Annotated in this window: 53 protein-coding genes and 1 pseudogene (1 of these 54 only partly in view); 38 read left to right on the top strand and 16 right to left on the bottom strand. The window is 65.5% G+C overall.

Annotation, left to right across the window (positions count from 1 at the left end):
* The 5 genes and pseudogenes from KXJ60_RS14710 to KXJ60_RS14690 all read right to left on the bottom strand — a co-directional run.
* Positions 1 to 2200 (bottom strand): annotated as a pseudogene (locus tag KXJ60_RS14710) (hypothetical protein); the annotation flags it as partial.
* Positions 2201 to 2207: 7 nt separating this feature from the next.
* The gene (locus tag KXJ60_RS14705) at positions 2208 to 4250 is read right to left on the bottom strand and encodes a BamA/TamA family outer membrane protein (protein WP_291129437.1); all 2043 of its coding nucleotides are present in this window, start codon (positions 4248 to 4250) and stop codon (positions 2208 to 2210) included.
* Positions 4251 to 4257: 7 nt separating this feature from the next.
* The gene (locus KXJ60_RS14700; protein WP_291129434.1) at positions 4258 to 5445 is read right to left on the bottom strand and encodes a VWA domain-containing protein; all 1188 of its coding nucleotides are present in this window, start codon (positions 5443 to 5445) and stop codon (positions 4258 to 4260) included.
* 15 nt (positions 5446 to 5460) lie between these two features.
* Positions 5461 to 6054 carry a GNAT family protein gene (locus tag KXJ60_RS14695; RefSeq protein WP_291129432.1) on the bottom strand — a complete coding sequence of 198 codons (594 nt, stop codon included), beginning with the start codon at positions 6052 to 6054 and terminating at the stop codon, positions 5461 to 5463.
* Between the two features lie 9 nt (positions 6055 to 6063).
* Complete coding sequence (locus KXJ60_RS14690) at positions 6064 to 6906, bottom strand: MoxR family ATPase (protein WP_291129423.1); 843 nt, start codon at positions 6904 to 6906, stop codon at positions 6064 to 6066.
* Positions 6907 to 7144: 238 nt separating this feature from the next.
* On the opposite strand from KXJ60_RS14690, the gene KXJ60_RS14685 reads away from it, so the two are divergent.
* Positions 7145 to 7747 carry a c-type cytochrome gene (locus KXJ60_RS14685; protein ID WP_291129445.1) on the top strand — a complete coding sequence of 201 codons (603 nt, stop codon included), beginning with the start codon at positions 7145 to 7147 and terminating at the stop codon, positions 7745 to 7747.
* Between the two features lie 51 nt (positions 7748 to 7798).
* On the opposite strand, the gene KXJ60_RS14680 is transcribed toward KXJ60_RS14685, so the two are convergent.
* A complete protein-coding gene (locus tag KXJ60_RS14680) occupies positions 7799 to 8233 on the bottom strand; it encodes a DUF1841 family protein (protein WP_291129413.1) in 435 nt (144 codons plus the stop codon).
* An 80-nt stretch (positions 8234 to 8313) separates the two neighbouring features.
* Between KXJ60_RS14680 and pcaF the strand changes: the two genes are divergently transcribed.
* Complete coding sequence (gene pcaF / locus KXJ60_RS14675) at positions 8314 to 9516, top strand: 3-oxoadipyl-CoA thiolase (protein WP_291129403.1); 1203 nt, start codon at positions 8314 to 8316, stop codon at positions 9514 to 9516.
* A gap of 28 nt (positions 9517 to 9544) precedes the next feature.
* Here the strand turns inward: pcaF and KXJ60_RS14670 are convergent, their stop codons facing one another.
* The gene (locus KXJ60_RS14670; protein ID WP_291129400.1) at positions 9545 to 10183 is read right to left on the bottom strand and encodes a trimeric intracellular cation channel family protein; all 639 of its coding nucleotides are present in this window, start codon (positions 10181 to 10183) and stop codon (positions 9545 to 9547) included.
* Between the two features lie 55 nt (positions 10184 to 10238).
* Positions 10239 to 11270, bottom strand: a complete 1032-nt coding sequence (locus KXJ60_RS14665; RefSeq protein WP_291129397.1) for an AraC family transcriptional regulator — start codon at positions 11268 to 11270, stop codon at positions 10239 to 10241.
* Between the two features lie 118 nt (positions 11271 to 11388).
* On the opposite strand from KXJ60_RS14665, the gene KXJ60_RS14660 reads away from it, so the two are divergent.
* From KXJ60_RS14660 to KXJ60_RS14645, 4 genes are all read left to right on the top strand, one after another.
* Positions 11389 to 11790, top strand: coding sequence for a DUF4345 domain-containing protein (locus KXJ60_RS14660; protein WP_291129394.1), 402 nt, complete (start codon positions 11389 to 11391; stop codon positions 11788 to 11790).
* 17 nt (positions 11791 to 11807) lie between these two features.
* The gene (locus KXJ60_RS14655) at positions 11808 to 12569 is read left to right on the top strand and encodes a sulfite exporter TauE/SafE family protein (protein ID WP_291129391.1); all 762 of its coding nucleotides are present in this window, start codon (positions 11808 to 11810) and stop codon (positions 12567 to 12569) included.
* Between the two features lie 67 nt (positions 12570 to 12636).
* Positions 12637 to 13254: a ParA family protein gene (locus KXJ60_RS14650; RefSeq protein ID WP_291129388.1), complete on the top strand. Its 618-nt coding sequence runs from the start codon at positions 12637 to 12639 to the stop codon at positions 13252 to 13254.
* Positions 13255 to 13317: 63 nt separating this feature from the next.
* A complete protein-coding gene (locus KXJ60_RS14645) occupies positions 13318 to 13773 on the top strand; it encodes a MaoC family dehydratase (RefSeq protein WP_291129385.1) in 456 nt (151 codons plus the stop codon).
* A gap of 18 nt (positions 13774 to 13791) precedes the next feature.
* Here the strand turns inward: KXJ60_RS14645 and KXJ60_RS14640 are convergent, their stop codons facing one another.
* From KXJ60_RS14640 to KXJ60_RS14630, 3 genes are all read right to left on the bottom strand, one after another.
* On the bottom strand, positions 13792 to 14085 hold the full coding sequence (locus tag KXJ60_RS14640) for a hypothetical protein (RefSeq protein ID WP_291129383.1): 294 nt from the start codon (positions 14083 to 14085) through the stop codon (positions 13792 to 13794).
* A gap of 180 nt (positions 14086 to 14265) precedes the next feature.
* Complete coding sequence (gene trmL / locus KXJ60_RS14635) at positions 14266 to 14739, bottom strand: tRNA (uridine(34)/cytosine(34)/5-carboxymethylaminomethyluridine(34)-2'-O)-methyltransferase TrmL (RefSeq protein WP_291129380.1); 474 nt, start codon at positions 14737 to 14739, stop codon at positions 14266 to 14268.
* A 32-nt stretch (positions 14740 to 14771) separates the two neighbouring features.
* Positions 14772 to 15332 (bottom strand): ComF family protein, encoded by a 561-nt coding sequence (locus KXJ60_RS14630; protein WP_291129377.1) that lies wholly within the window; start codon positions 15330 to 15332, stop codon positions 14772 to 14774.
* 254 nt (positions 15333 to 15586) lie between these two features.
* On the opposite strand from KXJ60_RS14630, the gene KXJ60_RS14625 reads away from it, so the two are divergent.
* The 8 genes from KXJ60_RS14625 to KXJ60_RS14590 all read left to right on the top strand — a co-directional run bounded on the left by KXJ60_RS14625 (position 15587) and on the right by KXJ60_RS14590 (position 22024).
* A complete protein-coding gene (locus tag KXJ60_RS14625; RefSeq protein WP_291129374.1) occupies positions 15587 to 16465 on the top strand; it encodes a biotin synthase in 879 nt (292 codons plus the stop codon).
* Between the two features lie 247 nt (positions 16466 to 16712).
* Positions 16713 to 17132, top strand: a complete 420-nt coding sequence (locus KXJ60_RS14620) for a DUF2244 domain-containing protein (RefSeq protein WP_363318058.1) — start codon at positions 16713 to 16715, stop codon at positions 17130 to 17132.
* A 184-nt stretch (positions 17133 to 17316) separates the two neighbouring features.
* Entirely contained in the window at positions 17317 to 18423 is a 1107-nt protein-coding gene (gene coxB / locus KXJ60_RS14615; protein ID WP_291129367.1) for a cytochrome c oxidase subunit II, read from the top strand.
* A 41-nt stretch (positions 18424 to 18464) separates the two neighbouring features.
* Positions 18465 to 20084 carry a cytochrome c oxidase subunit I gene (gene ctaD, locus KXJ60_RS14610; protein ID WP_291129364.1) on the top strand — a complete coding sequence of 540 codons (1620 nt, stop codon included), beginning with the start codon at positions 18465 to 18467 and terminating at the stop codon, positions 20082 to 20084.
* A gap of 28 nt (positions 20085 to 20112) precedes the next feature.
* Positions 20113 to 20223 (top strand): cytochrome oxidase small assembly protein, encoded by a 111-nt coding sequence (locus KXJ60_RS14605; protein ID WP_291129361.1) that lies wholly within the window; start codon positions 20113 to 20115, stop codon positions 20221 to 20223.
* 26 nt (positions 20224 to 20249) lie between these two features.
* Complete coding sequence (locus KXJ60_RS14600; protein ID WP_291129358.1) at positions 20250 to 20864, top strand: cytochrome c oxidase assembly protein; 615 nt, start codon at positions 20250 to 20252, stop codon at positions 20862 to 20864.
* Positions 20861 to 21076 carry a DUF2970 domain-containing protein gene (locus KXJ60_RS14595; protein ID WP_291129355.1) on the top strand — a complete coding sequence of 72 codons (216 nt, stop codon included), beginning with the start codon at positions 20861 to 20863 and terminating at the stop codon, positions 21074 to 21076. Before KXJ60_RS14600 ends, KXJ60_RS14595 begins: the two co-directional genes overlap by 4 nt.
* Positions 21077 to 21142: 66 nt before the next feature.
* Entirely contained in the window at positions 21143 to 22024 is an 882-nt protein-coding gene (locus KXJ60_RS14590) for a cytochrome c oxidase subunit 3 (RefSeq protein ID WP_291129352.1), read from the top strand.
* Between the two features lie 87 nt (positions 22025 to 22111).
* Here KXJ60_RS14590 and KXJ60_RS14585 read toward each other — a convergent pair whose 3' ends face one another.
* Positions 22112 to 22345 carry a twin transmembrane helix small protein gene (locus tag KXJ60_RS14585; RefSeq protein ID WP_291129350.1) on the bottom strand — a complete coding sequence of 78 codons (234 nt, stop codon included), beginning with the start codon at positions 22343 to 22345 and terminating at the stop codon, positions 22112 to 22114.
* A gap of 60 nt (positions 22346 to 22405) precedes the next feature.
* On the opposite strand from KXJ60_RS14585, the gene KXJ60_RS14580 reads away from it, so the two are divergent.
* From KXJ60_RS14580 to KXJ60_RS14530, 11 genes are all read left to right on the top strand, one after another.
* Complete coding sequence (locus tag KXJ60_RS14580) at positions 22406 to 23146, top strand: SURF1 family protein (RefSeq protein WP_291129346.1); 741 nt, start codon at positions 22406 to 22408, stop codon at positions 23144 to 23146.
* The gene (locus KXJ60_RS14575) at positions 23127 to 23804 is read left to right on the top strand and encodes a hypothetical protein (RefSeq protein ID WP_291129344.1); all 678 of its coding nucleotides are present in this window, start codon (positions 23127 to 23129) and stop codon (positions 23802 to 23804) included. The genes KXJ60_RS14580 and KXJ60_RS14575 overlap by 20 nt, the downstream gene beginning before the upstream one ends.
* Position 23805: 1 nt before the next feature.
* Entirely contained in the window at positions 23806 to 24975 is a 1170-nt protein-coding gene (locus KXJ60_RS14570) for a COX15/CtaA family protein (protein ID WP_291129341.1), read from the top strand.
* The gene (gene cyoE / locus KXJ60_RS14565) at positions 24972 to 25877 is read left to right on the top strand and encodes a heme o synthase (RefSeq protein WP_291129338.1); all 906 of its coding nucleotides are present in this window, start codon (positions 24972 to 24974) and stop codon (positions 25875 to 25877) included. The genes KXJ60_RS14570 and cyoE overlap by 4 nt, the downstream gene beginning before the upstream one ends.
* A gap of 10 nt (positions 25878 to 25887) precedes the next feature.
* Positions 25888 to 26484 carry an SCO family protein gene (locus KXJ60_RS14560; RefSeq protein WP_291129336.1) on the top strand — a complete coding sequence of 199 codons (597 nt, stop codon included), beginning with the start codon at positions 25888 to 25890 and terminating at the stop codon, positions 26482 to 26484.
* A 104-nt stretch (positions 26485 to 26588) separates the two neighbouring features.
* A complete protein-coding gene (locus tag KXJ60_RS14555) occupies positions 26589 to 27248 on the top strand; it encodes a response regulator transcription factor (protein WP_291129333.1) in 660 nt (219 codons plus the stop codon).
* The gene (locus tag KXJ60_RS14550) at positions 27245 to 28579 is read left to right on the top strand and encodes an ATP-binding protein (RefSeq protein ID WP_291129331.1); all 1335 of its coding nucleotides are present in this window, start codon (positions 27245 to 27247) and stop codon (positions 28577 to 28579) included. Before KXJ60_RS14555 ends, KXJ60_RS14550 begins: the two co-directional genes overlap by 4 nt.
* A gap of 66 nt (positions 28580 to 28645) precedes the next feature.
* A complete protein-coding gene (locus KXJ60_RS14545) occupies positions 28646 to 30121 on the top strand; it encodes a Do family serine endopeptidase (RefSeq protein ID WP_291129328.1) in 1476 nt (491 codons plus the stop codon).
* A 175-nt stretch (positions 30122 to 30296) separates the two neighbouring features.
* Positions 30297 to 30839 (top strand): TRAP transporter small permease, encoded by a 543-nt coding sequence (locus KXJ60_RS14540; RefSeq protein ID WP_291129325.1) that lies wholly within the window; start codon positions 30297 to 30299, stop codon positions 30837 to 30839.
* Entirely contained in the window at positions 30836 to 32134 is a 1299-nt protein-coding gene (locus KXJ60_RS14535) for a TRAP transporter large permease (protein ID WP_291129317.1), read from the top strand. The genes KXJ60_RS14540 and KXJ60_RS14535 overlap by 4 nt, the downstream gene beginning before the upstream one ends.
* Positions 32135 to 32177: 43 nt before the next feature.
* A complete protein-coding gene (locus KXJ60_RS14530) occupies positions 32178 to 33212 on the top strand; it encodes a DctP family TRAP transporter solute-binding subunit (RefSeq protein ID WP_291129314.1) in 1035 nt (344 codons plus the stop codon).
* A 120-nt stretch (positions 33213 to 33332) separates the two neighbouring features.
* On the opposite strand, the gene KXJ60_RS14525 is transcribed toward KXJ60_RS14530, so the two are convergent.
* Together KXJ60_RS14525 and KXJ60_RS14520 are read right to left on the bottom strand one after the other, a co-directional pair.
* The gene (locus KXJ60_RS14525) at positions 33333 to 34313 is read right to left on the bottom strand and encodes a tripartite tricarboxylate transporter substrate binding protein (RefSeq protein ID WP_291129311.1); all 981 of its coding nucleotides are present in this window, start codon (positions 34311 to 34313) and stop codon (positions 33333 to 33335) included.
* Positions 34314 to 34346: 33 nt separating this feature from the next.
* A complete protein-coding gene (locus KXJ60_RS14520; protein WP_291129309.1) occupies positions 34347 to 35381 on the bottom strand; it encodes a CDP-6-deoxy-delta-3,4-glucoseen reductase in 1035 nt (344 codons plus the stop codon).
* Positions 35382 to 35464: 83 nt separating this feature from the next.
* Here KXJ60_RS14520 and KXJ60_RS14515 point away from each other — a divergent pair, with 83 nt between their 5' ends.
* The gene (locus KXJ60_RS14515; RefSeq protein ID WP_291129306.1) at positions 35465 to 36397 is read left to right on the top strand and encodes an SDR family oxidoreductase; all 933 of its coding nucleotides are present in this window, start codon (positions 35465 to 35467) and stop codon (positions 36395 to 36397) included.
* Between the two features lie 1141 nt (positions 36398 to 37538).
* A complete protein-coding gene (locus tag KXJ60_RS14510) occupies positions 37539 to 38357 on the top strand; it encodes a hypothetical protein (RefSeq protein ID WP_291129304.1) in 819 nt (272 codons plus the stop codon).
* Between the two features lie 297 nt (positions 38358 to 38654).
* On the opposite strand, the gene KXJ60_RS14505 is transcribed toward KXJ60_RS14510, so the two are convergent.
* A complete protein-coding gene (locus tag KXJ60_RS14505) occupies positions 38655 to 38921 on the bottom strand; it encodes a helix-turn-helix transcriptional regulator (RefSeq protein WP_291129302.1) in 267 nt (88 codons plus the stop codon).
* Positions 38922 to 39077: 156 nt separating this feature from the next.
* On the opposite strand from KXJ60_RS14505, the gene KXJ60_RS14500 reads away from it, so the two are divergent.
* Positions 39078 to 39752 (top strand): hypothetical protein, encoded by a 675-nt coding sequence (locus KXJ60_RS14500; RefSeq protein WP_291129300.1) that lies wholly within the window; start codon positions 39078 to 39080, stop codon positions 39750 to 39752.
* A gap of 413 nt (positions 39753 to 40165) precedes the next feature.
* On the opposite strand, the gene KXJ60_RS14495 is transcribed toward KXJ60_RS14500, so the two are convergent.
* Complete coding sequence (locus KXJ60_RS14495; RefSeq protein WP_291129296.1) at positions 40166 to 40939, bottom strand: IclR family transcriptional regulator C-terminal domain-containing protein; 774 nt, start codon at positions 40937 to 40939, stop codon at positions 40166 to 40168.
* A gap of 151 nt (positions 40940 to 41090) precedes the next feature.
* Between KXJ60_RS14495 and KXJ60_RS14490 the strand changes: the two genes are divergently transcribed.
* From KXJ60_RS14490 to KXJ60_RS14445, 10 genes are all read left to right on the top strand, one after another.
* Entirely contained in the window at positions 41091 to 42356 is a 1266-nt protein-coding gene (locus KXJ60_RS14490; RefSeq protein WP_291129294.1) for a Rieske 2Fe-2S domain-containing protein, read from the top strand.
* Entirely contained in the window at positions 42353 to 42829 is a 477-nt protein-coding gene (locus KXJ60_RS14485) for an aromatic-ring-hydroxylating dioxygenase subunit beta (RefSeq protein WP_291129287.1), read from the top strand. The genes KXJ60_RS14490 and KXJ60_RS14485 overlap by 4 nt, the downstream gene beginning before the upstream one ends.
* Before the next feature lie 7 nt (positions 42830 to 42836).
* Positions 42837 to 43871, top strand: a complete 1035-nt coding sequence (locus KXJ60_RS14480; RefSeq protein ID WP_291129284.1) for a 2Fe-2S iron-sulfur cluster-binding protein — start codon at positions 42837 to 42839, stop codon at positions 43869 to 43871.
* A 25-nt stretch (positions 43872 to 43896) separates the two neighbouring features.
* Complete coding sequence (locus KXJ60_RS14475; protein WP_291129282.1) at positions 43897 to 45117, top strand: cytochrome P450; 1221 nt, start codon at positions 43897 to 43899, stop codon at positions 45115 to 45117.
* Positions 45118 to 45148: 31 nt separating this feature from the next.
* On the top strand, positions 45149 to 45472 hold the full coding sequence (locus KXJ60_RS14470) for a 2Fe-2S iron-sulfur cluster-binding protein (RefSeq protein WP_291129278.1): 324 nt from the start codon (positions 45149 to 45151) through the stop codon (positions 45470 to 45472).
* Complete coding sequence (locus tag KXJ60_RS14465) at positions 45472 to 46647, top strand: FAD-dependent oxidoreductase (protein ID WP_291129275.1); 1176 nt, start codon at positions 45472 to 45474, stop codon at positions 46645 to 46647. The genes KXJ60_RS14470 and KXJ60_RS14465 overlap by 1 nt, the downstream gene beginning before the upstream one ends.
* A 53-nt stretch (positions 46648 to 46700) precedes the next feature.
* A complete protein-coding gene (locus KXJ60_RS14460) occupies positions 46701 to 47456 on the top strand; it encodes a glucose 1-dehydrogenase (protein ID WP_291129272.1) in 756 nt (251 codons plus the stop codon).
* A gap of 14 nt (positions 47457 to 47470) precedes the next feature.
* The gene (locus KXJ60_RS14455; protein WP_291129270.1) at positions 47471 to 48919 is read left to right on the top strand and encodes an NAD-dependent succinate-semialdehyde dehydrogenase; all 1449 of its coding nucleotides are present in this window, start codon (positions 47471 to 47473) and stop codon (positions 48917 to 48919) included.
* Positions 48920 to 48993: 74 nt separating this feature from the next.
* On the top strand, positions 48994 to 50046 hold the full coding sequence (locus KXJ60_RS14450; protein ID WP_291129267.1) for a TRAP transporter substrate-binding protein: 1053 nt from the start codon (positions 48994 to 48996) through the stop codon (positions 50044 to 50046).
* Positions 50043 to 50187 carry the 5' end (the start) of a hypothetical protein gene (locus KXJ60_RS14445; protein WP_291129265.1) on the top strand. 155 nt of this gene lie beyond the right edge of the window, so only the first 145 of its 300 coding nucleotides appear in the window; the start codon lies at positions 50043 to 50045; the stop codon falls past the right edge of the window. The genes KXJ60_RS14450 and KXJ60_RS14445 overlap by 4 nt, the downstream gene beginning before the upstream one ends.

Here is a 50187-nt window from a genome sequence, read left to right as displayed (position 1 = left end):
CGCCCTGCCATTGCAGGTTGAGCGCGGCGGCGCTCTCCAGCGTCCATTCCACCGTGCGGTCGGTGCGTGCGCTGTCGATGGCCTGCAGCTTAAGCCGGCCGAGTTCGAGGCGGCCGGTGTCCCAGTCGGGCTGGCGCGCCGTGCCCAGCTGCAGCACGCCCTGCGTGTCGAGCGTGGCGCGCCAGGGCGACTGCTCGACCTGCCCGGCCAGGCTCAAGGCCAGGCGCTCGGGCGGGCCGCTGGCCTGCAGCCTGAGGGCGCTGAGGTTGATCTGCTGCGTGGTCGTGGGGTTGGCGGCGTTGGCCGTGGCCACTTCGCGCGTGACGCGCAGGCGCGGCGCGTCCAGGCCCACCTGCAGGCGCGGCGCAGCGGCTGCGGCCGCGCCCGTGGCCGGCGCGGGATAGCCCAGGGCGCCGAGCCCGCCTTGCCACGCGGCGTTGAGGCGGGCGCTGCCTTCGACCTGCAGGCCGGGTTGTGCGTCGAGCGCCGTGCGGATCTGCGGGCCCACCACGGGCAGGGTCTGCAGGCTGCGCACCCAGCCGAGAACGCGGCTGGCGTCCGCCAGGTTCAGGTCGAGCTGGCCGTTGCCCGTGGCATGTGCGGCCTGGCCTTTCCAGGTGGTTTGTGCGCCGGGCACTTGCACCGACACGTCGCCGTCAAAGCTGCGCGCGCGGGTGTCGAACGTGCCCTTGGCGTCGAGGGTGGCGTCGGCGGCGCTCAGGCGGGCCGAGCGCAGTTCGAGCACGCCTTGTGTGGCGTCGTCTGCGCGCGGGCGCCAGCGGCCTTTCACGTCCACCTCGCGCAGCCGCACGCCGTCGAGCGCGCCGGCCTTGGGTTGCACGCCCGAGGGCTGCACGCGGGCGCCGATGTCGATGGACGCGCGCGCCGTGTCGGCGTCGACCGTGCGCGCGCTCACGGTGCCGTCGAGCGCGGCGGGCGCGATGCTGCTCCAGAGCTGGGCCGGGTTGAGGCGGGTGGCCTTGATCTCGCCCTGCCAGGCGCCCAGGGGCGAGGCCTGCGCGCCGGTGGCCGGTGCCCATTGGCCCTGGCCTTGCACGCGCCCGCTGCCCAGCTGAGCGTCCAGCCGCGAAAGTGTCCAGCGCGGGCCGCGTTGTTCCAGCGCGGCTTCCAGCCGGTCCAGCGGCAGGCGTTGCCGGTCGGCCGGGCCGCTGGCGGTGTTGGCCAGGCGCAGCTCGGCGCGCCAGGCGTCACCGTCGGGCTGCGCCTTCACGGTGCCGCTGAGCTGGGTCACGGGTGCTTGCGGCCAGAAGGCGGCGAGGTCGATGCGGTTCAGGGTGGCGTCGGCGGTGTCCACCGGCTGCGGGCGCCAGGGGCGCAGGCGGGCCTGTGCGTCGAGCGTGGGGGCATCGGCCGGGGCCGCGCTGCCCGCGGCTTTCACGCTGGCGGTGGCGTCCAGCGCCGCGTCGGTGGTGGCCAAGGTGCCCGTGATCCTGGCGATGGCTTCCAGCACCACGGCCTGTCCGCCCGGCACGGTGGTGGGCACCTCGCCGCTGGCGTCCACGCGCAGCGGCATGGGGGCTTGCGCGCCCAGCAGTGCCCGGAGCTGGTATTGCCCGCCGGCGACTTGTGCGCTCTCCAGATCGAACTGGTGCGCGTCGGCCACGCCGAGGTTCCAGGCGCGGTCGGCGGCGCGGTAGCGGTACTGGCCTTTGAGACCACTCACCGTGATGGGCGAGGCGCCCGCCATCACCAGCTCGCCAATGGACCAGGGCAGCGTCACCGGGAGCGGGAGCGTGATGGGTCGCAGGGGCTCGGGCGGCGCCGAGGGGGTGGGTGGGCGCTGGTCATCGATCTGCAGGCGGCCGATGTCGAGCTGCGAGAGCCGCACGCCGCGGCCGAGCAGCGCGTCGGCCCAGAACCAGGCGCTCAAACCCAGGCGCGTGTCGGTGGCCTGTACCGAGAGGCCGTCGCGCTGCCACTGCAGCCGCGCGATCTGGCCCCCGCGCAACAGGCTGCCCTGCACGCCGTCCACCGCCAGCGTGCCCGCTTCGGGGCCCTGTTTCGCCATGAACGACTGGCCCCAGCCCAGCGCCTGTGCCAGCGAACCGGGCGACGCCGCCCACAGGCCGAACCCGAGCAGCGTCAGCAACACCAGCGCAGCGAGCGCGCCGAACACCCAGCGCACGGCGCGGCCGATGCGCGAAGGCGGCGGGGCGGTGGTGTCGGGCGTGTCGCTCATGCCGGCGTCAGAACGTGAAGCCCACGTTCAGGTGGATGCGAAAGCGCCGCGTCTCCAGGCCGTAGGCCAGGTCGAGCTGCAGCGGCCCGACCGGGCTGTTGTAGCGGATGCCCGTGCCCACGCCCCACACGGGCTTGAGGTCGCCCGCCTTGTTGGCGATGGCACCGCCGTCGATGAAGAGCACGTTTTCCCAGTTGGAGCGCTGGTCGGCGTTCCAGATCGGGCGCTGCCATTCCAGGCTCACCACGGCCTTGTAGCGGCCCGGGCCAATGCTGCCGTCGGCGCGCGGCACGCCGATGTCGCGCAGGCCGTAGCCGCGCACCGTGTTGTCGCCGCCGGTGATGAAGAGCTGGGTGTCGGGAATCGGCGCCGAATCGCGAGCCACCACCGCGCCGCCCTCCACGCGCAGCGCCAGACGCCCCAGCTGCGTGCGCCGCGTGGGCGAGGTCACGTCGCGCGGCTGCCCGGGCACGGGGTCGGCCACCTGGGCGATCGCGCCCAGCGGCCAGTACGTGAGCCAGCGCGCCTGCGTGCGGCCAAACGGCAGGCGTGTGGTGCCGAGCGTGTAGCCGGCACCCAGTTCGACCGCGAGCCCGTAGCCGCGGTGCGGAAACACCAGGTCGTCAAAACGGCGCCGGGTCCACGCGTAGTTGGCGCTGATGGAGGACTTGGCTTCTTCTTGTGCTGTGGCGCTCACCAGGCTGCTGCTCACGCGGGCACGGTCGTACTGCAGGTAGAAGCTGCGGTCGTACTCCACGCCCAGCTGCGTCTGCCCTGCGCGCAAACGCTGGCTGCTGGTGGTGGTGAAGTCGTCGAGCTGTTTGGCCAGTTGTGCGCCAACGATCTTGCGCCAGCCATCGTTGTTGGGTGTGGAACTCCAGTCGGTGCTGGCCAGCTGGTCGATACGCTCGAGCTGCAGCTTGCTCACCGCACGCCAGCCGATGCCGGGCACGCTGTTGTGCGTGTGTTCGAGCGACAGGCGCGCACCGTTGTCGGTGCTGCCGCCCACACCGATCACCACCTTTTGCCGTTTGGCCTCGCGCAGCTGCACCATCACGGGCAAGGTGTCGCCATCGGTGGTGGGCTCCACGTACACAAACACCGAGTCGTAGTAGCCACTTTCAGCAATGCGGCGCTGCGCGTCCTGCAGCTTCTCCAGGTCGTAGTCGCTGCCCGGCGTCAGGCCCGAGAGGCGCACCAGCCGCTCGGCGGTCACCGCGTCGTAGCGCTCGGCGCCTTGCACCATCACGTCGCCCATGCGCATGGCCTTGCCGGAATCGAGCTCGATGTAGAGCCGCGCCTGGTGCGTTTGCGAGTCGATGTCGGCCAGGCTGTTCTGCACGCGGCCCGAGGGGTAGCGCTGCGCGATCAGGCGGCGCAGCGCGGCGGTCTTGGCGCTGTCCCAGTCGGCTTGCGAAAAAGGCAGGCCGGCAATCAGGCCGGCCTCGCGCTGGATCTCGGCGCGCTGCGCCTCGGCCTGTGGCGCGGTGGCGATGTCGCCCACGAAAGACACCGTGACCGAGGCCACCTGCGTGACCGGTCCCGGGTCGACCTTGACGGTGATGGTGCCCAGCGAAGGCGGCGGGGCGTTGCGGTTGACCGCGCCGGTATCGGCCGCCGCCTCGCCCAGGCCAGGCGGTGGCACGACCTCGACGCTGGGTGAGAAGTACCCCAGCGTGGCGAGCAGCTCGCGCAGGTTGGCCGGTGCCTGCGCGAGCAGGCGGCCGAGTTCGTTGGCGTCGAGGTTGCGCAGCTCGCGGTAGCGCTGCACTTCCATGTGCCGCAACAGGAAATCGCGCATGGCGTCGGGCGCCTGCATGTCGACCTCGAATCGCGGGCCTGCGGCGGGTCTCGCTGCGCGCGCACGGCGCGTCTCGGCGCTGCTGTCCGGCGCGTCGTTGGCGGTGTCGTCCGCGTCGGCCGCGCTGTCGGGCACATTGAGCACGGGGGCTGCAGACGTCTGCGCAACGGCACCCGGTGGCCACAGCAGCGCCACGCAAAAAACAGAGGGCCATGCCCAGAGGGCACGGCCCGGGAGAAAAGATTTCATTCGGCCGTTATTTCGAGAGCATGCGCATCGTGTCTTCGAGCCCCTTCAAGGTCAGCGGGAACATCCGCTGGCCCATCAGTTGCTGAATCACGCTGATGCTCTGTCGATACTGCCACACGCCTTGAGGTTCCGGATTGATCCACGCAAACTTGGGAAATGCGTGCGTGAGGCGCTGCAGCCACTCGGCGCCGGCCTCTTCGTTGTTGTATTCGACGCTGCCGCCCGGTTGCAGGATTTCGTAGGGGCTCATGGTCGCGTCGCCCACGAAGATCAGCTTGTAGTCCTTGTTGTACTTGCGGATGATGTCCCAGGTCGGGAACTTCTCCGCATAGCGGCGCCGGTTGTTCTTCCACATGAAGTCGTAGACGCAGTTGTGGAAGTAATAGAACTCCAGGTGCTTGAACTCACTCTTGACGGCCGAGAACAACTCCTCGACGCGCTGGATGTGTTCGTCCATGGTGCCGCCCACGTCCATGAGCAGCAGCACCTTCACATTGTTGTGCCGCTCCGGGATCATCTTGATGTCCAGGTAGCCGGCATTGGCGGCGGTGGCGCGGATGGTGTCGGGCAGGTCGAGCTCCAGGTCGTTGCCCTCCCGCGCGAACTTGCGCAGCCGGCGCAGGGCGACCTTGATGTTGCGCGTGCCCAGCTCCTGCGTGTCGTCGTAATCGCGGTAGCTACGCTGGTCCCACACCTTCACCGCGGTCTTGTTGCCGCCCTTGCCGCCAATGCGCACACCCTGCGGGTTCTGCCCGCCATTGCCAAAGGGCGAGGTGCCGCCGGTGCCGATCCACTTGCTGCCGCCCTCATGGCGCTCTTTCTGCTCTTCCAGCCGCTTCTTCAGCGTCTCCATGAGCTCGTCCCAGTCCATCTTGGGCGCGTTGGCCTTCTGCTCCTCGGACAGGATGCGTTCCATTTCCTGGCGCAGCCAGTCGGCCGGAATCGGCTTGGTGAAGTCCGCGATCATCTCCACGCCCTTGAAGTAGGCGGCGAAGGCGCGGTCGAACTTGTCGTAGTGCTTTTCGTCCTTCACCAGCGCGGTGCGCGCCAGGAAGTAGAAGTCGTCCATCGAACACGCCTCGGGGTTGCGCGGGCCCACCACATCGGCCTGCAAAGCCTCCAGCAGCATGAGGTACTCCTTGACGGAGACCGGCAGCTTGGCCGAACGCAAGGTGTAGAAGAAGTCGATCAGCATGGCGATCTCCCGGTTTCAGGCGCGCTGGGCCTGCAGGTACCGCAACTGTGCGTGGGCTTCGGGCCATTCGCCCGAGCGCATGCTGTACATCACGGTGTCGCGGATGGTGCCGTCGCGGCGCAAGGCGTGGCCGCGGATGACACCGTCCTTTTTCGCGCCCAGGCGCTCGATGGCCTTCTGCGACGCAAAGTTGTAGTTGTCCGTACGCCAGCCCACGACATGGCAGCCCAGGGTGTCAAAGGCATGGCCCATCATCAGCAGCTTGCAGGTGGTGTTGACGTGGGTCCGTTGAACGCTGCGCGCGTACCAGGTGTAGCCAATCTCGACGCGCTTCACGGCGGGCAGGATGTCGTGAAAGCTCGTGCTGCCCAGCACCTTGCCGCTGGCCTCGTCGGTCACGGCAAAGGCGAAGCGGTGGCCTTCTTCGCGCATCTTCAGCGCGGTCTCGATGTAGCCACGCGTCTCATGGGGTTCGGGCACCGAGGTGATGCGCAGTGTCCAGAGTTCACCGTCTGCCGCCGCGGTGCGCAGGCCGTCCTCGTGGTCGGGCGAGAGCGGCACCAGGGCGATGCCGTTGGCGCGCAGGGTGACAGGCTCCACAAAAGCCATGCCGCGCTTTCAGCGGTTGCGCTGGTTCATGAACACCAGCTTTTCAAACAGCGTGGTGTCCTGCTCGTTCTTCAGCAGCGCGCCCACCAGCGGCGGCACGCTCACCTTGCTGTCGGTGCTTTGCAGTGCTTCCAGCGGAATGTCTTCGGCCATCAGCAGCTTGAGCCAGTCCAGCAGTTCCGACGTGCTGGGCTTTTTCTTCAGGCCGGGCAGGTTGCGCACGTCGTAGAAGGTCTTCATGGCCGCCGCCAGCAGCTCCTTCTTGAGCTTGGGGAAGTGCACGTCGACGATGCGCTGCATGGTCTCGGCATCGGGGAACTTGATGTAGTGGAAGAAGCAGCGGCGCAGGAAGGCGTCGGGCAGTTCTTTTTCGTTGTTGGAGGTGATGAACACCAGCGGGCGGTGCTTGGCGCGGATCATCTCGTGCGTCTCGTAGCAGTAGAACTCCATGCGGTCGAGTTCGCGCAGCAAGTCGTTCGGAAACTCGATGTCGGCCTTGTCGATCTCGTCGATCAGCAGCGCCACCGGCTGGTCGGCCGTGAAGGCCTGCCAGAGCACGCCCTTGACGATGTAGTTGTGGATGTCTTTCACACGCTCGTCGCCCAGCTGCGAATCGCGCAGGCGGCTCACCGCGTCGTACTCGTACAGGCCCTGCTGCGCCTTGGTCGTGCTCTTGATGTGCCACTGCAGCAGGGGCAGCTTCAAGGCGCTGGCCACTTCCTCGGCCAGCATGGTCTTGCCGGTGCCGGGCTCGCCCTTGACGAGCAAGGGGCGCTTGAGGGTGATCGCCGCATTCACCGCCAGCATCAGGTCTTGCGTGGCGACGTAGTTTTCAGAGCCTTGAAATTTCATGGAACGCTTCGCTGGAAAGTGGGACAGTGGCCGCTGCAGTGCCGCGGCGCGGGTGGTCAGGGGCTGGACCGACAGGCGCCCGCCACCGGGGTGTTTCTGCGGTGAGCGGCCAGACCAGTCTATATAATCGGCGGTTGATTTTTATCAATGCCTCATTCATTGTGCTTGCAAAATGATCCAACTGTTGTCCACGATCGCCCGTACCCTTGTCGCCGCTGCGACGCTCTCCGCGGTGGCCATGGCCGCCCACGCCCAGGGCGTGACGGGTGACGTGCAGGCCGGTCAGAAAAAGGCCGAAATGTGCATCGGGTGCCACGGCATCCCCGGCTACCAGAACAGCTTTCCCGAAATCCACAAGGTGCCGATGATTTCGGGCCAATCGGACAAGTACATCGTGTCCGCGCTCACCGCCTACAAGAAGGGCGACCGCAAGCACCCCACCATGCGCGGCATCGCCGGCTCCCTGAGCGAGCAGGACATGGCGGATCTGGGCGCTTTCTACGCTTCCCAAGCAGGCAAAGCCGCACCCGATACCCCGCGCACCGCCAGCACCACGGCAGCCGCGCTGATTGAAAAGGGCGCTTGTGCTTCGTGCCACGGCGCCAACTTCAGCAAGCCAATCGATCCGAGCTACCCCAAGATCGGCGGCCAGCATGCCGATTACCTGTTCGTCGCACTCAAGTCGTACACCGTGGAAGGCAACAGCATGATCGGCCGCTCAAACGGCATCATGGCCGGCATCGCCAAGCAGTACACGCCCGCTGAAATGCGCGAGATCGCCAAGTACCTGTCCACGGTCGAAGGCGAACTCAAGGTGGTGCCCCAGTCGCGCTTCCGCTAAGCCGACGCCACCCCTGAAAAAAAGCCGCTCACCGAGCGGCTTTTTTTGTGGTCAGTCGCGGGTGGCGCGGCGGCGCACGGCGTCGATGTAGGCCTGCCCGTCGGGCGGGCGTCCTGCCCGCTGGCTTTCCCAGAGCATGGTGCCCAGGCACTCCATCACTTCGTGGTGCGCCTGGTGCAGGTCGCCGCGGCGCGCGGTCAGCAACTCCACCGCCTGGCGAATGCCGGGTGGCTGGTCAATGCTGCATTGCTCACTGATCGACAGGTGCATGGAGAGGTGCAAAAAGGGGCTGTCCTGACCGGTGCCCGGTTCGCCGAGGCGGGCGAGCGCGGCATCCACATCGGCCAGCTCGGCATGGTGTTCGGGGTGCTCGGTGATCCATTGGGCAGCGAGCATCTCGATGGCTTCCATGGGTTGCTGCAGCAACTGCTTGTGGTGCACCGCACAGAAGAAACGGCGCACATCGGCTTGGGTGGGATTGAACATGAGAAAGTGATTTTCGCGCACGCGACCCGCCCCTGCGCCGGGCTTGGTTACAGTCTCGGCTCGACCCGAGGAGCACCCCCATGACCCAAGCCTTCATCTGCGACGCGATTCGCACCCCCTTCGGCCGCTACGGCGGCGCCCTCTCCAGCGTGCGCACCGACGACCTCGGCGCCCTGCCCATCAAGGCGCTGATGCAGCGCAACCCCGGCGTGGACTGGGCCGCCGTGGCCGACGTGCTCTACGGCTGCGCCAACCAGGCGGGCGAAGACAACCGCAACGTCGCGCGCATGGCCGGCCTGCTCGCGGGCCTGCCCCTGGAGGTGCCCGGCGCCACCATCAACCGCCTGTGCGGCTCCGGGCTCGATGCCGTGGGCTCGGCCGCGCGCGCCATCAAGGCCGGCGAAGCCGGCCTCATGATCGCCGGCGGCGTGGAGAGCATGAGCCGCGCCCCGTTCGTCATGCCCAAGGCCGAGAGCGCCTTCAGCCGCGCCAACGCGGTGTACGACACCACCATCGGCTGGCGCTTCGTCAACAAGCTCATGAAGGCCCAGTACGGTGTGGATTCCATGCCCGAGACGGCCGAAAACGTGGCGGTGGACTACGGAATCGAGCGCGAGGCGCAGGACCGCATGGCCCTGGCCAGCCAGCAGAGGGCCGTGGCCGCGCAGAAAGCCGGCCACCTGGCGCGCGAGATCGTGCCGGTGACGATCCCGCAGAAGAAGGGCGATGCGCTCGTGGTGGCGCAGGACGAGCACCCACGCGAGACCAGCCTGGAAGCGCTGGCCAAGCTCAAGGGCGTGGTCAAGCCCGATGGCACGGTGACCGCGGGCAACGCCAGCGGCGTGAACGATGGCGCCTGCGCGCTGCTGCTGGCCGACGAGGCCACGGCAGCGAAGAACGGCCTGAGCCCCAAGGCGCGCATCGTGGGCATGGCCACGGCCGGCGTGGCGCCGCGCGTGATGGGCATCGGCCCGGCGCCGGCCACGCAGAAGGTGCTGGCGCTCACGGGCCTGAAGCTCGAACAACTCGACGTGATCGAGCTCAACGAGGCGTTTGCGGCCCAGGGCCTGGCGGTGCTGCGCCAGCTGGGGCTGAAGGACGACGACGAGCGCGTGAATGCCTGGGGCGGTGCCATCGCGCTGGGGCACCCGCTGGGGGCCAGCGGTGCGCGCCTGGCCACGACCGCCGTCAACCGCCTGCACGCCACCGGTGGCCGCTACGCGCTGTGCACCATGTGCATTGGCGTGGGCCAGGGCATTGCGCTGATCATCGAGCGGGTCTGAGCGCCATGGCCGCCGGATGCATGGCGGCTCACAGCCTCCATGCGGGCAGCTGCCAGTCGCGCCACAGCGCCAGCCCGCGCAGACCGGCGGTGAACACCACGCAGGCGACCAGCGCCACCCACCCTGGCGCTTCGAGCTGCCACAGCCCGACATACAGCCAGCCGCCGGCAAAGGCACACAGCGCGTAGGGCCGGTGGTCCTTGAAGGCGGTCGGGATCTCGTTGCAGACCACGTCGCGCAGCACACCACCGAAGACGCCGGTGATCAGCCCCATCAGCACGGCCACCAGTGCGGGCATCTCCAGCAGCAGCGCCTGGTGCACGCCAGTGGCGGTGAACAAGCCCAGCCCGAGCGCATCGGGCCACTGGATCGCGCGTTCGGTCAGCTTGAAGTGGCGCCCTCGCAGGAACGCCATGGCGAGCACGCACAGCCCCAGCACACCCCAGAGCATCTCGACGTGGCGCACCCAGAAGAAAGGCCGTTGATCCAGCAGCAGGTCGCGCACCGTGCCACCGCCGAAAGCGGCTAGGAAGCCGACCACCGCCACGCCCACGGCGTCCAGCCGCATGCGCGCGCCCATCAGGATGCCGGAGAGTGCGAAGGCCACGGTGGCGGCCAGCTCGACCAGCAGGCGCAGGGTTTCACCCCAGAACTGAATGTTGTTCATGCACCGATTTTCGCTGCATGCGCGGCGCGCACGCACCCTGCCAGGCGCGGCGAGATCACGGTGCGGTCGACGCTGCGCAGCGCTCGTGCCCGGACGTCAACCAGCGCTCGCGCCATAGGCCCGGTGCGGCGCCGAACCAGCGCACGCAGGCCTGGTGAAAGCCGCGTTCTTCATAGCCCAGGAAATACGCCACCTCCTTCAGCGACAGCCTGGGTTCCTGCAGCAGCTTTTGCGCGCGCCGCCGCAGGGCTTCGTCTTTCAGCGAGGCAAAAGAAACACCTTCTTGCTGAAGGCGGCGTTGCAGGCTGCGCGCGCTCAGCCCCAACTGGCTGGCGGCGCGCTCCAGGCTCGATGCCCCCAGCTCAACGAGCTGAGTCACGGAGCCCCTGACGCTGGCAGGGCGCTTGAGCATCGTGAGCTGCAGGTCGGCCTGCGCACGCACCGTCTGCAGGATCAGCGGGTGTGCATTGGGCAGCGCGTGCGCCACCAGATGCGGCGGGATGTCCAGCCAGTGGCAGGCTTGCCCGAACGCCACCGGACACCCGAAGTGGGCGCGGTAAGCCGCCTGAATATCGGGCGCTGGCGCTGGCGTTGCCAGGCCGATGGCCAGCCCCTCAGGCGCCTGCCCCAGCATGGCGCGCATGAATTGAACGGCATACGTCAGGTCCACCTCGTGCGCCAGACTCAGGGGGTGGCTGGACGGCGAGAGGGTGAGTCGCCAGCCGTTGCTGACGGGCGCCAGCGCCACCTGTTTGTCGCTGTCCACGACCAGACGCCAGTAGCCCGCGGCTTGCTGCAGTGCCTCGCCGAGCGTGCGTGCATTGAGCAAGAAAAATTCCACCATGCCCCATCGGCCGAGCCTGAAATGGCGCCCCAGGCGCAGGCCCAGCAGCGGGTCGGGGTCTTGCGTGCGCAGCGACGTCCAGATGTCGGCGAGCATCGAGAGCGGCACCCGGGCATCGCGGGCGTGCTCGCTGCCCAGCAACTGCAGCCACGTCGCAACCTCCAGGCCTTCGGCCTGCGCAGACCACAGCAGGTTTTGCGCGAAATCGGCTGACACCGTGTAGCTGGGGGCAAGCGCTGGCATGCGGCGGTTATACCCGAGCGCCTGGCGTGCGCCTGCTGTGAATTGGCACGCCAGTGCCGTGCGTTTCGCAGGGCTCATCGCTACATTGCAACGCATGTCTTCACACGAGTCACTGCCCATGAAAACCATGCCGGTTCCACTGCGTCCCAGTCAGCGCGTCGTACAGATCGGTCTGTTCCTGGTCGCCGCCATTGCCCTTGCGGGCGGCGCATTGCAATTGTTTCTTGGGCAGCCCGACACCACGCCGCGCCTGGACAACGTGCACCGTTTCATGGCCGGTGTGTATTTCGGCTCTGGCTTGATCGCGGGCTGGGCCGGGGCTACCGTGCGGCAGCAGGGCACGCTGGTGTACCTGATTGCCTTCACCGTGCTGAGCGCCGGCATCGGGCGGCTGGTGTCGATCAGCCAGGTGGGCCTGCCACAGCCTGCGGCGGTGTGGCTGGGTTACCTGGTGCCCGAATTGCTGCTGCCTTTCGTTCTTTTCATCGCCCAGCGGGCCGTGGGCAAGGGCTCCCGGTAGCAGCGACAATCGGCGGCTTGAACTTCCCGCTCATCACCGATCCCCTTTTCTATCTCGTCGCCATTCCTGCGGTGCTCTTGCTGGGCATCAGCAAGAGCGGCTTTGGCGCCGGCTTCGGCTCCCTGGCGGTGCCCATGATGGCCATGGCCGTGGCGGTGCCCCAGGCCGCCGCCATCCTCATGCCGGTGTTGTTGCTCATGGACTTGCTAGGCATGGCGGCCTTCCGCAAAAACGTCGACCGCCGCCTGCTCCTGTTCCTCCTGCCGGCCGGGCTGCTGGGGATCGTGGTGGGCGCACTCCTCTTCAAGCTGCTGGACGCACGGGTGGTGGCCGGCATCGTGGGTGGGTTCACGCTGGTCTTTCTTGCCCAGCGGATTTTGTTTCCGCCGCGGCCCGACAGTGCGCCGCCGCCTCGATGGGTGGGTGCCCTGCTCACCGTCACCTCGGGCTTCACCAGCTTCGTGGCGCACGCCGGCGGGCCCCCGCTCAATGCCTATGTGATCCCGCTGCGCATGGCGCCCGCCGTTTTCACCGGCACGCTGGCGTTCTTCTTTTTCTTCATCAACATGGCCAAGTGGGTGCCGTATGCCTGGCTGGGGCTGCTGGACCTGCGCAACATGGCGACTTCGTTGGCCTTGCTGCCTTTTGCGCCCATCGGCGTCTGGGTGGGGGTGCGCATTGCCAAGCGCATCAAGCCCGCGCTGTTCTACCGGCTGATTTACACCGGCATGTTCCTGACCGGCTGCAAACTGCTGTGGGATGCGCTGGCGATAACATAGGGCTCGATCCATCCCCTTCATCCCCACCGCCTGCCGCGTGGGTCGTCCGCACACACAGGAGCTCGACATGCCCATCGTGGTGGTTGCCAATCCCAAAGGAGGCGTGGGCAAATCCACGCTGTCGACCAACGTTGCTGGCTACTTTGCCCGCAAGGGGCACTCGGTCATGCTGGGTGACGCGGATCGGCAGCAGTCGTCGGCCTTGTGGCTCAAGCTGCGCCCTCCCGAGGCGCGGCCGATCCAGACCTGGGACGTGTCCAAAGACCTGGTCGCCCGCCCGCCCAAGGATGTGACCCATGTCGTGCTCGACACCCCGGCGGGGCTGCACGGGAAGCAGTTCAAGGAAGTGCTCAAGCTGGCGGACAAGGTGCTCGTGCCGCTGCAGCCCAGCATCTTCGACATTTATGCCACGCGAGCATTCATCGACGAGCTGGCCGAGTCCCGCCGCGCGGGGCAGTTGCAGGTGGGCATCGTCGGCATGCGTGTCGACATGCGAACGATCTCGGCCGACAAGCTGGGAGAGTTTGTGACCAGCCTGGGTCTGCCGGTGCTGGGAGCGCTTCGCGACACGCAGAACTATGTGCACCTCGCGGCGCGCGGGCTCACGCTCTTCGACGTCACACCCAGCCGTGTCGAAAAAGACCTGCGGCAGTGGCAAGGCATTTGCGACTGGCTGGATCGCTGAGGCGAGGCCCGCATGTCGCCAGCCCGACATGCGCGGTGCGGGTCAGCCGATACAGTGCCTCGCATGAAAACCTTTGAATCCCTGGCCGAGCTTGCGGCCTGCGTGGGCCAGGAAGTGGCCATCAGCGACTGGATGACCATCACCCAGGAACAGGTCAACCGCTTCGCCGAAGCCACGGGTGATCACCAGTGGATCCATGTGGACGTGGAGCGTGCGAAGGCAGGACCGTTTGGCGCACCCATTGCGCACGGGTTTCTCACGTTGTCGTTGTTGCCGGTGTTTTTCGAGTCGGCTTTCGACATCCGCAACACCCGCATGGGCGTGAACTACGGTCTGAACCGCGTGCGCTTCACAGCGCCCGTGCCCGTGGGCAGCCGCGTGCGGGCCCGACTCACCCTGCAGGCCATGGAACCCATTGACCAAGGGGGGCAGCAAATGACGTGGGCCGTGGTGGTCGAGCGTGAAGGTGCCGACAAGCCCGTGTGTTTTGCTGAATCGCTGGTGCGCCAGTACCCCTGAGGGCACGGACCGTGTGCGTTACTTGATGCGCACGAGCTGCTTGGGGTCGAGCCAGCCTTCAAAGAAGCGGATCAGACGGTTGATGCGGTCGGCCGCGACCGATTGGTCGTGCTGCTGGGAAATCAGTTGATACGCGTCATTGCGCAGCAGCCACAGCTCCTGGGGTGAGCGCGTCTGCGCAATTTTCTTGCGAAGCCGCTGTGCTGCATCGCTCGGGCAATCCGAAATGCTGTGTTCAAGCTGGCTGCGGATGCGCGCCACGTCCTTCACGCTGGGCGTGCGATGAGGGCGCTGGCGAGAGGCGAGATTCACCCGGAATATCCGTGTGAGGACAGAAATCAATGCGGTCTCCATGCAACCGTCCCGGTGGGTATTTGTAACGATCAGGCCCGCGCTCAATGGCGCGGGGTCTGCCTGATCGGGCTGGCACACGGATGTTGCGCGCATCGGGCGCGGCGCGAGTTCAGTCCCCCGCCACTTGCGTGACCTGCATCACGGAACTGCCTTTGCAAACTGCAGCTGGCGCCAGGCCTCAAACACCGTGACGGCCACCGCGTTGGAGAGGTTCAGGCTGCGCTGCCCCTCGACCATCGGCAGCCGCAAGCGTTGCTCACCGGGAAAAGATTCGCGCAAGGTCTCGGGAAGGCCCTGTGTTTCGGACCCGAAGACCAGCCAGTCGCCAGCCTGAAAGGGGTTGTCGAACACGTTGTGGCTGCCACGCGTGGTGAAGGCGAACATGCGTTGCCGGTCGGGAGCCTCATTGGTCAGAAAGCTCGCCCAGTCGGCATGGCGGCGCACACGGGCGTACTCGTGGTAGTCGAGCCCCGCGCGGCGCATGTGCTTGTCTTCCATCGAAAAGCCCAGCGGTTCAATGAGGTGCAGCGCGCAGCCCGTGTTCGCGCTGAGGCGGATCACATTGCCGGTGTTGGGCGGAATTTCCGGGTGGACAAGGACGATGTTGAACATGGGTGGGCACAGGGACGTGGCGTGCGAGCATATCAACGCGGTGTGCGCGCAAACACCAGGGCGCTGACCGCGGTGGCGCCTGCCTGGCGCAGGGCGTGCGCGGCGGCCTGCAAGGTTGCTCCGGTGGTGGTCACATCGTCCACCAGCAGCACGTGCTTGCCCTCCAGGTGGGGAGCGTGCCGGGGATGCGCGGCGAAGACGCCATGCAGGTTGAGCAGGCGCTGCTGGCGCTTGAGGCTGTGCTGGTCGGGGGTTTCGATCAGCCGCACCAGAGCGTCGGGCTGCGCAAGGAGGGTGGTCGGCGGCTCGCTCCCGCGTTGCAACGCTTTCACCAGTTCCCAAGCCTGGTTGTATCCGCGCTCGGCCAGCCGCTTCGGTGTGAGCGGCACAGGGGCGACGAGATCGCAGGCCGCCAGCAGCGCCCCGGCGTTGGGCGCGCTGAGCATCTGGCGGGCAAAGAGGGCCGCCCAGCCCGGTTCTTCGCGAAATTTGAAGCGTGCAATCAGCGTGTCCCAGGGATACGCGTAGTCCACGGCGGCCACGCAGGCGCTCAGGTCGGTCGGCGTCTCCCGGGTCAGGCATGTTCCGCACATCTCGCTGCCTTCAGGTACGCGGTGTGCGCACTGGATGCAGCGCGGTTGCGAAGGTTGAAAACGCCGCACACAGGGCGAGCAGACGGGGTCACTCGACCACATGCCACACACCTGGCAGGCGCTCGGCAAGGAATTCCACTGGGTGCGCCATGCCTTGAACATGGGGCCAATATACTGGCGGGCCGCCGCGGTGCGGTGCCTTTTCCGGCTTTGTCGGCCCCGGTTTGAACATCTCGATTACTCCTGAATCTCCCGTGCCCGGCCTGGATCCTGTGGCCGCTCAACGGTGGCACGGCCTGGCTCGGACCGCCACACCCTGGTTGCACGAGGAGGTGGCTTCCCGCATGGTGGAGCGCCTGAAATGGTTCAAGGAATCGCCTTCGAGTTGGTTGCATTGGGAGCCCGTCACCGGCGGCTTGCAGGCGCATCAGCAGATTCGCTCCCAGTTGCCCGACGCCGCCTGTCATGTGGCCGCCAGACACCTGCCTGAGGCCTTGCAGGCGACCCGCGACACGAAGGGCGCTGCGTGGAATCCCCTCAACTGGATGCGTGCCCGGGAGCCGCTGGCGAGCAACCCGGATACCCGCGTGAACATGCTCTGGGCCAACATGGCCCTGCACATGGAGCCTCACCCGCAGACGCTGATCCAGCGCTGGCACAAGCACATCCAGACCAACGGTTTTCTGATGTTCTCCTGTCTGGGGCCAGACAGCCTGCGCGAGCTGCGTGCGGTGTATGCCGCCCAAGGGTGGCCGGACCCCGCACATGCGTTCACCGACATGCACGACTGGGGCGACATGCTGGTGCAAAACGGTTTTGCAGAGCCAGTGATGGACATGGAGCGCATTACGCTGTCGTACAGCAGCGCCGAGCCCCTGCTGGCCGAGTTGCGCGGCCTCGGTCGCAACCTGTACGCGAGCCGCTTTGGCGCGTGCCGATCGCGCCACTGGCGGCAGCGCTTGTGCCAGGTGATCGAGGCGGCGCTGCCGCGGGATGCCGACGGGCGGCTGTTGCTGACCTTCGAGGTCATTTACGGCCACGCCTTCAAGCCGGTGCCTCGCGTGCCTGTGGCCCCGTCCACGGCGGTGCCCATGGAGGACATGCGCGCCATGTTGCGCGGTCATCGCGGCTGAACCTTGGACATTTCGGCGGCTCTGCAGTCGCGCAAGCGCATTGTCCGAGTCGGATGTGGCGGCTTTTCGCCCGGAAGCCAGCGCTGTGGCCGCTACAATTGCGACCGATCCAAGTTTCAAGGGTATTTTCCCTGCGTCAACGCGCGGGCCTGCGGGCTGAGCGCGGCTTGAACCGGTGGTGGGTGTGAGCCTTGCCTGCAACGATTTTCGTTTCGCGACCCAGTCTGAAGAAGGCGTGGAGTGGTCCTTGAAGCGCAACTGTTCGGTCACGCCTGCACAGCTGGGTGGTCTGTACGCCTCCATGTGCGTGCTGTCGCTGGCAGTAGCCGGGTTCTTCTGGTCGCAAGGGGCCACGCTGGTGTTGCCTTTTGCGGCCCTGGAGCTCGTCGCCGTGGCTGCCGCCTTCCTCATGTATGCGCGCCATGCCGCAGACCGTGAGCGCATTTGTCTGGCGGATGGCCGGCTGGTGGTGGAGCAGGAAACGGCTGGGCGCACCACGCGGTGTGAGTTTGTCCGCGATTGGGTGCGGGTGGAGTCGTCTGCAGATGCAGGGCGGCTGATCGAGGTGCGCGGTGGAGGACAGTCGGTCCAGGTGGGGCGTTACTTGCGCCCTGACTTGCGCCCGGTCCTTGCGCGGGAGATACGTCAGGCTTTGCGTGGCGTGTGATGGTGGGGTTTTGGGTGGGTGAGCCCGGAAATTTTGTTCTAATCGGCATTGATATAAATCAATACTTATATTTGAGGCGCTTAAAGTGAGTACGACGAATAAAAAGGTGGGTTCCCTGCGAAACCGTTGGTCAGCGATTCGCGCTGCGGGCACCACGCTGGCTTTGGGCGCTGGTGCTTGGTCCGTGGTCGCCGCTCAAGGCGTCAAGGACCTGGCGGGCGGGCCCGCCGTGAACCAGCTCAACTTCCATCCGCCTGTCACCCGCATTGCTGAAGAGCAGCACTGGTTGCACTGGTTCATGATGGGCTTGTGCGCCGTCATCTTCGTCATCGTCTTCGGCGTGATGTTCTATTCCATCCTCAAGCACCGCAAGTCGGTCGGGCACAAGGCCAAGACGCTGGCAGAGCCGATCTGGGTGGAGCTGGGCTGGACCATCGTGCCCCTGCTCATCGTGATTGGCATGGCATTGCCCGCCACCAAGGTGCTGGTGGCCCAGAAAGACACCACCAACAGCGACCTGACCATCAAGGCCACGGGCATGCAGTGGAAATGGGGCTACGACTACATCAAGGGCGAAGGCGAGGGCATCGGTTTTCTCTCGACGCTGGACAACAGCCACCGCGTGATGTCCAACAGCGGCAAGCCCGAAGCGACGGACGACTACCTGCTGAAGGTGGACAACCCACTCGTGGTGCCGGTGAACAAGAAGGTCCGCATCATCACCACCGCAAACGACGTCATCCATGCGTGGATGGTTCCGGCCTTTGGTGTGAAGCAGGATGCGATCCCCGGTTTCGTGCGCGACACGTGGTTCCGCGCCGAAAAGACCGGCGACTTCTATGGCCAGTGCGCTGAACTCTGCGGCAAGGAGCACGCCTACATGCCCATCCACGTGAAGGTGGTGACGGCGGAGGAGTACACCGCCTGGGTGACCGACAAACAAAAAGCGATGGCCGCAGCAGCCGATGACCCAAGCAAGGTGTGGACGCTTGCGGACCTGGCCAAGCGCGGTGAATCCGTGTACGCCGCCAACTGCGCCGCCTGCCACCAGGCCAACGGCAAAGGCGCAGGCCCGATCAAGCCGCTGGATGGTTCGGCCATCGTGACAGACGCCGACCACGGCAAGATGATCAGCGTGCTGCTCAATGGCGCCGCCGGCGGCTCAATGCCCGCCTGGAAGCAGCTTTCCGACACCGAGCTGGCCGCGGTCATGACCTTCGCCAAGAACAACTGGTCGAACAAGACCGCACAGATCGTGCAGCCGGCTGAAGTGCAGGCCGCCCGCAAGTGATCCGGTTGCCAGAAAAATATTGAGTCTCAAAGGAATCGACCATGAGTGCAGTTCTTGACCACCACGACGCGCACGGCCACGACCACGACCACCATGCCCCCACGGGCTGGCGCCGCTGGGTGTACGCCACCAACCACAAGGACATCGGTACGCTGTACCTGCTGTTCTCGTTCACCATGCTGATGATCGGCGGCGTTCTGGCGCTGCTGATTCGCGCCGAGCTTTTCCAGCCGGGCCTGCAACTGGTGAACCCCGGGTTGTTCAACCAGCTCACCACCATGCACGGCCTGATCATGGTGTTCGGCGCGATCATGCCGGCCTTCGTGGGCTTCGCGAACTGGATGATTCCGCTGCAGATCGGCGCGTCTGACATGGCGTTCGCCCGGATGAACAACTTCAGCTTCTGGCTGATGATTCCGGCCGCGATCATGCTCGTGTCGTCGTTCTTCATGCCCGGTGGCGCACCCGCCGCCGGCTGGACGCTGTACGCCCCGCTGACGCTGCAGATGGGCCCCTCCATGGATGCCGGCATTTTCGCCATGCACATCCTGGGCGCTTCGTCCATCATGGGTTCGATCAACATCATCGTCACCATCCTGAACATGCGCGCGCCCGGCATGACGCTGATGAAGATGCCCATGTTCTGCTGGACCTGGCTGATCACCGCGTACCTGCTGATCGCCGTGATGCCTGTGCTGGCTGGCGCGATCACCATGACGCTGACCGACCGCCATTTCGGCACCAGCTTCTTCAACCCCGCCGGTGGCGGTGACCCGGTGATGTACCAGCACATCTTCTGGTTCTTCGGTCACCCCGAGGTCTACATCATGATCTTGCCGGCCTTCGGCATCGTGAGCCAGGTCGTGCCTGCTTTCGCGCGCAAGAAGCTGTTTGGTTATGCCTCCATGGTGTATGCCACGGGCTCCATTGCGATCCTGTCCTTCGTCGTCTGGGCGCACCACATGTTCACCACCGGTATGCCGGTGACGGGCCAGCTGTTCTTCATGTACTCCACGATGCTGATCGCCGTGCCCACGGGCGTGAAGATCTTCAACTGGATTGCCACCATGTGGAAGGGCTCGATGACCTTCGAGACACCCATGCTGTGGGCCGTCGGCTTCATCTTTGTGTTCACCATCGGTGGATTCACGGGCCTGATCCTGTCGGTCGCGCCGATCGACATCCAGATGCAGGACACCTATTACGTGGTGGCGCACTTCCACTACGTGCTGGTGGCGGGCTCGCTGTTTGCCATGTTCTCGGGCATCTACTACTGGCTGCCCAAGTGGACGGGCGTGATGTACAGCGAGACGCGCGGCAAGATCCATTTCTGGTGGTCGATGATCTCGTTCAACATCACCTTCTTCCCGATGCACTTCCTGGGTCTGGCGGGCATGCCGCGCCGTTATGCCGACTACCCCATGCAGTTCGCTGACTTCAATGCCATCGCATCGGTGGGCGCCTTCGGTTTTGGTATTGCCCAGGTCTATTTCTTCCTGGCCGTGATTGTCCCCGCCATGCGCGGCAAGGGTGAGAAGGCTGTGCAGAAGCCTTGGGAAGGCGCAGAAGGTCTGGAATGGGAAGTGCCATCGCCCGCACCGTTCCACACCTTCGAGAACCCGCCCAAGCTCGACGCAACCGCCACCAAGGTGATCGGCTGAGTCCGCGCCACTGACGTTGAAACACACCATGACACCCGAACAAAAAAAGAACAACCGCCGCCTGGGCCTGATCCTCGCGTCGGTGGCCGTGGTGTTTTTCTTCGGCTTCGTTGGCAAGCGGTTTGTGCTGGGCTTCTGACCCGGCAATCTGACTGGAACACGCTCGTGGGACTTCGGCGCGAAAACCTCAAGATGGTGGGCAAGCTCGGCGTGATCGCGCTGGGCATGTTTGCCTTCGGCTATGCGTTGGTGCCGATTTACCGCCACATCTGTGAGGCCCTCGGCATCAACGTGCTGGCGGTCTCCGAGTTGCGGGTTCCTGGCGCGGCACCGTCGTCCATGCCGAGCAATACGCAGGTCGACCGGTCGCGCACCATCACGGTGGAGTTCGACGTGAATGCGCGCGGACCCTGGCATTTCAAGCCGGCCGTGCGTTCGTTGCAGGTGCACCCTGGTGAACTGGCGACGGTGATGTACGAGTTCCAGAACATCCAGAACCGCACCATGGCGGCCCAGGCCATTCCGAGCTACGCGCCCAAACAGGCTGCGGCCCATTTCAACAAGCTGGAGTGTTTCTGTTTCACGCAGTACACGCTGCAGGCGGGTGAGAAAAAGGAATGGCCGGTGGCGTTCGTGATCGACCCGCGTCTGTCCAAAGACGTGACCACCATCACCTTGTCCTACACCTTCTTTGAAGTGGGTGGCAAGGTGCCGGCAGCGCCCGACGACGCGCCGCAGGCCAAGAGCCCTGAGCCGGTCAAACCCGCAGGTGCCGTATGACGACCAAGCCGGAAGCCGCGCACGAGCGCAAAGGCTCTTTCATCGATACGGTCAAGGCCGTGTCGTGGGGATTCCTGGGTGTGCGCCGCAACGCCGATTACCAGAAGGACATTGCCAAGCTCAACCCGCTGCACCTGATTGCGGTGGGCGTGGGGATGGCGTTTCTGTTCGTGCTGGCGCTGATCGTGCTGGTGAACTGGGTGGCAGGCTGAGGCGTGGGCCCACCGTTTTTTGATTTTTAGACATTAGATACAAGCGAAAGCACAACAGGAGTGAGCATGTCAGCAGCAACACACGGCACGACGCCCTACTACTACGTCCCAGGCCCCTCGCGCCACCCGGTCATGGCCGCCATCGGTCTTTTCTTCGTGATCCTGGGCGCTGGTCAGTGGATCAACGGTGCGGGCTGGGGCGCCTATTCGCTGGCCTTTGGCCTCGCGTTCTGGCTGGTGGTGCTGTTCCAGTGGTTCCGCGATTCGGTGCACGAGAGTGAGGCCGGCATGTATGGCCGCAAGATCGACCTGTCGTACCGCTGGAGCATGAGCTGGTTCATCTTTTCGGAGGTGATGTTTTTCGGCGCTTTCTTCACCGCGCTCTGGTGGACGCGCACCCACTCGGTGCCTGCACTCGGCAACATTGAAAACGCGCTGATCTGGCCGGATTTCACGGCGGTTTGGCCCAGCGTTCAGGCCGGTGCCACGGCATCGCCCGGCGGCATCGTCGAGCCCTTCCAGACCATGGGTCCCTTCTGGTTGCCCACGATCAACACCGCGTTGCTGCTGACCTCGGGCGTCACGCTGACCATTGCTCACCATGCCCTGCAGGTGGGTAACCGCAGCCGCACGATTGCCTTCATGTGGATGACCGTGGTGCTGGGCATCGTGTTTCTGTTCGTTCAGGGCTATGAATATGCGCACGCCTACGGCGACCTGAACCTCAAGCTGTCCTCGGGTGTGTTTGGATCCACCTTCTTCATGCTCACCGGTTTCCACGGCTTCCACGTGTTTGTGGGCATGCTGATGCTGTTGTTCATCACCCTGCGCTTGCAAAAGGGCCATTTCACCGCGCAGCGACACTTCGGTTTCGAAGGCGCCGCCTGGTACTGGCACTTTGTGGACGTGGTCTGGCTTGGCCTGTACATCCTGGTGTACTGGATGTGAGCGACGGGGGTGGTGCATCCGCCCCTCCCGCGTGAACGCAACAAAAAAGCGCCTTCCGGCGCTTTTTTGTTGATGGCGTCTGTGAGCTCACCCTCTCAGGGGCAACCCGGTGGGCTGGATCCACCCCATCAGGTAGCAGACCAGAACCACCACAAAGAGCAGAATGGAAAAACCGACCCGAAAGGCCAGCGCACGTGCCATGTGGTTCTTGCGCGCAGAGCCATCGGCCTCCGTCGTGCTACCCCCCCGCATCATGTACACCAATGCCGCTGCCAGGCTGCCGATGATGGCGATGAATGCCACGATGACCAGATATTTCATGCGTCGAATTATCTCCGCGCGCTCGCAACCGGGCGCGCCGAAGGGTTGGATGGCGAGCGCATGACACGAACCACCCTTCGATTCTGGATCGTGACCTTGGCCACCGCCTTCACCATGGCGGCCACGGCGTCGCTGGGCCTTTGGCAGCTGGAGCGCGCTGCGCAGAAGACGGCGCTGCAGACGCAGATCAACGAACGGGGTGCGTTGTCCGTGTGGAGCAACACGGAGCTGCTGGCCGCAGCCGACGCGACGCAGGGCGTGCACCGGCCCGCGCGCCTCACGGGCACTTGGATGCCTGAGCGCACCGTCTTCCTGGACAACCGCCAGATGAACACTCGTGTGGGCTTCTTCGTGGTCACGCCGCTGCAACTGGAAGGCAGCCAGCAGGTAGTTCTGGTGCAGCGTGGCTGGGTGCCGCGCGACTTCACCGACCGCAGCCGCGTGCCAGTGGTGCCCACCCCTGCGGGCCGCGTCGAGCTGGAGGGCCGATTGGCCCCCCCGCCGGGCAAGCTATATGAGCTGGGCGAGTCGAGCACGGGGGCGATCCGGCAAAATATCGACCTTGCCTTGTTCGCTCGGGAAACCGGCTTGCCCCTGTTGGCCGTGTCGGTCTTGCAGACCAACCCCGTGGCCGATGGCCTGTTGCGCGATTGGCCTCTGGTGGCGATCGATGTGCACAAGCACCACGGCTACGCCTTCCAATGGTTCTCCCTGTGCGCCCTTGCAGGCCTGCTGTATCTCTGGTTCCAAATTCTCTCCCCCCGCCGAAAGCGCAGACTCCATGGCACAGACGCCCGATGAACCCCTGACCCTGACCGTGCACAGCCTGCCGCCGCTGGATCAGGCCAGCGCGCAGGCGGTGGCCAGCACGCGCGCGGGCCGCTGGAAGATGATCGGCCTGATGCTGGTGTGCGCGGCGCCTGTCATCGCCTCCTATTTCATGTACTACGTGGTGCGCCCCGAAGGTCGCCGCAACTACGGTGAACTGATTGATCCGCAGCGCCCGCTGCCCGCCTTCAGTGGCACCAACGCACAAGGGCAAGTGGTGCCTTTGACCTCGCTCAAAGACCAGTGGCTGCTGATCAGCGTGGCCGACAGCGCGTGCGACGCGGCGTGCCAGGAGCACCTGCTGTTGCAGCGCCAGCTGCGCGAAACGCTGGGGCGCGAAAAGGAGCGCATGGACTGGGTCTGGCTGCGCACGGGTGACGCGACGCTCGCAGAACCCCTGCTCAAGGCCACAGCCGCTGCCACGGTGCTGCATGTGGACGCGCAGGCACTGGCCGGCTGGCTGCAGCCTGCGGTGGGGCAAAAGCTGGAAGACCACCTGTATGTGGTCGACCCCCTGGGCAACTGGATGATGCGGTTCCCCGCCAAGATCGATCCCAAGCAGGCCAAGCGCGACCTGGACCGCCTGCTGCGCGCTTCGGCCTTCTGGGACAAGGAAGGCAGGGCGAACTGACATGGACACCCAGCCGCTGTACGACCTCGCTCCCATCGCGCGCCTCATGCTGCTCGGCGTGGTGATCGCGCTCGGGCCGCTGGCATGGGTGTGGGTGCGCAACCGCCACGCGCCGCCCGCGCAGCGCTTGCGCGTGCTCACGCTCATCACCTTGTTCCTGACTTTCGATCTGGTGCTGTTTGGCGCTTTCACCCGCCTCACGGACTCCGGGTTGGGCTGCCCCGACTGGCCGGGTTGCTATGGCAGTGCCAGCCCGGTGGGCGCCAGTGTGTCGATCGCCGCCGCGCAGGAGGCCATGCCGCACGGCCCGGTCACGTTCTCCAAGGCCTGGATCGAGATGATCCACCGCTACCTCGCCACGGCGGTGGGCGTGTTGATCCTGGTGCTGTCGCTCGTCAGCTGGATCGAGCGCAAGCGCCTGAGCGTGTCGTATGTGTGGCCGCTGGTCACGCTGGTGTGGGTGTGCCTGCAAGGTGCATTCGGTGCCCTCACCGTCACCATGAAGCTTTTTCCCGCCATCGTCACGCTCCACCTGTTAGGCGGGCTGGGCTTGCTCGCCTTGCTGCGCGCGCAGTCGGTGGGTTATGCGCTGGCTGCGCCGGGGCATCCCGGTCCTGTGGCATTGCCAGGTCGGCTGCGCTGGGCGCTGGGCGCGGTGTTTGCGCTCGTGTGGCTGCAGATTGCTCTGGGTGGCTGGGTCAGCACCAACTACGCGGTGCTGGCCTGCAGCGAGTTCCCGACCTGCCAGGGCAGCTGGTGGCCGACGATGGACTTTCGCCAGGGCTTCACGCTCTGGCGTGAGCTCGGACAGAACCGTGCCGGTGAGGCCATCGCGTTCCCGGCGCTCACGGCCATTCATTACGTGCACCGCCTCATGGCGTACCTCGTGCTGGCGGCCATGGTGTGGCTGGGCTGGCGCCTGTGGTCGGTCGCCGGCATGCGGGGCACCGCGCGTGCGCTGCTCCTGCTGGCGGCCTGGCAGTTCGCCAGCGGCCTGACCAATGTGGTGCTCGACTGGCCACTGCTGGCCGCCGTGGGTCACACAGGGGGCGCTGCCGCCATGGTGGTTGTGCTCACGGGGGCGCTCTTCGGCACACGCCGGGCCCGTCTGCGCGACGCCGCTTCCGCGACCCGCGCCCGTGCCATGCCTTTGTCTGATCCGATTCGATGAGCTCCGCTTCCACCCCCTCTCTTGCAGCTGCCGCGCCCTCCGCCTGGCGCCAGTACCACGCGCTCACCAAGCCGCGCGTGATCCAGCTCATCGTGTTCTGTGCCCTCATCGGCATGGTGCTCGCCGTGCCGGGTGTGCCCAGCTGGGCGCAGGTGCAGCTGGCCGCCATCGCGTGCTTTGGCATCTGGCTGGTGGCCGGTGCGGCCGCGGCGTTCAACTGCGTGGTCGAGCAGCACATTGACGCGCGCATGAAGCGCACCGCCTGGCGGCCCACCGCCAAGGGGCAGCTCACCAATGCGCGCACGCTGAGCTTTTCGGCTGTGCTGTGCGCTGCCGGGTCGGCGGTGCTGTATTTCCTGGTGAACCCGTTGACGATGTGGCTCACGTTTGCCACCTTCGTGGGTTACGCGGTGATCTACACCGTGATCCTCAAGCCGCTCACGCCGCAGAACATCGTGATCGGCGGCGCCTCCGGCGCCATGCCCCCGGTGCTCGGCTGGGCGGCCATGACGGGCGTGGTGTCGCCCGAGGCGCTGATCCTGTTCCTCATCATCTTTCTCTGGACGCCCCCGCATTTCTGGGCGCTGGCGCTCTACCGCGTCGAGGACTACCGCAAGTCCGGCCTGCCGATGCTGCCCGTGACACACGGCTCCGAGTTCACGCGCCTGCAGATCCTGCTCTACACGCTGGTGCTCTTCGCCGCCTGCCTCATGCCCTTCGTGATGCGCATGAGCGGCTGGTTCTACCTGGTGGTGGCAGTGGCACTGAGCATCGGCTTCTTCGGGTATGCCTTTGCGCTGTGGCGCAACTACTCCGATGCGCTGGCCCGCAAGACCTTCCGCTTCTCGCTGATTCACCTGGCGCTGCTGTTTGCGGCGCTGTTGATTGACCACTACCTGTGAGGCCACTGCCATGAACCGCCGCCACCTGCTTGCCCTGAGCCTCGGAACCCTGGGCCTGGCCGCCTGCTCCGAGAAAGCGGCCGCGCCCGCCGCGTTCGCCGGCATCGACATCACGGGCGCCGACTACGCCAAGGGTTTTTCGCTCACCGATCACAACGGCAAGCTGCGCACGCTGGCGGATTTCAAGGGCAAGGTGGTGGTGGTGTTCTTCGGGTTCACCCAGTGCCCCGATGTGTGCCCCACCTCCATGAGCGAACTCGCCGAAGCCAAGCGCCTGCTCGGTCCCGACGGTGAGCGCCTGCAGGGCATCTTCATCAGCATCGACCCCGAGCGCGACACGCCCGAGATCATGCAGCAGTACATGGCCAACTTCGACCCGACGTTCCTGGCCCTGTACGCCGCGCCCGATGCGCTGCCCGAGGTGGCCAAGAGCTACAAGATTTACTACAAGAAGGTCAACGGCCCTACGCCCACGAGCTACTCGATGGACCACTCGGCGGGCAGCTACGTGTACGACCCGCAAGGCCGCATTCGCCTCTACAACCGTTACGGCAGCGGTGCACCGGCGCTGGCCGCCGACGTGAAGAAACTGCTCGACGGCGCCTGAGCGAGCGGCGGCCCTAAGACCGGCCTAAGTGAAGCCCCGCACCATGCGCTGAGGCGCCCCACCGGGGCATTCGTTCCACGAACCGGTTTGGAGATCGCACACCCATGAGGCTGTTGCTGGTGGAAGACGACACCATGATTGGCGAAGCGGTGCTCGACCTGCTGCGCGCCGAGCATTACGCGGTGGACTGGGTGCGCGACGGCGACATGGCGGCGACCGCCGCGCAGGCCGAAACCTACGACCTCATCCTGCTCGACCTCGGACTGCCGCGCCGCGATGGCCTGGACGTGTTGCGGGAGCTGCGTGCGCGGAAAGACCGCGTACCCGTGCTCATCGCCACGGCGCGGGACTCGGTGCAGCAGCGCGTGCAGGGCCTGGACGCCGGGGCCGACGACTACATCCTCAAGCCCTACGACCTGGACGAGCTGCTGGCGCGCATTCGTGCCTTGCTGCGCCGCGCCTCCGGGCGTGCCGAGCCGGTCTACGAACACCTGGGCGTGACCATCAACACCGCCACGCGCGAGGTGTCCGTGCAGGGCGAACCGGTGGTGCTCTCGGCGCGCGAATGGGCCGTGCTGGAGCCGCTCATGGCACGCCCGGGCCGTGTGCTGTCTCGCGCCCAGCTGGAAGAAAAACTCTACGGCTGGAAGGACGACGTCAGCAGCAATGCCGTGGAGGTGTACATCCACGGCGTGCGCAAGAAGCTGGGTGCCGGCGTCATCCAGAACGTGCGCGGCGTGGGCTACATGGTGCCCAAGGCATGACGCTGCCCACGCACTCGCTGCGCGCCCGCCTCATTGGCCTGCTCCTGTTGGCCATCGTGCTCGCGGCGGGCCTGCAGGCGGCGGTGGTCTATCGCCAGGCGCGCGCCGAGGCCGATGGCATCTTCGACTACCACATGGAGCAAATGGCGCAGGCCCTGCGCGCGGGCATGGTGCCACCCGGCCTGCCGCCACCCCCTGGCGAAGAGCCCCCGCTGCCCGCCGAGGCGTTCGACTTCTTTGTACAAGTCTGGACACAGGACGGCCTACGCGTGTTCCAGTCCGGCAACAACGCGGCCTTGCCGCAGCGCGCGGTGCTGGGGTTTTCCAACATCGAGGTGGATGGCAAGCCGTACCGCGTGTATTCGATGCAGTCGCGCACGCAGGTGGTTCAGGTCGCGCAGGACATGCGCCCGCGGCAAACCATGGCGCGCGCGCTGGCCTGGCGCACCGTGCTGCCCATCGCGTGGATGGCGCCTTTGCTCATGCTCGTGGCCTGGGCGGTGGTGAGCGCCTCGCTGGCGCCGGTGGCGCGGGTGCGGCGGCAGGTGGCAGCGCGCGAAGCCGATGAGCTCGCCGAGGTGGAGGAGGAAGGCCTGCCGGATGAAATACGGCCGCTGGTGCACGAGCTCAATCTGCTGTTTGGCCGCGTGCGCCAGGCGTTTGACGCGCAGAAGAATTTCGTGGCTGAAGCCGCGCACGAATTGCGTTCACCGCTGGCCGCGCTGCGCCTGCAGGCGCAGGGCCTGCAGCGCGCGCGCGATGACGCCACGCGACAGCTCGCGGTGGAGCGCTTGCTGACGGGCATCGACCGCGCCACGCGGCTGGTGGAGCAGTTGCTGACGCTCGCGCGCCAGCAGGCACAGCCGTCGGCCAGTGAACCGGCGCAGCCGGTGGCCCTGGCCGCGCTCGCCGCTCAGGTGGTGGCCGAAGCCACGCCTGCCGCCACGCACAGGCAGATCGACCTGGGGCTCGGCGACAGCGACCCGGGAACCGCACAGGGCCATGCCGAGCCGCTGCGCATCTTGCTCACCAATCTGGTGGACAACGCGCTGAAGTACACGCCCGAGGGCGGCACGGTGGATGTGTCGGTCCGTCGAGAACCTGGGAAACTGGTGCTCACAGTGGAAGACAGTGGCCCCGGCATTGCAGAAGCCGATCGCGCCCGCGTGCTCGACCGCTTTTACCGCGTGCCCGGCTCGACCGCCACGGGCAGCGGCCTCGGGCTGGCCATTGCCAGCGCGATTGCACAGCTGCACGGCACCGCGCTGGCGCTGGAGCACTCCAGCCGGCTGGGCGGCTTGCGCGTGTCGCTGCGGTTGCCGGCGCTTTAAGAACCGTCTAACTCTGCGGGCTCACAGTAGCGGACATGTTCAACCTGTCCTGCTGAAGGAGCTCACATGAAAACCTTGTCTCTCACCGCATCGCGCCTGGTGCTGTCTCTGGCGGCTGCAGGCATTGTGGGTGGTGCCACCGTGGGTCTGGTCACGGGGACAGCCGCCACCGCGGCGGCGCCCGTGGCCACGCAGCAAGCGCCGGTAGCCGCTGCCGCAGTACCCGACTTTTCGCAGATCGCGCAGCGCCACGGCGCCGCCGTGGTCAACATCAGCGTCATCGGCAAAGCCGGCGCGGACGACGAGCAGCAGGCGCAGACACGCGCCCCGCAAGGCATCGACCCCAGCGATCCGCTGTTCGAATTCTTCAAACGCTTCCAGCCACCGGGTGGACAGGGCGGTGGGCGCGAGGCGCCCTCGCGCGGCCAGGGGTCTGGCTTCATCATCAGCGCCGACGGCCTGGTGTTGACCAACGCACACGTGGTGCGCAACGCGCAGCGCGTCACGGTGAAGCTCACCGACCGCCGCGAATTTGTGGCCAAGGTGCTGGGCTCGGACCCCAAGACCGACGTGGCGGTGCTGCGCATCGATGCCAAAGACCTGCCCGTGGTGCCGCTGGGCAGCACGAAAGATCTGAAGGTGGGCGAGTGGGTGCTGGCCATCGGCGCGCCCTTTGGGTTTGAGAACAGCGTGACCGCCGGCGTGGTGAGCGCCAAGGGCCGGTCGCTGCCCGACGACAGCTTCGTGCCCTTTATCCAGACCGACGTGGCGGTCAACCCCGGCAACTCGGGCGGACCGCTGTTCAATGCGCGCGGCGAGGTGGTGGGCATCAACTCGCAGATCTACAGCCACACGGGCGGTTACCAGGGCTTGTCGTTCGCGATTCCCATGGAGACCGCGCTCAAGGTGAAAGACCAGATCGTGGCCCACGGCAAGGCCAGCCATGCGCGGCTGGGCGTGTCGGTGCAGGAGGTGAACCAGACCCTGGCCGAGTCGTTCAAGCTCGACAAGCCAGAGGGCGCGCTGGTCTCCAGCGTGGAGCCGGGCAGCCCTGCCGCCCAGGCCGGCCTGCAGGTGGGCGATGTGATCCGCCAGATGGAAGGCCAGCCCATCGTGAGCTCGGGCGACCTGCCGGCGCTCATCGGCCAGGCCTTGCCCGGCGAGAAGGTGAAGCTGGACGTGTGGCGCCAGGGCAAGCCCGTCACGCTCACGGCACAACTCGGGGACGCCGCCGCCAAGGCCGTGAAGACCGCCGGCGCCGAGAAGGCGACCGACCAGGGCCGCCTGGGCCTGGCCCTGCGCCCCCTGGCGCCGCAGGAGCGGCGTGAGGTGGGGGTGGACGGCGGGCTGGTGGTGGAAGACGCGCAGGGCCCCGCCGCCCTGGCTGGCGTGCAGCCCGGTGATGTGCTGCTGGCCGTCAACGGCTCGAAGGTGCAGAACGTGGAGCAGGTGCGCGCGATGCTGGGCAAGGCGACGAAGTCGCTGGCGCTGCTGATCCAGCGCGATGGCAACCAGATCTTTGTGCCCGTGCCACTGGGTTGAGACGACGCTGACCACGCACAACGGCACCTTCGGGTGCCGTTTTTTCTGGCGCGTGGCGCACCGGGATGGCGGTTGTGCTGGCGCCCGCAGGACAGGGGCCAAAAGGGGAAAACGTCTATGATCCCAGCCTCTTTCGACACGGCCCCGGTCGCGCCGGCCCGCCGTCCTACATCCCATGTCCGACCCCATCGACTCCCCCCACGACGCGCGCACCGATGCCGCCACGCCGGACCTCCCGGTCGACGAAGGCACCCGGGTGCCCCTGCGCATCGAGGACTGGCTCACCGTCATCACCATGGCGTTGCTGGCGCTCATCACGTTTGCCAACGTCATCGCCCGCTACTTCACCGACCAGTCGTTCGCCTGGACCGAAGAGTTCTCGATCTTCCTCATGATCGTGCTTACCCTGGTGGCCAGCTCTGCGGCCGTGGCGCGTCACAGCCACATCCGCATTGAGTTCTTTGCCGATGCCGGCTCGCCCCGGCGCCGCCACCTGCTGGCGCTGTGGGGCGCAGCGGCCATGGTGCTGCTGTTCCTGCTGATGGCGACCTTGAGCGTGCGCATGGTGTGGGACCACTACGCCTACGACGAAATTTCGCCCGGGCTGGGCGTTCCCCAATGGTGGTATTCCATGTGGCTGCCGATCCTGTCGCTGGCCATTGCGCTGCGCGCACTGGGTCGCTTCAACCGTTTGCGCCGGGCGGGAGCGCAGCCATGATCGCTGCGCTGCTTTTCCTGATGTTCCTGGGCGCCATGCTGGCCGGCGTGCCCATCGCCGCAGCGCTGGGCCTGGCGGGGGCAGCGGCCATTGCCATGGCCGATTTCCACACGCAGTGGTTCGGCCTGCTCGCCGTGCCTCAGAACTTCTATGCCGGGCTGGGCAAGTACCCGCTGCTCGCCATCCCCATGTTTGTGCTGGTGGGCTCGATCTTTGACCGCTCTGGGGTGGCCGCGCGCCTGGTGCGCTTTGCCATTGCCATCGTGGGGCAGGGCCCCGGCATGCTGCCGCTGGTGGCCATCGTGGTGGCCATGTTCCTTGGTGGCATCTCGGGCTCCGGCCCGGCCACGGCGGCGGCCGTGGGCGCCGTGATGATCGCGGCCATGAAGCGCGGCGGCTACCCGGCTGCGTATTCCGCCAGCGTGGTCGGTGCCGCAGCGGCCACCGACATCCTCATTCCACCCTCCGTCGCGTTCATCATTTATTCGGTGCTGGTGCCCGGAGCCTCCGTGCCCGCGCTCTTTGCGGCCGGCCTGATCCCCGGTGTGCTGGTGGGCCTGGCGCTCATCGTGCCTGCCGTGTGGCTGGCCCGACGGCACGGCATGGGCGCCGGCGAGTCCCAGCTGGAGCGCCCGCCTTTCTGGGCCAGCCTGCGAGAAGCGTCGTGGGGCCTGGCCGCGCCGGTGCTCATTCTGGGCGGCATGCGCATGGGCTGGTTCACGCCCACCGAAGCGGCCGTGGTCGCAGTGTTCTACGGTTTGTTCGTGGGCATGGTGGTGCACCGCACGATCCGCGTGCGCGACCTGTTTCACATCTTCCGCGAGGCGGGTGAGCTCTCCGCTGTGATCCTGATCGTCGTCTCGCTCGCCGGCATCTTTGCCTTCTCGTTGTCCACGCTGGGGGTGATCGACCCGGTCACGCAGGCCATCGTCCACTCCGGTCTGGGCGAGATCGGGGTGATGCTGCTGATCATCCTGCTGCTGAGTGTGGCCGGCATGTTCCTCGACGGCATTTCCATCTTCCTGATCTTCGTGCCGCTGCTGTGGCCGATCGCGCAGCACTTCCAGTGGGACCCGGTGTGGTTCGGTGTCATCCTCACCATGATGGTGGCGCTGGGCCAATTCACGCCACCATTGGCCGTGAACCTCATGGTGTCCTGCCGCATTGCACAGGTGCGCATTGAAGACACCATCCGCTGGGTGGGCTGGATGGTGGTGGCCATGCTGCTGGTGACCGTGCTGGTGGTGTCGTTCCCGCAACTCGCGCTGTGGTTGCCGCAGCGCCTGGGCTACTGACCCGGCCCGTGCAATTCCCATTTCAACCAAGGAGACCTGAAGAATGAAACTGCGCACTTTCCTCACCACCGCCCTGGCCGCTGCTGCGCTGGCCGTGACGACCCACGGCTTTGCCCAGAGCACCGCCGCCTACAAGCCCGAGTACCGCATGTCGCTGGTGCTGGGCACCGCTTTCCCCTGGGGCAAGAGCGGCGAGATCTGGGCCAACCTCGTGCGCGAGCGCACGCAGGGCCGCATCAACTTCAAGCTCTACCCCGGTGTCTCGCTGATCCAGGGCGACCAGACGCGCGAGTTCAGCGCGCTGCGCCAGGGCGTGATCGACCTGGCCGTGGGCTCGACCATCAACTGGTCGCCGCAGGTGCGCCAGCTCAACCTGTTTTCCATGCCTTTCCTGATGCCGGACTTTGCCGCCATCGACGCCCTCACGACGGGCGAGGTGGGCGCCCAGCTGTTCAAGGACATCGAGAAGGCCGGCGCCGTGCCACTGGCCTGGGGTGAAAACGGTTACCGCGAAATCTCCAACTCCAAGCACGCCATCAAGACGCCGGCCGATTTGAAAGGGCTCAAGATCCGCGTGGTGGGTTCGCCGCTGTTCCTGGACACCTTCACCGCGCTGGGCGCCAACCCCACGCAGATGAGCTGGGCCGATGCGCAGCCCGCCATGGCCAGCCGCGCGGTGGATGGGCAGGAAAACCCGTTGTCGGTGTTCCTCGCCGCCAAGCTGCCGTCGGTGGAGCAGAAGCACCTGACGCTGTGGGGCTACGTCGCCGATCCGCTGATCTTCGTGGTCAACAAGGACATCTGGGCCAGCTGGACCGAGGCCGACCGCGCCATCGTCAAGCAAGCCGCCATCGACGCCGGCAAGGAAGGCAAGGCCCTGGCGCGCAAGGGCCTGGTCGAGCCTGGCAAGCCGCTGGTGAAGCAGCTCACCGACATGGGCGTGACCGTGACCGAGCTGACGCCGGAGCAACGTGCCGAGTTCGTCAAGGTGACGCGCCCGGTCTACGACAAATGGAAGAACCAGATCGGTGCCGACCTGGTGACGAAGGCCGAGAAGGCCGTGGCGGCCAGGAAGTAAGGGGGCACCCCCGCCGCGCTTTGCGCGACCCCCTCAAGGGGGCGATACCAGCGGCCCGGCAAAGCCGGTTCCGCGGTATCTCTGGCCAAGCCATCTCGCTCCGGCGCAGGTGGCTTTTTTTCAGTCCACCGTTGCGCCGCTGATCTTCACCAGACGCTCGTACTTCGCGCGCTCGCGCTTCATGAAGTCGTCGAACTGCTCCGGCGTGCTGGGGGCGGGCTCGGCCAGCAGCTGGGCAAAGCGCGTTTTCACCTCGGGCGAGTTGAGCGCAGCGCTGAAGGCGGTGTTGAGCTTGCGCACCGTGTCGGCGGGTGTGCCGGCCGGAGCGATGAGGCCCCACCAGGTGTCGATCTCGAAGCCGGGCAGGCTGGCCGCCACCGTGGGCACATCGGGCATCACGCTGCTGCGCTGCGCGGTGGTCACCGCCAGCGCCTTGAGCTTGCCCGAGCGGATGTTGGCGGCGGCGGTGGCCAGGTTGTCGAAGTTGAAATCCACCTGGCCCGAGAGCAGGCCGAGCTGTGCCGGGTTGCCGCCGTTGTAGGGAATGTGCACGGCAAAAATGCCCGCCTGGTTCTTGAACAGCTCACCAGCGAGGTGCCCTGCGCTGCCGTTGCCACCTGAGCCGTAGTTCAGCTTGCCCGGGTTGGCCTTGCCGTAAGCAATCAGGTCGGCCAGCGTGTTGACCTTCAGGCGCGCGGCGGACTCGGCGTTCATCACGAGCACGTTGGGCACGCGCAGCATTTGCGTGACGGCGGCGAAGTCTTTCGCCGGGTCGTAAGGCAGTTGCTTGAACAACCAGGGGTTGATGCCGTGCGACGCGGTGGTGGCAATGCCCAGGGTGAGGCCATCCGCCGGTGCCTTCGCCACCGCGCTCACACCGATGTTGCCGCCTGCGCCCGGCCGGTTTTCCACGATCACGGTGCCCAGCGTTCCTTTCACCGCTTCGGCCAGGATGCGCGCGGTCACGTCGATGGGCCCCCCGGCTGCGAAGGGCACCACGATGCGCGTGGTGCTCGCAGCCTGCGCCATCGCGAAACCCGGCAGGGCGAGGCTCGCGCTGGCCATTGCAGAACGGGTGATGAGTTGTCGGCGGTTCAGCATGTGTGTGTCTCCTGTGGTCGGGTGCGTGGTGGCTCAGGCGGCCTTGTCTGCGGCACTGGTGAACGAGTCGGCGAAGAAAGCCTCGGCGGGCAAACCGGCTTCGGCGACATAGTCGCGCTGGGCCGACTCGACCACGATCGGTGCGCCGCACGCATACACCTCATGGCCCGACAGGTCGGGGAAGTCCTGCAGCACGGCGCGGTGCACGAAACCCGTGCGGCCCGTCCACGCATCTTCGGGCAGGGCGTCGGACACCACGGGCACGTAGCGCAGGTTCGGCATCTCGGCCAGGCGCGCTTCGATCCAGGCGCTCTGGTACAGATCGGCAGGGCGGCGGCCGCCCCAGTAGAGCGTGGCCGCGCGGGTGATGCCCTTGAACTGCATGTGCTCGATCACCGCCTTGATCGGTGCGAAGCCGGTGCCCGAGGCCAGCAACACGATGGGTTTTTCGCTGTCCTCGCGCAGGAAGAAGCTGCCGTACGGCCCTTCGATGCGCAGGATGTCCTTTTCCTTCATCGTGCTGAACACGTGGTCGGTGAACTTGCCGCCCGGCATGTGGCGCAGGTGCAGTTCCAGCGAGGGCTGGGTGGCTTGCGTGTGCGGTGCGTTGGCCATCGAGTAGCTGCGGCGGTCACCATCGCGCAGCAGGAATTCCACGTACTGGCCCGCGTGGTACTGAAAGGCATCGCTGGCGGGCAGTTGCAGCCGCAACACGATCACGTCGTGCGAGGCGCGCTCCATCGCACTCACGCGCACCGGCATCTTCTTGATGGGGTGGGCACCGGCCTCCGTCACCTGGCGCGATTCAAGCACCACGTCGCTTTGCGCCACACCACAGCAGGTCAGCACATAGCCAGCCGCTTCTTCTTCGGGGCTCAGCGCCTTGGCCTGGTGCGGACCGTGCACCACGGTGCCTGACAAGCGCTTGCATTTGCACGAACCGCAGGCGCCGTCCTTGCAGCCGTAGGGCAGGCCGATGCCCTGGCGAATGCCGGCGGCCAGCATGGCCTCGGCGGGTTCGGCGGTGAAGGTGCGCCCGCTGGGCTCGACGGTGATGGTGAATGTCATACTGGCACGTGTTGAAAAGGGGGTGTCTGACCGCGCGAAGGGCGCGCACAGCAACCCGTCATTGTCTCAAATCCGGATTTCGCATGAGCCTTCTCGGCGCTTTGCCCGCACGCTTTCGGCGTGAGCGGGTGCTTATCGTGGGTTGTGGCGACGTGGGTCAGCGTGCGGCGCGTGGCCTGGGTGGTGCACAACGTGTCCGTGTGCTGGCGCTGACTTCCAGCCCTGAGCGCGCGCCCCAACTGCGGGCACTGGGCCTGACGCCCCTGCAGGGCAACCTGGACGATTCGCGCACCTTGCGCCGCCTGGCGGGTGTGGCCACCCGCGTGCTGCACCTGGCGCCCCCGCCGTCGAGCGAACAGATCGACTGGCGATTGGATCCCCGCACCCGAGCGCTGGTGCGGGCGCTGGCACAACGGTCATTGCCGGCATCGATCGTCTACGGCTCCACCAGCGGCGTGTACGGCGACGCCCAGGGCCGATGGATCGACGAGACCGCGCCGGCCCGTCCCCAGACGCCGCGCGCCTGGCGTCGGGTCGATGCCGAAACCGCCGTGCACTGGCTGGGCCGCGCCACCGGAGTGCGCACCACGGTGCTGCGCATCCCGGGCATCTATGCCCCGGACCGCCCCAACGGCACACCTCGCGAGCGCCTGCAGCGTGGCACCCCGGTGCTGCGCGCCGAGGACGATGTCTACACGAACCATGTGCACGCCGACGACCTGGCTCGCGCCTGCGTGCTGGCGTTGTGGCGCGGCCGGCCACAGCGCAATGTGAACGTGGTGGACGACACCGAACTCAAGATGGGCGACTACTTTGATCTCGCGGCCGACTTGTACGGCTTGCCCCGCCCGCCGCGGGTGGCGCGTGATGCGGCGAGCGATCAGTTGCCGCTGATGCTGCTGAGTTTCATGAGCGAATCGCGCCGCTTGCGCAACGAGCGAATGAAGCGGGAACTGGGGCTGCGGCTTCGCTACCCCAGCGTGGCAGAGGGGCTCAAGCCGCCGCCTGGCGGCTGAGCAGGCAACAAAAAAGCCGTGCGGCAGGCCTGCACGGCTTCGTCTGTGGTGCCGGGGTCGGAATCACAAACCGGCCTGAAAACCGCATTACAGCTAGGTGTCTGTAAGCAGGAGCTGACGGGATACCGTCAAAGATACCGTGAGAAGATGCTAGTAGATGGACGTGGCCTTCGTCGGCGCTCATCGTGCCACATAGTGTTGATCCGGTGTTTCGGCTAGGCGCGCCCCGGGTGAGGGATGAACTCATTGCGCCCCTCGGAGCGGGCTTGCCCGTTCTGCGTTCTGAGCTCATTTGACGCGGCTATCGGCTTGCTCTCGGTTCGAATTGCGCTGCGGAGAAAGAATACAGGGCGCGACGCCACCGAGGCGCTGGCCGCCTCGGTGGCGTAGGTGATGATTGGGACCGTCGCAGATCTGCTAGCTTGATTTCATGAAAATTAATCAGCGGGCAGGCGGTGAATGCTGGCGAGCAGCCGAGGAACTGTTCTCACGACGTCAAGTTGGCTACTAGGCTTCTGCGACCGTCTGGTGAGGCGAAGGTTTTGGCAATTAATAATTGCAAACGTCGCTTAGTAGGTGATACACAAGCAAGCAAAGGCATTCGAGAGGTTCCACCCCATGCCTAGCAGCGCTGCGCTACTGATGTCACTCAAGCACGGCTTGGCTCGGCTTGCAGAACGCTGAAGAGATCGTTCTGACTTGCTACGCCCTCTGAATGCTGTCACCGCCGGGCTGTGTCGGTTGCTAACCGAGGACGCTGTGCGCACGGAGGCGAAGGACTCATGTCGCCAGCTGTGGGTGCCTTCACAACCCTAGAAAAGGTGGTGCCCCGCTGGCGCAAAAAATAATCTCAAACTGAAGTGAGCGCACCCTCTCGAAAAATTCCACTGAAATCTGATGCTATAAATACTGCAACAACCAAAATCAACTTACTATGGGGTGATTTAAGGCTGCAAACACGACCTGTCAGTGTGCTCGTCCGTATATGTCTGAAGCAGGCATGTGCTTGCGACAACCTCTTAGGACGAGTATGTATTTACAACACACCCCTTTCGCTTCGATACGCTGGGTCGCCGATCAGCCTCTCGCCGCGCTCATCGCACGTGCCGAATCTGGATTTGACTCGATTGAGCTGCAATCCATGAGCCGTTTCCCGCGAAGCTTTGTCGGTGAGATGAAGCAGCACTGTCGCCGGCTGTGGTATCCCGAGAAGTTTTCTCCGTTCGTCGGATGTACGAAGTATCGAATGTGGATACATCAACCGCGTAGGGAGGCCATAGAGGCGCTTTCAGGGCACGACTGCGTCGTCACCAAGGTCCAGGTGTGTTTGGACCTCCTAACGCGTTCTAAGCAGGATGCTCAACTTCTGCACGGCATCATGACCCGGCATATGCGTACCACCGCAAAGTCAACGGAGCCGTCGCGCCAGTACGAGAACACTACCTACTTCAACTTTGACAGGAATCATGGGCCAAGGAAAAATCTGCTCGCCTACTCGGATCATCAGAGCAAGATCGCGCCCGAGTGGAGTTGCACTCACGTTGAGTTGAGAATCGTGGGATCCAAACACCTTGACGCAGCTGGCATTCGACACCAGGCCGGGTTGCTCAACTTGGATCACCGCGCGTTCTGGGAAAAGAACATCCACTTGGTTGACATCCCCTCGGCAGAGGAAATTGGGAAGGAGTGGTGTCGTCACTTCGAGAAAGCACGCGAAGGGAAGTCTCGCAGGTTTCCGTATCGCACTAGGGTGGACTCCATCCGGCGAATCGGGCACAGCTTTGAGCGGATGGTTGCGCTTCATGACTCCGGGTACTTCAGGGCGCATGATCTGGAGTACATGTTCCATTCGTGCAACGTGTTCGGTGGGAAAGTGCCTTCGCACCTCTTTCCGAGGGTCAGGGTGGAGTCGATACTTCCTGGCAATGAGAATGGGTTCTGGCGCAAGCCTCCAGGTTGATTTAAACCCTTTGATATCAACTAGTTAGACGACGAACTCCCCTACTGTCCACTTACCATAGGGTCGGGCACAGGTAGGGGATTTCCAAAGCACCGCTTTGACACCGCCTAGTACATCGCATAAAGCAGTCCAATTTTGGAAAAAACTGGTGCGTAGGGTGCTTCGGGTCGTCGGCACTGCTTCGGTTGCCTGGCACGATATGACACGCTTAGCGCCAATACGCGACCGCCAAGTGAATAAGACGTACCGGGTTGGGGTCGCTGGTCGTCGGCAGGCGCTACGAGCGCGTGTCGGACCTCAATCGCTCGACTTCCGCCTAGGTTTGCGCGCAAGTACGTCGTCACGGAGCGCAGAAACTAGCTGAACCGGGTCAACATCTAGCGCATTCGTCCAGCGAATGAACTCGAGTACATCGAGGTAGCGTTGACCCTTCTCCACCTTCGATACGAAGGTCTGGTGTTTGTCAAGACGGATTGCGAGTTCTTCCTGGCTCAACCCTACAGCCTGCCGGGCGCCTCGAAGCTCTGCCAGAAATCGGCGATAGGCGGTGTCGTAGATGGACATGCATTGCGATCAGTGTTCGCATGCGATTAACCAACCCAATCTCGGTTAAGCCAAATTGGCTTGATGTTCTGTGTTCCCCGATATCATCCAACCTATATTGGCTTGAAATAGTTTGGAGATTCCATGAGGGCAAGAAGTAGAGTTCAGAGCTTTGTGATGCTGATCTTGGTAGCAAAGCTGGCTGCTTGCGCGGATGTACCACTACTGAAGCAGCTTGGGGATGAGGTGGGCATGAGTGCCCAACCTAGCGAAGAGTATCTGGCTGAGAGGTGTTCTGGCGGGCGGGCAAATGCAAGATGGGCTCAACACTGCAGGCAGTGGATGAATGCGCGGGAAGCTGAACAGGAGGCGAAACGACAATCGGAGGTTGCCGCTCGCGAAGCTGCGCGGGCAGCCGAAGCTGCTGCCTATCAAGAACAGCAGGAGCGGAGGCAGCGAGAAGCAGCAGGGCGTGAGAGGGCGGCAGTGCAGGCAGATGAGAGAGAGGGCTACAAGCACCTCTCGTTTGAGGACTTCGCACTGGACGCAGCCAGGATGCAAGGCGCCAAGGTCGCTCTGTACGGCATCTACGTAGGAAAGGGGCAGCGCCTTGCATCCAATCAGTTTGCGGCACTGATGTGGATCGAACGAGGACAAAGCACCAAAGGCGCCTTGATGCCACTGGTTACTACGGATGCGACCCGAGATTCAAGAGCGATGTTGCTGCGATGTGATGCATCGCCGGTCGGATGCGTGGTTGTCGTGCGCGGGCGTGTCAGGATGCTATCGATGCGAAATGCGTTCGGCGCGGACTCGCGAGAGCTTGGCGTTGTGGTGGAGAGCGTTCGCTAGCATGCCGTCACGCCTCTTCACATTCCGCCCGTGATGCTGCAAAACCTAGGCCGGTTTTGCGCGGCAACCATGGCAAGTGGCGTAGACGAAACTGGTGGGCCTGTGCCTGGAAGCGCGTTGCCTGACGCCTATGTTTTCGGTCACCTGCGAGTGCCATGGTTTGGCACCATGATTACCGCTTGGGGCGGGCCGGCTAGCTGGATTCAGCGGCTTGCGCAGCGCGACAAAAGCTGGCTTTTGATCGGCTTCGCGGTGGAGTGCCGGGGCAAGGTGGTGGGCAAGTCTCGTGATTCTGACGACCCTTGGAATGAGCTGGAACTTGAATGCTTGAACGAACTCGGGCACACGACAAACACAGGTAGTGCGCGACTCACGTTGCCTAGCCGGTTTTAGTAGAGGATAGCTGGCTGTTGCTACAGCTGCAGTGCAAACGTCCTGCGTGCCACTTCAAGCTCTGGCATCAATTTGTTCACGATATCGTCACGAGACATGCGTGAAGTAGCTACCGACAGACTCATTGCTCCCAACAGCTCGCCCTTACGATTGCGCACCGGCACGGCAATGGAGCGCAATCCGATCTCCAGTTCTTCGTCGCTTATTGAGTAGCCGCACTCTCGCGCCGCCTGCACCTCGTTCAACAGTGCAGACACGTCGGTCTTAGTTTTTGGCGTAATGGCTTGTCGGCTCATACGCTGCAGGCGGAATTCGACCTCCTCATCCGGCATTCCCGCGAGAAGCACACGACCGGTGGCCGAACAGTACGCGGGCAATCGCGCCCCGATGCCGAGTCCGAAGGACAAGCTGCGTCGCTGAGTTGAGCGCGCCACGAAAACGACAAAGTGCGAGTCAAGCACTGCCAGCGATGCGGACTCGCGCGTGCGCTCACTGGTGATTTCCAAGATCGGCTGCGCGACCTTTGTCAGCGGCGTGGAATTCACGTACGCGTGTACCAGCCGCAAGGTACGAGGCTCAAGCGAAAAATGTCGGCCCGAAGCGCGTGCGTACCCCAGCTTGACGAGGGTGAGCAGGGCGCGGCGGGTAGAGGCCTTGCTATGTCCTGTGATGTCGGCAGCTTCGGTCAAGGTCAAAAGCGAATTGCTGACGCCGAACGCCTCGATGAGCAGCAGGCCTTTCTCCAGCCCCATGACGTATTCCTTGTCCACCACGGCACGCGCATCGTCATCCATTTGTGGCCTCATTCAAAGTTGGATTAGTTCGATAAGCGAACATTTTGCCGGATTTTGTTGACCCTCATGAATCTGAAAAATACAGTAGCGGTTCACTAAACGGTCAAAAGTTCGATATGCGAATTCTCAAAGACCCACTAGGTACCCAGATATGAGCGCCTCCGCAACAGCCTCCGCCACCAATAACCTGCTGAATTTTTGGCCAACCGGGAAATTCACCCGCATCCCATACCATCTATACCAGGAGCCGGCAGTGCTCGAAGCCGAGCAGCAGCGCGTCTTTGAAGGCGCGACCTGGAACTACCTCTGCCTCGAAGCCGAACTGCCCGAACCCGGCGACTACCGCACCACCTTCCTCGGCCGCATGCCGGTGGTGGTGGCGCGCGACAGCGACGGCGAGGTCTACGCGTTCGAGAACCGCTGCTCGCACCGCGGCGCGCTGATCGTGCTCGACGACGGAGGCACCGCGCGCGACTTTCAGTGCGTCTACCACGCGTGGCGCTACGACCGCCAGGGCAACCTCAAAGGCATCGCGTTCCAGAACGGCGTGAACGGCGAAGGCGGCATGGACCCGGCCTTCTGCATGAAAAGCCACGGCCCGCGCAAACTGCGCACCAGCACGTTCTGCGGCCTGGTGTTCGGCAGCCTGAGCGACGACGTGCCCGACCTCGAGGACTACCTCGGCCCCGAGATCGCGCGCGGCATCTCGCGCGTGCTGCACAAGCCGGTGCAGATCCTCGGCCGCTTCAAGCAGACGCTGCCCAACAACTGGAAGCTCTACGTGGAGAACGTGCGCGACACGTACCACGCGAGCCTGTTGCATGTGTTCTTCACCACCTTCCGGCTCAACCGCCTGTCGCAGAAGGGCGGCGTGGTGGTCAGCGAGGACGGCGGCAACCACATCAGCTTCTCGGCCATCGACCCGGCGGCCGACCAGGGCGAGGACTACCAGGCCGAGGAACTGCGCTCGGAAAAGGACGACTTCAAGCTCGAAGACGCCACGCTGCTGAAAGGCATGGACGAATTCGGCGACGGCGTGACGCTGCAGATCCTCTCGGTGTTTCCGGGCTTCGTGCTGGCGCAGATTCAGAACACGCTGGCCGTGCGCCAGGTGTTGCCCGAGGGCATCGAATCCACGGCGCTGAACTGGGTCTACCTCGGGTTCCAGGACGACACGCCCGAGCTGCGCACCATGCGCCACAAACAATCCAACCTGATCGGACCCGCCGGGTTCGTTTCCATGGAAGACGGCGCGGTGGGTAGCTTCGTTCAGCGTGGCATTGCCAGCGCCGGCGGCAAAGCAGCGATCGTCGAGATGGGGGGCGACAGCGTCCGGTCACAGGGCAGCCGCACCACGGAGGCCTCGGTTCGCGGCTTCTGGAAGGCGTATCGCGTGCACATGGAGGCCGGTTCATGAGCGCGGTCATCGACGCCACGAGCGCGATGGCGCTCAACGCCCAGTGCGCGCGCTGCATCGACAACGACGATCTCGAGGCCTGGGTACGACTCTTCACCGAACGCTGTCTCTACCGCGTGACCACCGCAGACAACCATGCCCAGGGCATGGAAGCCAGCCTGATCTATGCCGACTCCCGCGCCATGCTCGGCGACCGCGTGCTCTCGCTGCGCACGGCCAACGTGTACGAGAAGCAGCGCTACCGCCACCTGGTGGGCCTGCCGGTGCTGCTCGGCGACACGCCGCGCGGCCGGCAGAGCGAAACGCCCTTCGTGGTGGTGCGCGTCATGCGCGGCGGCGAGACCACGATCTTCGCCACCGGGCGCTACCTCGACGAACTGGTGATCGACGGCACCGACACACTGCGCCTGGCCAGCCGCGTCGTGGTCTGCGACAGCCACAACACCGACACCCTGCTGGCCATTCCACTGTGAGCACGCCGTGAGCGCCACGCACCTCATCCACATCGCCGGCCTCGGCACCACGGTGCCTTGCACCGAGGGCCAGACCGTGCTCGACGCGGTGCGCCAGGCGGGCTACGAAATGCCGTTCTCGTGCAACTCGGGCATCTGCGCGAGCTGCAAGGGCCGCGTGGTCTCGGGCCGGGTGAACCCCGGCGCCGCGGGCGACCACACGCTCTCCGCCGACGAGATCGCGCACGGGCAGGTGCTGTTCTGCCAGGCCCGGCCGCTCACCGACATCGAGATCGAACCGCGCCAGATCGAGAAGACCGACCCGAACGCGCGCCGCCAGCTCGACGCCCGCGTCATGCGCATCGACTTTCCGGCCCCCGACGTGGCGCGCCTCAAGCTGCGTTTTCCTGCGGGCGAGAAGGTGAAGTTCAAGGCCGGCCAGTACCTGCAGGTGCTGCTGCCCGACGGCCAGCGCCGCAGCTTCTCCATGGCCAATCCGCCACACCAGAACGACGGCGCCGAACTGCACATCCGCCTGCTCGAGAGCGGCGCGTTCTCGCAAACACTCACCCACGCACTCAAAGTCGGCGACACGCTGCCAGTGGAGTTGCCGCACGGCGACTTCTTCCTGCGCGAGGACAGCGACGCGCCCATCGTCATGCTGGCCAGTGGCACCGGTTTCGCACCGATCAAGTCCATGGTGGAAGACGGCCTGCGCCAGGGACAGCGGCGCGAGATCGCGCTGTACTGGGGCGCGCGCACCGAGAAAGACCTGTACCTGCTCGACCTCGCGCGCGGCTGGGGCCAGCAGGCCGGTCTGCGCTTCGTGCCCGTGCTCTCCGAGCCGGATGCCGGCTGGACCGGCCGCATCGGCTTCGTGCACCAGGCCGTGCTGCAAGACCACGACAGCCTCGCCGGCCACCAGGTGTATGCCTGCGGCGCGCCCGCCATGGTGAGCGCGGCGCGCAGCGATTTCGTTGCCACCCGGGGCCTGCCGCCCGATGCGTTCTTCTGCGACGCGTTCGTGGTGGCCCAACCCCGCACACCCGCGCTGGCCGACTGAAGCGCACCCGAAAAAGAGCCCACCCATGACACACCCCAACCCCTACGCCGACGTCCCCACCAGCGACTTCGATCCCTACACCACCGAGGTGCTGGCCAACCCCTACCCGCACTACGCGCAGCTGCGCGACCTTGGCCCCTGGGCCTGGCTGGAGCGCTACGGTGTGCTCGCGGTCGCGCGCCACGATGAGGTGCAGCGCATCCTGTCGCAGCCCGAGGTGTTCTGCTCCAGCGCGGGCGTGGGCCTGGCCAACTTCCACACCGAGACGCCGTGGCGCAAGCCCAGCATCATTCTGGAAGCCGACCCACCCCACCACAGCCGCACGCGCAAGGTGGTGGCGCGCGTGCTCTCGCCGGCGTCCATCGGCCGCCTTCGCACCACTTTTGAAGACGTGGCTGCGCGCATGGTCGACGACCTGGTGGAGCGCGGCTCGTTCGACGCCGCCAAAGACCTCTGCGAGGCCTTCCCCATCAAGGCCTTCGGCGATGCGGTGGGCCTGCCCGCCGACGGACGCGAACACCTGCTGCCGTATGGCGACATGGTGTTCAACGGTTTCGGCCCGATCAACGAGCGTTTCCAGGCGCGCATGGACAGCTCGGGCGAGGCCGTGAACTGGATCGCGAAGGTGTGCCAGCGCGACGCGCTCACGAAGGATGGCCTGGGTGCGCAGCTCTTCGCCGCCGCCGACGCGGGCGAGATCGGGCACGACGAGGCCGGCATGCTGGTGCGCACCCTGCTCTCCGCCGGGCTGGACACCACCGTGTTCACGCTCTGCAACGCCATCACCAGCTTCGCGCGCCACCCCGAGCAATGGGCGCTGCTGCGCGAAGACCCTTCGCTGGCGCGCCAGGCGCTCGAAGAGGTGCTGCGCTTCGACAGCACCTTCCATTCGTTCTACCGCACCAGCACGCAGGACGTGGAACTCGGCGGCATCACCGTGAAAGCCGGCCAGAAGATCGTGGTGTTCATTGCCTCGGCCAACCGCGACCCGCGCCGCTGGCCCGATGCCGACCGCTTCGACATCACACGCCGCGCCACCGGCCACATGGCCTTCGGCACGGGCATCCACGGCTGCGCCGGCCAGATGATGGCGCGCCTCGAAGGCGAGATCGTGCTCACCGCACTCGCGCGCCGCGTGGCCTCGTTCCGCCTCGACGGCGAGCCGGTCCAGCACTTCAACAACACCGTGCGCGGGCTCAAGCACATGCCGGTGACGGTCGAGCCGCTGCTGGCCGCCGTTGACTGACACCCCACAGACACCAGGAAAGAGGCCCACGATGCCCCACATTGTTTACGTGCAACCCGACGGCTCGCGCGAAGCCGTGCCCGCCAGCGCCGGCGCCACGGTCATGACGACCGCCGTCACCCACGGCATTGCCGGCATCGTCGCCGAGTGCGGTGGCTCGGCCATGTGCGCCACCTGCCACGTGTACGTGGACCCAGCCTCGGTCGGGTTCCTGCCGCCGACCAGCGACGTCGAGAACGAAATGCTGGCCAGCGCCGCGAGCGAGCGCCAGGAACACAGCCGCCTCAGCTGCCAGCTGGTGCTCGCCGCCGGCGTGGACGAGCTGATCGTGCACATCCCGGAGCGCCAGGTCTGATGGCGCACGGCGTCGTCGTCGTCGGCACCGGCCAGGCGGGCTTTCAGCTCGCGGCTTCGTTGCGCGAGGCGGGCTTTGCGGCACCCATCACGCTGGTGGGCGACGAGCCCGGCCTGCCTTACCAGCGCCCACCGCTGTCCAAAGGTTTCCTGCAGGCCAAGGTGGACGACGCCGGCCTGCTGCTGCGCCCACCCGCGTTCTACGAGCGCATCGACGTGCGCGTGCGCGGCGGCACGCGGGTTCTAAGCATCGACCGCATGGCGCGCCAGGTGGCGCTCTCCGGCGGCGCGGCGCTGCCCTACGACCACCTGGTGCTCGCCACCGGCGCGGCCGCGCGCACGCTGGCCGTGCCCGGTGCCGACCTGCAAGGCGTCTTCGTGCTGCGCGGACTCGACGATGCGCAGCGCATCCGCGCGCGGCTGGCGCAGGCGAGCGCGGTGGCCGTGGTCGGCGCCGGCTTCATCGGCCTCGAACTCGCGGCCGTGGTGCGCGGCATGGGCCTGGCGATGCACGTCATCGACACCGCCGCGCGGCCCCTGGCGCGTGCGCTCTCCGAGCCCATGGCGCGGCACCTGCAGGCGTTCCATGAAGCGCAGGGCACGCGGTTTCATCTGTCGGCGCAGCTCGCTGCCATCGAGGGCGCGCACGGCCACGCCACCGGCCTGCGCCTGCGGGAGGGCAGCCCCGTCGCGGCCGACCTGGTGGTGGTCGCGGTCGGCGTGACCCCCAACGATCAACTGGCGCGCGACGCCGGCCTGCGGGTCGGCAACGGCATCGAGGTGGACGAGCTGCTGCTCACCAGCGACCCAGCCATTTCCGCGCTCGGCGATGGCGCGAGTTTTCCGTTCGCCTTCGGCGGCGGTGCCCGTGTGCGCATCGAGTCGGTGCAGAACGCGGTGGATCAGGCGCGCTGCATCGCCGCGCGCCTGTGCGGCCAACCCGTGCCGTACGCCAAGGTGCCCTGGTTCTGGAGCGAGCAAGGCCCTTGCCGGCTGCAGATGGCCGGCCTGGCCGAACCAAGCGACCGCAGCGACATCGAGGGCGATCCGGCCAGCGGCCGCTTCTCGGTGCTGCGTTACCGCGGCGACCAGCTGAGCGCCGTCGAATCCCTCAACGACCCCGCCGCGCACATGCGCGCGCGAAAAGCCCTCGCGCCCGCGCTCGCACCGGCCTGAGATTCCCACAGCCCCATTCGACATCCACCCCTTCCCACAGAAAGAGACAACACATGACAGCAGCATCCCGGGTCATCGCCGTCACTGGCGGCGCCAGCGGCATCGGTTTCGCATTCTCCGAAGCGCTCGCGCGCGCGGGCCACCAGGTCGTCATTGCCGACCTGCGCGGCGCCGCCGAAGCGGCCCAGCGCCTCCAGGCCCAGGGCCTGAAGGCCATCGGCACGCAGACCGATGTCGTCAAGCCCGCCGACGTGGCGGGCATGGTCGAACAGGCCGTGAAGGCGTTCGGCCGGCTCGACGTGCTGGTGAACAACGCCGGCCTGTTCACCACGCTCGCGCTCAAACCGTTCGACCAGATCAGCGACGCCGAGTGGATGCGCGTGATGGAAGTCAACACCCTCGGGCCTTTCGTGTGCGCCAAAGCGGTCGTGCCCGAAATGCGCAAGAACGGCTTTGGCCGCATCGTGAACATCGCGTCCACCACGCCGATCAAGGGCACGCCCAACATGCTGCACTACGTGGCCAGCAAGGGCGCGGTGATCGCGTTCACGCGTTCGCTGGCCCGCGAACTCGGCAAGGACGACATCACCGTGAACGCCATTGCCCCGGGCTTCACGCTGAGCGACGGTGTGCTCGACAACGACCTGCACAGCAAGATGGGCGACGTGGTGCGCAAGACCAGCCGCTCGCTGCAGCGCGACCAGGTGCCCGAGGATCTGGTCGGCGCGCTGGTATTCCTCGTGAGCGACGGCGCGGGGTTCATCACCGGCCAGACCATCGCCGTCGATGGTGGCTCGGTGTTCATCTGATCGGCAGGCCCGCGATGACCGACAGCGCCTACAGCAAGCCGTACCTTTACATCGATGGTGAATTCATCGAGGGCGGTGACCGCCCCCACCAGGACATCGTCAACCCCGCCAACAGCGAGGTGATCGGCTCGTTGCCGCATGCACGCCGCGACGACCTAGACCGCGCGCTGAACGCAGCGCAACGTGCCTTCGAGAGCTGGCGCAAGAGCTCGCCGATGGAACGCTCGAAGGTGCTGCGCCGCGTGGCCGAGCTCACGCGCGAACGCGCACCCCAGATCGCACGTCAGATCACGCTCGACCAGGGCAAGCCGCTGAGCGAGGCGCTGCTGGAAGTAACCACCTGCGCCGAACACGCGGAGTGGCACGCTGAGGAATGCCGCCGTATCTATGGCCGCGTGATTCCCGCGCGCCTGCCGCATGTGCGCCAGCTGGTGCTGCGCGAGCCCGTCGGAGTATGCGTGGCCTTCACGCCCTGGAACTTTCCGTTCAACCAGGCCATCCGCAAGATGGTGGCGGCCATTGGCGCGGGCTGCACGCTGGTATTGAAGGGACCGGAAGATTCGCCGGGCGCGGTGATCGCGCTCGCGCGCTTGTTCCACGACGCGGGTCTGCCCCCGGGCGTGCTCAACGTGGTTTGGGGCGTGCCGGCCGAGGTGTCGGACCACCTGATCCGCTCGCCGATCTCGCGCAAGGTGTCGTTCACCGGCTCGGTGGCGGTGGGCAAGCAGCTGGCGTCGCTCGCCGGCCTGCACATGAAGCGCATCAGCATGGAACTGGGCGGGCACTCGCCGGTGGTGGTGTTCGACGACGCCGACGTGGACGACGCGGCCCATCTGCTGGCGCGTTTCAAGGCGCGCAACGCGGGTCAGCTGTGCATTGCGCCCAGCCGCTTCTTCGTGCAGGAGAAGGTGTACGACCGCTTCCTCGACACCTTCACGAAAGCATACGGTGGCTTGAAGGTGGGCGACGGCATGGACAAGGACACGCAGATGGGCCCCCTGGCGCACCTGCGCCGGGTCGATGCCATGGAAGGCTTCGTGGCCGATGCGCTGGAGCGTGGCGCGAAGCTGGCCAGCGGCGGCACGCGGCTCGCCGGCCCGGGCTACTTCTACCCGCCCACCATCCTCACCGACATTCCCGACAACGCGCGCCTGATGCTCGAAGAACCCTTCGGCCCGGTAGCACCGATCACGCGCTTCCAAGACACCGACGAGGTGTTGAAGCGCGCCAACGCCCTGCCCTTTGGCCTCACCAGTTTCGTGTTCACCGGCTCCATCAAAACCTCGGAGCGCATGGTCAACGGCCTTGAGGTGGGCATGGTCAACGTGAACCATTTCGGCATCACGTTGGCAGAAACACCATTCGGTGGCGTGAAGGACAGCGGGATGGGCAGCGAAGGCGGCAGTGAAACCTTCGACAGCTACCTCGTCACCAAGTTCGTTTCGCAGGCGAGCCCTGCTTGATTACCGTCATTACAAGAAGCTAGCACCGACCAGGGGGCCGGAACGCCTTTCCCATCAATCTAGGAGACAAACCCATGATGCAACGCAGAACACTCATCAAATCGGCGGCGGCAGCCGTTTCCCTTGGAGCACCCTCCCTGGGGGCCTTCGCCCAGCAAGTGGTCACCCTGAAGTTCCATACCTTCATGGCCCCGACTTCCAATGTCTATCTCAACGCACACAAGGCCTGGATGACCAAGGTCGAGAAAGACTCGGGCGGTCGCATCAAGTTCGAGGGTTACCCGGCCATGCAGCTGGGCGGCTCGCCTGGGCAGCTGTACGACCAAGCGCGCGACGGAGTGGTCGACATCGTCTGGACGTTGGCCGGCAACACGCCCGGCCGCTTCCCGCGTACCGAGGTGTTCGAACTACCGTTCATGACGGTGGACGCCATTGGCGCCTCCCGCGCGGCCTGGGAGTACCTGCAGACCCATGCGGCAGACGAGTTCAAGGATGTGCAACCGCTGGCCTTCCACACCCATGGCCCGGGCGTACTGCACTCAAAGACAAAACCCATCATCAGCGCTGCCGACCTGCGCGGCATGAAGGTGCGAGGTCCGACTAGGCAAGCCACAAAGCTGCTCAACGCTGCCGGGGCTTCCGCCGTGGGCATGCCGCTGCCACAGATTCCAGATGCACTGTCCAAGGGCGTGATCGAGGGTGCAGCCTTGCCTTGGGAGGTGATTCCCTCGGTGAAGGTGCACGAGCTCGTGCAGCACCACAGCGAATTCGCGCCTGGCAAGCCAGCGCTCTACAACACCGCCTTCGTGATGGTGATGAACAAAAGCAAGTACGCCTCGCTGCCACCCGACATCAGGAAGGTGATCGATGACAACTCGGGCATGGAGACCTCGGCCTGGTTCGGCAAGGTGCAGCAGGACCACGATCCCATCAGCCGCAAGATGGCCACCGATCGAGGCAACAAGGTGCACGTTTTCAACGAGGCTCAAACTAACGAGTTTGTACAACTCACTGGAGCCATCGCCAGCGAATGGGTCCAGGAGATGAACAAGCGGGGACAGGACGGCGAGAAGCTCCTGGCGGGTGCAAAGGCGCTCATTGCTAAACACAGGCCCAAGATCGCATGAGCAGCAGTGCGCGGCTTGCCATTTCGATTGGCGACCCGCATGGCATCGGACCTGAGATCGCGCTCAAGGCGATTGCTGCAATGCCCCCGTCCGAGCATGACCGCTTTGTACTGTTCGGCCCGGATTCGGTGCTGCGCCGCT

Origin of the sequence: Hydrogenophaga sp. (genome assembly GCF_019264445.1) — a bacterium.
Classification (GTDB): Bacteria; Pseudomonadota; Gammaproteobacteria; order Burkholderiales; family Burkholderiaceae_C; genus Hydrogenophaga.
Note: the sequence above shows the minus strand (reverse complement) of the source record. Positions and strands in the feature narration are given on the sequence as shown.

What these genes read in the sequence shown, in the direction of transcription:
- KXJ60_RS14705 (WP_291129437.1), bottom strand. Translation starts at nt 4,250, where the DNA reads ATGAAATCTTTTCTCCCGGGCCGTGCCCTCTGGGCATGGCCCTCTGTT.
- KXJ60_RS14700 (WP_291129434.1), bottom strand. Translation starts at nt 5,445, where the DNA reads ATGCTGATCGACTTCTTCTACACCTTGCGTTCGGCCAAGCTGCCGGTC.
- KXJ60_RS14695 (WP_291129432.1), bottom strand. Translation starts at nt 6,054, where the DNA reads ATGGCTTTTGTGGAGCCTGTCACCCTGCGCGCCAACGGCATCGCCCTG.
- KXJ60_RS14690 (WP_291129423.1), bottom strand. Translation starts at nt 6,906, where the DNA reads ATGAAATTTCAAGGCTCTGAAAACTACGTCGCCACGCAAGACCTGATG.
- KXJ60_RS14685 (WP_291129445.1), top strand. Translation starts at nt 7,145, where the DNA reads ATGGCCGCCCACGCCCAGGGCGTGACGGGTGACGTGCAGGCCGGTCAG.
- KXJ60_RS14680 (WP_291129413.1), bottom strand. Translation starts at nt 8,233, where the DNA reads ATGTTCAATCCCACCCAAGCCGATGTGCGCCGTTTCTTCTGTGCGGTG.
- pcaF (WP_291129403.1), top strand. Translation starts at nt 8,314, where the DNA reads ATGACCCAAGCCTTCATCTGCGACGCGATTCGCACCCCCTTCGGCCGC.
- KXJ60_RS14670 (WP_291129400.1), bottom strand. Translation starts at nt 10,183, where the DNA reads ATGAACAACATTCAGTTCTGGGGTGAAACCCTGCGCCTGCTGGTCGAG.
- KXJ60_RS14665 (WP_291129397.1), bottom strand. Translation starts at nt 11,270, where the DNA reads ATGCCAGCGCTTGCCCCCAGCTACACGGTGTCAGCCGATTTCGCGCAA.
- KXJ60_RS14660 (WP_291129394.1), top strand. Translation starts at nt 11,389, where the DNA reads ATGAAAACCATGCCGGTTCCACTGCGTCCCAGTCAGCGCGTCGTACAG.
- KXJ60_RS14650 (WP_291129388.1), top strand. Translation starts at nt 12,637, where the DNA reads ATGCCCATCGTGGTGGTTGCCAATCCCAAAGGAGGCGTGGGCAAATCC.
- KXJ60_RS14645 (WP_291129385.1), top strand. Translation starts at nt 13,318, where the DNA reads ATGAAAACCTTTGAATCCCTGGCCGAGCTTGCGGCCTGCGTGGGCCAG.
- trmL (WP_291129380.1), bottom strand. Translation starts at nt 14,739, where the DNA reads ATGTTCAACATCGTCCTTGTCCACCCGGAAATTCCGCCCAACACCGGC.
- KXJ60_RS14630 (WP_291129377.1), bottom strand. Translation starts at nt 15,332, where the DNA reads ATGTGCGGAACATGCCTGACCCGGGAGACGCCGACCGACCTGAGCGCC.
- ctaD (WP_291129364.1), top strand. Translation starts at nt 18,465, where the DNA reads ATGAGTGCAGTTCTTGACCACCACGACGCGCACGGCCACGACCACGAC.
- KXJ60_RS14605 (WP_291129361.1), top strand. Translation starts at nt 20,113, where the DNA reads ATGACACCCGAACAAAAAAAGAACAACCGCCGCCTGGGCCTGATCCTC.
- KXJ60_RS14595 (WP_291129355.1), top strand. Translation starts at nt 20,861, where the DNA reads ATGACGACCAAGCCGGAAGCCGCGCACGAGCGCAAAGGCTCTTTCATC.
- KXJ60_RS14590 (WP_291129352.1), top strand. Translation starts at nt 21,143, where the DNA reads ATGTCAGCAGCAACACACGGCACGACGCCCTACTACTACGTCCCAGGC.
- KXJ60_RS14585 (WP_291129350.1), bottom strand. Translation starts at nt 22,345, where the DNA reads ATGAAATATCTGGTCATCGTGGCATTCATCGCCATCATCGGCAGCCTG.
- KXJ60_RS14580 (WP_291129346.1), top strand. Translation starts at nt 22,406, where the DNA reads ATGACACGAACCACCCTTCGATTCTGGATCGTGACCTTGGCCACCGCC.
- KXJ60_RS14575 (WP_291129344.1), top strand. Translation starts at nt 23,127, where the DNA reads ATGGCACAGACGCCCGATGAACCCCTGACCCTGACCGTGCACAGCCTG.
- KXJ60_RS14570 (WP_291129341.1), top strand. Translation starts at nt 23,806, where the DNA reads ATGGACACCCAGCCGCTGTACGACCTCGCTCCCATCGCGCGCCTCATG.
- cyoE (WP_291129338.1), top strand. Translation starts at nt 24,972, where the DNA reads ATGAGCTCCGCTTCCACCCCCTCTCTTGCAGCTGCCGCGCCCTCCGCC.
- KXJ60_RS14560 (WP_291129336.1), top strand. Translation starts at nt 25,888, where the DNA reads ATGAACCGCCGCCACCTGCTTGCCCTGAGCCTCGGAACCCTGGGCCTG.
- KXJ60_RS14555 (WP_291129333.1), top strand. Translation starts at nt 26,589, where the DNA reads ATGAGGCTGTTGCTGGTGGAAGACGACACCATGATTGGCGAAGCGGTG.
- KXJ60_RS14550 (WP_291129331.1), top strand. Translation starts at nt 27,245, where the DNA reads ATGACGCTGCCCACGCACTCGCTGCGCGCCCGCCTCATTGGCCTGCTC.
- KXJ60_RS14545 (WP_291129328.1), top strand. Translation starts at nt 28,646, where the DNA reads ATGAAAACCTTGTCTCTCACCGCATCGCGCCTGGTGCTGTCTCTGGCG.
- KXJ60_RS14540 (WP_291129325.1), top strand. Translation starts at nt 30,297, where the DNA reads ATGTCCGACCCCATCGACTCCCCCCACGACGCGCGCACCGATGCCGCC.
- KXJ60_RS14535 (WP_291129317.1), top strand. Translation starts at nt 30,836, where the DNA reads ATGATCGCTGCGCTGCTTTTCCTGATGTTCCTGGGCGCCATGCTGGCC.
- KXJ60_RS14530 (WP_291129314.1), top strand. Translation starts at nt 32,178, where the DNA reads ATGAAACTGCGCACTTTCCTCACCACCGCCCTGGCCGCTGCTGCGCTG.
- KXJ60_RS14525 (WP_291129311.1), bottom strand. Translation starts at nt 34,313, where the DNA reads ATGCTGAACCGCCGACAACTCATCACCCGTTCTGCAATGGCCAGCGCG.
- KXJ60_RS14520 (WP_291129309.1), bottom strand. Translation starts at nt 35,381, where the DNA reads ATGACATTCACCATCACCGTCGAGCCCAGCGGGCGCACCTTCACCGCC.
- KXJ60_RS14515 (WP_291129306.1), top strand. Translation starts at nt 35,465, where the DNA reads ATGAGCCTTCTCGGCGCTTTGCCCGCACGCTTTCGGCGTGAGCGGGTG.
- KXJ60_RS14510 (WP_291129304.1), top strand. Translation starts at nt 37,539, where the DNA reads ATGAGCCGTTTCCCGCGAAGCTTTGTCGGTGAGATGAAGCAGCACTGT.
- KXJ60_RS14505 (WP_291129302.1), bottom strand. Translation starts at nt 38,921, where the DNA reads ATGTCCATCTACGACACCGCCTATCGCCGATTTCTGGCAGAGCTTCGA.
- KXJ60_RS14500 (WP_291129300.1), top strand. Translation starts at nt 39,078, where the DNA reads ATGCTGATCTTGGTAGCAAAGCTGGCTGCTTGCGCGGATGTACCACTA.
- KXJ60_RS14495 (WP_291129296.1), bottom strand. Translation starts at nt 40,939, where the DNA reads ATGGATGACGATGCGCGTGCCGTGGTGGACAAGGAATACGTCATGGGG.
- KXJ60_RS14490 (WP_291129294.1), top strand. Translation starts at nt 41,091, where the DNA reads ATGAGCGCCTCCGCAACAGCCTCCGCCACCAATAACCTGCTGAATTTT.
- KXJ60_RS14485 (WP_291129287.1), top strand. Translation starts at nt 42,353, where the DNA reads ATGAGCGCGGTCATCGACGCCACGAGCGCGATGGCGCTCAACGCCCAG.
- KXJ60_RS14475 (WP_291129282.1), top strand. Translation starts at nt 43,897, where the DNA reads ATGACACACCCCAACCCCTACGCCGACGTCCCCACCAGCGACTTCGAT.
- KXJ60_RS14470 (WP_291129278.1), top strand. Translation starts at nt 45,149, where the DNA reads ATGCCCCACATTGTTTACGTGCAACCCGACGGCTCGCGCGAAGCCGTG.
- KXJ60_RS14465 (WP_291129275.1), top strand. Translation starts at nt 45,472, where the DNA reads ATGGCGCACGGCGTCGTCGTCGTCGGCACCGGCCAGGCGGGCTTTCAG.
- KXJ60_RS14460 (WP_291129272.1), top strand. Translation starts at nt 46,701, where the DNA reads ATGACAGCAGCATCCCGGGTCATCGCCGTCACTGGCGGCGCCAGCGGC.
- KXJ60_RS14455 (WP_291129270.1), top strand. Translation starts at nt 47,471, where the DNA reads ATGACCGACAGCGCCTACAGCAAGCCGTACCTTTACATCGATGGTGAA.
- KXJ60_RS14450 (WP_291129267.1), top strand. Translation starts at nt 48,994, where the DNA reads ATGATGCAACGCAGAACACTCATCAAATCGGCGGCGGCAGCCGTTTCC.